Annotated in this window: 52 protein-coding genes (2 of these 52 only partly in view); 2 read left to right on the top strand and 50 right to left on the bottom strand. The window is 28.9% G+C overall.

Annotated elements, in window-relative coordinates; all coding sequences use genetic code 11:
- The 6 genes from cooS to K0040_RS01070 form a co-directional block, all read right to left on the bottom strand.
- Positions 1–967, bottom strand: the 5' portion of a protein-coding gene (cooS, locus tag K0040_RS01095; RefSeq protein WP_228107132.1) for an anaerobic carbon-monoxide dehydrogenase catalytic subunit. Its footprint begins 935 nt before the window's first position; 967 of the gene's 1,902 nt are visible here — the first part of the coding sequence; the start codon lies at positions 965–967; its stop codon lies beyond the left edge, outside the window.
- Between the two features lie 189 nt (positions 968–1,156).
- The gene (locus tag K0040_RS01090; RefSeq protein WP_228107131.1) at positions 1,157–1,807 is read right to left on the bottom strand and encodes a hypothetical protein; all 651 of its coding nucleotides are present in this window, start codon (positions 1,805–1,807) and stop codon (positions 1,157–1,159) included.
- Positions 1,808–1,980: 173 nt separating this feature from the next.
- The gene (locus K0040_RS01085) at positions 1,981–2,802 is read right to left on the bottom strand and encodes a MerR family transcriptional regulator (RefSeq protein ID WP_228107130.1); all 822 of its coding nucleotides are present in this window, start codon (positions 2,800–2,802) and stop codon (positions 1,981–1,983) included.
- A gap of 66 nt (positions 2,803–2,868) precedes the next feature.
- Positions 2,869–4,215: an MATE family efflux transporter gene (locus tag K0040_RS01080; RefSeq protein WP_228107129.1), complete on the bottom strand. Its 1,347-nt coding sequence runs from the start codon at positions 4,213–4,215 to the stop codon at positions 2,869–2,871.
- A gap of 87 nt (positions 4,216–4,302) precedes the next feature.
- Complete coding sequence (locus tag K0040_RS01075) at positions 4,303–5,568, bottom strand: SulP family inorganic anion transporter (protein ID WP_331476258.1); 1,266 nt, start codon at positions 5,566–5,568, stop codon at positions 4,303–4,305.
- Positions 5,569–5,647: 79 nt separating this feature from the next.
- Positions 5,648–6,571 (bottom strand): exonuclease domain-containing protein, encoded by a 924-nt coding sequence (locus tag K0040_RS01070; protein ID WP_228107128.1) that lies wholly within the window; start codon positions 6,569–6,571, stop codon positions 5,648–5,650.
- Positions 6,572–6,745: 174 nt separating this feature from the next.
- Between K0040_RS01070 and K0040_RS01065 the strand changes: the two genes are divergently transcribed.
- Positions 6,746–6,973, top strand: a complete 228-nt coding sequence (locus tag K0040_RS01065) for a hypothetical protein (RefSeq protein WP_228107127.1) — start codon at positions 6,746–6,748, stop codon at positions 6,971–6,973.
- Between the two features lie 64 nt (positions 6,974–7,037).
- Here the strand turns inward: K0040_RS01065 and K0040_RS01060 are convergent, their stop codons facing one another.
- The 23 genes from K0040_RS01060 to K0040_RS00950 all read right to left on the bottom strand — a co-directional run bounded on the left by K0040_RS01060 (position 7,038) and on the right by K0040_RS00950 (position 34,417).
- Positions 7,038–8,660 carry a peptide ABC transporter substrate-binding protein gene (locus tag K0040_RS01060; protein WP_228107126.1) on the bottom strand — a complete coding sequence of 541 codons (1,623 nt, stop codon included), beginning with the start codon at positions 8,658–8,660 and terminating at the stop codon, positions 7,038–7,040.
- Positions 8,661–8,712: 52 nt separating this feature from the next.
- Positions 8,713–9,690 carry an ABC transporter ATP-binding protein gene (locus K0040_RS01055; RefSeq protein WP_228107125.1) on the bottom strand — a complete coding sequence of 326 codons (978 nt, stop codon included), beginning with the start codon at positions 9,688–9,690 and terminating at the stop codon, positions 8,713–8,715.
- A 3-nt stretch (positions 9,691–9,693) separates the two neighbouring features.
- The gene (locus tag K0040_RS01050) at positions 9,694–10,704 is read right to left on the bottom strand and encodes an ABC transporter ATP-binding protein (protein WP_228107124.1); all 1,011 of its coding nucleotides are present in this window, start codon (positions 10,702–10,704) and stop codon (positions 9,694–9,696) included.
- Positions 10,705–10,716: 12 nt separating this feature from the next.
- Positions 10,717–11,727 carry an ABC transporter permease gene (locus K0040_RS01045; RefSeq protein WP_228107123.1) on the bottom strand — a complete coding sequence of 337 codons (1,011 nt, stop codon included), beginning with the start codon at positions 11,725–11,727 and terminating at the stop codon, positions 10,717–10,719.
- A gap of 19 nt (positions 11,728–11,746) precedes the next feature.
- A complete protein-coding gene (locus K0040_RS01040) occupies positions 11,747–12,673 on the bottom strand; it encodes an ABC transporter permease (RefSeq protein ID WP_228107122.1) in 927 nt (308 codons plus the stop codon).
- A 376-nt stretch (positions 12,674–13,049) separates the two neighbouring features.
- Entirely contained in the window at positions 13,050–14,411 is a 1,362-nt protein-coding gene (locus tag K0040_RS01035) for an MATE family efflux transporter (protein ID WP_228107121.1), read from the bottom strand.
- Positions 14,412–14,419: 8 nt separating this feature from the next.
- Positions 14,420–15,205, bottom strand: coding sequence for an ABC transporter ATP-binding protein (locus K0040_RS01030; protein WP_228107120.1), 786 nt, complete (start codon positions 15,203–15,205; stop codon positions 14,420–14,422).
- A 15-nt stretch (positions 15,206–15,220) separates the two neighbouring features.
- Complete coding sequence (locus K0040_RS01025; RefSeq protein WP_228107119.1) at positions 15,221–16,228, bottom strand: FecCD family ABC transporter permease; 1,008 nt, start codon at positions 16,226–16,228, stop codon at positions 15,221–15,223.
- A 6-nt stretch (positions 16,229–16,234) separates the two neighbouring features.
- Positions 16,235–17,245, bottom strand: a complete 1,011-nt coding sequence (locus K0040_RS01020) for a FecCD family ABC transporter permease (RefSeq protein WP_228107118.1) — start codon at positions 17,243–17,245, stop codon at positions 16,235–16,237.
- A gap of 126 nt (positions 17,246–17,371) precedes the next feature.
- The gene (locus tag K0040_RS01015) at positions 17,372–18,307 is read right to left on the bottom strand and encodes an iron-hydroxamate ABC transporter substrate-binding protein (RefSeq protein WP_228107117.1); all 936 of its coding nucleotides are present in this window, start codon (positions 18,305–18,307) and stop codon (positions 17,372–17,374) included.
- A gap of 566 nt (positions 18,308–18,873) precedes the next feature.
- Entirely contained in the window at positions 18,874–20,856 is a 1,983-nt protein-coding gene (locus K0040_RS01010) for a sensor histidine kinase (protein ID WP_228107116.1), read from the bottom strand.
- Positions 20,857–21,138: 282 nt separating this feature from the next.
- Positions 21,139–21,717 (bottom strand): histidine phosphatase family protein, encoded by a 579-nt coding sequence (locus tag K0040_RS01005; RefSeq protein ID WP_228107115.1) that lies wholly within the window; start codon positions 21,715–21,717, stop codon positions 21,139–21,141.
- Positions 21,718–21,729: 12 nt separating this feature from the next.
- A complete protein-coding gene (locus K0040_RS01000) occupies positions 21,730–23,049 on the bottom strand; it encodes a DVU_1553 family AMP-dependent CoA ligase (protein WP_228107114.1) in 1,320 nt (439 codons plus the stop codon).
- 3 nt (positions 23,050–23,052) lie between these two features.
- Positions 23,053–24,378 carry a radical SAM (seleno)protein TrsS gene (gene trsS / locus K0040_RS00995; protein ID WP_228107113.1) on the bottom strand — a complete coding sequence of 442 codons (1,326 nt, stop codon included), beginning with the start codon at positions 24,376–24,378 and terminating at the stop codon, positions 23,053–23,055.
- A gap of 27 nt (positions 24,379–24,405) precedes the next feature.
- A complete protein-coding gene (locus K0040_RS00990) occupies positions 24,406–24,690 on the bottom strand; it encodes a hypothetical protein (RefSeq protein ID WP_228107112.1) in 285 nt (94 codons plus the stop codon).
- Positions 24,683–25,801 carry an aminotransferase class V-fold PLP-dependent enzyme gene (locus K0040_RS00985; protein ID WP_228107111.1) on the bottom strand — a complete coding sequence of 373 codons (1,119 nt, stop codon included), beginning with the start codon at positions 25,799–25,801 and terminating at the stop codon, positions 24,683–24,685. Before K0040_RS00985 ends, K0040_RS00990 begins: the two co-directional genes overlap by 8 nt.
- A complete protein-coding gene (locus K0040_RS00980) occupies positions 25,785–26,930 on the bottom strand; it encodes a DVU_1551 family NTP transferase (protein ID WP_228107110.1) in 1,146 nt (381 codons plus the stop codon). Before K0040_RS00980 ends, K0040_RS00985 begins: the two co-directional genes overlap by 17 nt.
- Positions 26,927–27,964 carry an XdhC family aldehyde oxidoreductase maturation factor gene (locus tag K0040_RS00975; protein WP_228107109.1) on the bottom strand — a complete coding sequence of 346 codons (1,038 nt, stop codon included), beginning with the start codon at positions 27,962–27,964 and terminating at the stop codon, positions 26,927–26,929. The genes K0040_RS00980 and K0040_RS00975 overlap by 4 nt, the downstream gene beginning before the upstream one ends.
- Before the next feature lie 21 nt (positions 27,965–27,985).
- Positions 27,986–28,414, bottom strand: coding sequence for a DVU_1555 family C-GCAxxG-C-C protein (locus tag K0040_RS00970; protein ID WP_228107108.1), 429 nt, complete (start codon positions 28,412–28,414; stop codon positions 27,986–27,988).
- 4 nt (positions 28,415–28,418) lie between these two features.
- The gene (gene trsM / locus K0040_RS00965; RefSeq protein ID WP_228107107.1) at positions 28,419–29,051 is read right to left on the bottom strand and encodes a DVU_1556 family methyltransferase; all 633 of its coding nucleotides are present in this window, start codon (positions 29,049–29,051) and stop codon (positions 28,419–28,421) included.
- Positions 29,048–29,269 carry a DVU_1557 family redox protein gene (locus K0040_RS00960; RefSeq protein ID WP_228107106.1) on the bottom strand — a complete coding sequence of 74 codons (222 nt, stop codon included), beginning with the start codon at positions 29,267–29,269 and terminating at the stop codon, positions 29,048–29,050. Before K0040_RS00960 ends, trsM begins: the two co-directional genes overlap by 4 nt.
- Entirely contained in the window at positions 29,270–31,495 is a 2,226-nt protein-coding gene (locus K0040_RS00955) for a pyridine nucleotide-disulfide oxidoreductase/dicluster-binding protein (RefSeq protein WP_228107105.1), read from the bottom strand.
- Positions 31,496–31,672: 177 nt separating this feature from the next.
- Positions 31,673–34,417: a molybdopterin-dependent aldehyde oxidoreductase gene (locus K0040_RS00950; RefSeq protein WP_228107104.1), complete on the bottom strand. Its 2,745-nt coding sequence runs from the start codon at positions 34,415–34,417 to the stop codon at positions 31,673–31,675.
- Between the two features lie 105 nt (positions 34,418–34,522).
- Here K0040_RS00950 and K0040_RS00945 point away from each other — a divergent pair, with 105 nt between their 5' ends.
- On the top strand, positions 34,523–34,924 hold the full coding sequence (locus tag K0040_RS00945) for a hypothetical protein (RefSeq protein WP_228107103.1): 402 nt from the start codon (positions 34,523–34,525) through the stop codon (positions 34,922–34,924).
- A 204-nt stretch (positions 34,925–35,128) separates the two neighbouring features.
- Here the strand turns inward: K0040_RS00945 and K0040_RS00940 are convergent, their stop codons facing one another.
- From K0040_RS00940 to fliQ, 21 genes are all read right to left on the bottom strand, one after another.
- Complete coding sequence (locus K0040_RS00940) at positions 35,129–36,643, bottom strand: UDP-N-acetylmuramoyl-L-alanyl-D-glutamate--2,6-diaminopimelate ligase (RefSeq protein ID WP_228107102.1); 1,515 nt, start codon at positions 36,641–36,643, stop codon at positions 35,129–35,131.
- A gap of 46 nt (positions 36,644–36,689) precedes the next feature.
- On the bottom strand, positions 36,690–37,391 hold the full coding sequence (cuyB, locus tag K0040_RS00935; protein ID WP_228107101.1) for a cysteate racemase: 702 nt from the start codon (positions 37,389–37,391) through the stop codon (positions 36,690–36,692).
- Positions 37,392–37,403: 12 nt separating this feature from the next.
- Positions 37,404–38,618: a carboxylate--amine ligase gene (locus K0040_RS00930; RefSeq protein ID WP_228107100.1), complete on the bottom strand. Its 1,215-nt coding sequence runs from the start codon at positions 38,616–38,618 to the stop codon at positions 37,404–37,406.
- Between the two features lie 286 nt (positions 38,619–38,904).
- Positions 38,905–39,258, bottom strand: a complete 354-nt coding sequence (locus tag K0040_RS00925) for a response regulator (RefSeq protein ID WP_018589248.1) — start codon at positions 39,256–39,258, stop codon at positions 38,905–38,907.
- Positions 39,259–39,334: 76 nt separating this feature from the next.
- Positions 39,335–40,147 carry a CheR family methyltransferase gene (locus K0040_RS00920; protein WP_228107099.1) on the bottom strand — a complete coding sequence of 271 codons (813 nt, stop codon included), beginning with the start codon at positions 40,145–40,147 and terminating at the stop codon, positions 39,335–39,337.
- Complete coding sequence (locus K0040_RS00915) at positions 40,131–40,613, bottom strand: chemotaxis protein CheW (RefSeq protein WP_228107098.1); 483 nt, start codon at positions 40,611–40,613, stop codon at positions 40,131–40,133. The genes K0040_RS00920 and K0040_RS00915 overlap by 17 nt, the downstream gene beginning before the upstream one ends.
- Positions 40,614–40,634: 21 nt before the next feature.
- Positions 40,635–41,114 (bottom strand): chemotaxis protein CheD, encoded by a 480-nt coding sequence (locus K0040_RS00910; protein WP_228107097.1) that lies wholly within the window; start codon positions 41,112–41,114, stop codon positions 40,635–40,637.
- A gap of 9 nt (positions 41,115–41,123) precedes the next feature.
- The gene (locus K0040_RS00905) at positions 41,124–41,738 is read right to left on the bottom strand and encodes a chemotaxis protein CheC (RefSeq protein WP_228107096.1); all 615 of its coding nucleotides are present in this window, start codon (positions 41,736–41,738) and stop codon (positions 41,124–41,126) included.
- 29 nt (positions 41,739–41,767) lie between these two features.
- Positions 41,768–42,823, bottom strand: coding sequence for a protein-glutamate methylesterase/protein-glutamine glutaminase (locus tag K0040_RS00900; protein ID WP_228107095.1), 1,056 nt, complete (start codon positions 42,821–42,823; stop codon positions 41,768–41,770).
- 30 nt (positions 42,824–42,853) lie between these two features.
- On the bottom strand, positions 42,854–45,010 hold the full coding sequence (locus K0040_RS00895; RefSeq protein ID WP_228107094.1) for a chemotaxis protein CheA: 2,157 nt from the start codon (positions 45,008–45,010) through the stop codon (positions 42,854–42,856).
- A gap of 216 nt (positions 45,011–45,226) precedes the next feature.
- Positions 45,227–46,999, bottom strand: coding sequence for a methyl-accepting chemotaxis protein (locus K0040_RS00890; RefSeq protein WP_228107093.1), 1,773 nt, complete (start codon positions 46,997–46,999; stop codon positions 45,227–45,229).
- A 215-nt stretch (positions 47,000–47,214) separates the two neighbouring features.
- A complete protein-coding gene (locus K0040_RS00885) occupies positions 47,215–48,930 on the bottom strand; it encodes a methyl-accepting chemotaxis protein (RefSeq protein WP_228107092.1) in 1,716 nt (571 codons plus the stop codon).
- Positions 48,931–49,093: 163 nt separating this feature from the next.
- Positions 49,094–50,224, bottom strand: a complete 1,131-nt coding sequence (locus K0040_RS00880) for a YeeR family protein (RefSeq protein WP_228107091.1) — start codon at positions 50,222–50,224, stop codon at positions 49,094–49,096.
- 28 nt (positions 50,225–50,252) lie between these two features.
- A complete protein-coding gene (gene fliN / locus K0040_RS00875; protein WP_018589238.1) occupies positions 50,253–50,516 on the bottom strand; it encodes a flagellar motor switch protein FliN in 264 nt (87 codons plus the stop codon).
- A gap of 3 nt (positions 50,517–50,519) precedes the next feature.
- Positions 50,520–51,407 (bottom strand): flagellar motor switch protein FliM, encoded by an 888-nt coding sequence (locus K0040_RS00870; RefSeq protein WP_228107090.1) that lies wholly within the window; start codon positions 51,405–51,407, stop codon positions 50,520–50,522.
- A 21-nt stretch (positions 51,408–51,428) separates the two neighbouring features.
- A complete protein-coding gene (locus tag K0040_RS00865) occupies positions 51,429–52,190 on the bottom strand; it encodes a flagellar hook-basal body complex protein (RefSeq protein WP_228107089.1) in 762 nt (253 codons plus the stop codon).
- 17 nt (positions 52,191–52,207) lie between these two features.
- A complete protein-coding gene (locus K0040_RS00860) occupies positions 52,208–52,978 on the bottom strand; it encodes a flagellar hook-basal body complex protein (RefSeq protein WP_228107088.1) in 771 nt (256 codons plus the stop codon).
- Between the two features lie 12 nt (positions 52,979–52,990).
- Positions 52,991–53,704, bottom strand: a complete 714-nt coding sequence (locus tag K0040_RS00855) for a sigma-70 family RNA polymerase sigma factor (RefSeq protein ID WP_228107087.1) — start codon at positions 53,702–53,704, stop codon at positions 52,991–52,993.
- An 18-nt stretch (positions 53,705–53,722) separates the two neighbouring features.
- The gene (flhA, locus tag K0040_RS00850) at positions 53,723–55,777 is read right to left on the bottom strand and encodes a flagellar biosynthesis protein FlhA (protein ID WP_228107086.1); all 2,055 of its coding nucleotides are present in this window, start codon (positions 55,775–55,777) and stop codon (positions 53,723–53,725) included.
- Positions 55,778–55,799: 22 nt separating this feature from the next.
- Positions 55,800–57,632, bottom strand: a complete 1,833-nt coding sequence (locus K0040_RS00845; protein ID WP_228107085.1) for a fused FliR family export protein/FlhB family type III secretion system protein — start codon at positions 57,630–57,632, stop codon at positions 55,800–55,802.
- Between the two features lie 3 nt (positions 57,633–57,635).
- Positions 57,636–57,671 carry the 3' portion of a flagellar biosynthesis protein FliQ gene (gene fliQ / locus K0040_RS00840; RefSeq protein WP_018589231.1) on the bottom strand. The gene runs 234 nt beyond the window's last position, so the window shows 36 of its 270 coding nt (coding positions 235–270); its start codon lies beyond the right edge, outside the window; its stop codon occupies positions 57,636–57,638.

Genomic DNA, 57,671 nt, shown 5'->3' with positions numbered 1-57,671 from the left:
TTGATAATACAGCTTCACTTGTAAAGTTGTTTCCAGCATGACCTGCAAATATTTCTTGATAGTGTTCCCCTCTAAGTTGTAAATCTTGACCTACACATGTACATCCTACAAGTCTAAATCCTTTTGCTCCCACAGATTTTGCAAGTTTAACAACTTCCGCCTCTTTTAATTTTTCTTGGAATGATGTAAATGTTGAATGTTGGTGACCTGTAATCATTATATTTATATAATCTTCGTCTATTACCCTAAATCCAACTGGTGCCATTCTTATAACTGGGTCACCTAGCATTATGTCATTAATAAGGTTTGTAAGTGTTAATCCATAAAGACCTGTTGAAATTCCAAGACTCAAACAACTCATTAACATGTCTACTGGATCTGAATTTAAATTAGTTGATGATTTTACTACTCCGTCAAATACTTCTGACTTAGCTCCACCAGGCATAATACCTAACTCTTTCCATTTTTCAACTCTTGGTCCATATCCTATTTTTTCAACAAGTTCCATTTTTGTAAATCTAGGTTTGTATAAATCATTTAAAACTGCATCGGCAACTTTAATACATTTTTCATATTTATCATTTGCTTCTATTCCCAATTTTTCAGCTAAATGATTTAATGCTTTTTCACTTTTGATTATCCCCTTTGTTTCTCCCACATGTTTTAGATTTAAAGCTGTATTTTCTACTACATGAATATAACATGCTGATCCTGAAGCAACTGCTCTTAAAAAGTTTCTACCAACTATTGTATCTGCATCAGCTCCACAGATACCCTTTGGTGATTTAGGTGTTATTCTACACGGTCCATTTGAACAGAGTCTACAACAAACTCCTTGTAAACCAAATCCACATTTTTGTTTTTGAGTTTCTGTTCTATGAAATGCTGTATCAAACTCCCTACTTGCTACAAAACTTTCCAATCTTTCATCTGCACTTTTACACATTTTACAACTATTACAATCCATTTTAACTCCCCCTAAAAATAATTTTTGATTTTTACATTCTAAGAAATGATTTTTGATTAGCTTAGTTATTGTGATAGTTTATTAACTAACAATTTTTTCTTCCTATTACTATACATACCTTGGAAACTTTTTCCTAAACATATTTTTGTATTTTTCAAAAAAAAAAAGATAGAAATTAATCTATCAATTTTATTTTAGACTTGTGCTTAAATTTACTACTAAAAAATCTTTTTCAACAGATATTGATTTTATGTAGGTGTTTTTGAAAAAAGTTTTTTCTATTATTATATCACCCTTATCCACAGTAATATTATCTAAGTTTGAAAACCAGCTATCAGCTATAGCATCAACAATATCGTTGTTTAAACTTAAATTTAATACCCTAATATCTTTTAAATTAAGTTTCAAATCATTATCTTCAGTTAAGGTAGGTAATATGTCTATATCTATTGGAGTTTTTAAGTAAGCAAGAAGCTTATATTGACCTCCTATAGTTAATCCATTTTCATTAATCGTAATTTTTATATTTTCAATATCTTTATTGTTTGTATTTTTTAAATAGTGACTAACAAAACTTAATATTGTATCTTCTGGTATATAAAAACTTCCCTCTATTCTCAATGGATTGTCCAATATTTTCATATCTTTTGATTCCAACCCTACTAGTGACTGTATATATTCTATTTGGTTTTGTGGTAAATTAAAATTTGTATTTACATTCATATCTACCTTAGGGCTATTATTATTTATACTTTTCCATTCAACCCTACCTATAAAAAATAAACTTGTAATAACAAAAAATATTATTCCTATGAATAAATACTTTCTTCTATTTTTCAATAAAATACCTCCTTACATAAATCCCCACTTAATTTATAAGTTGTATTATATAAATATATGCTTATAAAGATTATATACATTACCAGCAAATTACATAATTAATTAATGCGAAATTTAAAAATAAGCTATAATAAGCTATCATGAATTTTTTTGATAGCTTATTTTTATTTTAACTAATCTTCTATTAAAATTTCTATTTGTCCAAGTGATTTTTCTTTCCCATCATTTCCTACTCTAGTCATTATATATATTTCATTAAAGTCTCCAATAGTTTTTATATTATTATTTTCTATGTATTTCATTATCACGTCATAATATTTACCTGAATCTCTGTAAGTATCATCAAAATACATAGTTAAATAATTTCCTTTCTCCATTGAAATTATTTTATCGTCTTTATAAGACACATTTTGCCCCAAATTAATCATTACATTTTTACACTCTGCTCGTCCTTCTCTTTTCACATCTTCATACGATACGGTGAAAGCTATTTCCGCATTAACATTCTCATAATCTCGTTCTACTTCCAAAAGAATTTTCCTTAAGTTAATTTCAAACTCATCAGAAAAGCGATCTGTAAAATTATACTGAATAAATTTTCTTTCCTCATTGTATTTTATAAAAATATCATTTATACCTATATTTAAAGATATTTTTATTTTAGCTTCTAATGACTCCACTTTATTTTTTATATTCTCTAATTCTTTCATTTTTTCTGTTACTATTTTTTTTTGGTTTCCTAGTATATCAACTATGGATTCCAATGATGTATAGTTATTTGCAACCTCTTTTATTTCTTCTAAAGATAGTCCCATGGCCTTGCACTGTTTTATTAAATCTATAGTATTAAAATCTTTCATAGAATAATACCTATAACCTGTATCTTCATTTATATAAGAAGGTTTTAACAATCCAACCTTTTCATAATGCCTTAAAGTTTGTACTGATAAGTTATTTAATTTTCCCATTTGACCAATAGACAAATACTTTCCCAATTTATCACCTCCAAAATTATGTATATAAAAAGGACATTAATTTAAATATTAATGTCCTTATTATATCTATATTATAGTAGCTTCTTCAAGTGATTCCACTGCTTTTTTTTCTTTATTTAAAACAATATCTGTATATTTTTTTACATTAGCAATTATATACATAACTATAAATGTTAGTGATTCTGATATTAAGACACTTGCCCAAATTCCATTTAACCCAAATATCTTAGGTAATACATATAAACATATTGGTAAAAATACCATTGCTCTAAATACGCAGAATAAATTCGAGAATAAAGGTATTTCAACTGCTTGGTAATAAACTAATGTATCTAGATTTACACTACCTACTATATAAGCAAGACATGCTATTTTTATACCATTATAAGCAAGTTCAGCTATTTTAGGATCTGTTGTAAATATACCAACTACACTAGTTCCAAATATATAACAAATTGCAGCTGCACTTATACTTACTACTAAAGATGATATTACATTAATTTTATAGAATTTCAACATTTTATGTTTATCTTTTCTACCAAAATTATAACTTATAAGCGGCTGTGCTCCGAATGTTAATCCTAATAATACCATATATATATTTGTTGTTATATAGTTTATTATACTATATGTTGATATTCCTATTTCTCCCATGTAATTTGAGAATGCTATATTGTGTAAGAATACTATTATTGAGAAACTTAATTGTCCAAAGAATGATGGAAATCCAACGTTTAATACTTCTTTTAAAGTATCTTTGTTTAATGATGCATTCCCAAAGCTTAATACGCCTCTTTTTCTTAAGAAATGTGGTAATAACATTGACACTGTCACTATTTGGCCAAGTCCAGTAGCTATTGCAGCTCCTTTTATACCCATGGCAAGTGGGAATATAAATACATAATCAAGAATTACATTTGTAATGGCACCTGCTATAGTTGAAACCATGGCAAGTTTTGGTCTATTATCATTTCTAACAAATGAATTTAATACTATACCTACTAAGTTTGGCGTGCAGAAAATTGCATAATATCTTAAGTATTCTGTTGCCATAGGCTCCAAATTATCTGTTGCTCCAAGCATCCTAACTATTTGTTCTGGAAATGCCACACAAGTTATAGTTGTAACTATACATATTATTAATAATAATTTCATTACTTGTCTAAATATATTTAATGCTTTATCTATATTATTAGCACCAACATTTTTTGATACTAATGCTCCTCCACCTACTGCTAGCATACTTGCTATTCCAAATAATACAACAGTAAAAGGAAGTACTATATTTACGGCAGCTAAAGCCGTATCTCCAACACCTTGACCTACAAATATTCCGTCTACGACTGTGTATAAAGATGAAATAAAGTTTGCCAAAGCAGATGGTATTGCATAACTTAAAAATTCTGTAACCATAATATACCTCCTATTAAAATACTAAGGTATATTATAAAGTCTATACTAAGTATAGAGTCAATACATGTTTCAAAAAATATTTGTGTATTAAGCAACTTCTTTAGTAACTTTATCATCACTTTTATCCATAAATAAAACAGAGATTAAATGTATACTCATACCAACTATTATGGCAATAACCAAATCAAATACTATCGTTAAAATAAATGTGGATAAAAGAACGAGTATATCTATTTTTGGTAGATTCATCATTTCTTTCATTTCTTTCCACTCACCCATATTATAAGAAACTATTATTAGTATTGCAGATAAAACTGTCATAGGAATCATTTTTGCTAATGGCATTAATAATATCATTATTAAAAGAAGTGTAATGGCATGGATTATTCCAGATATAGGACTTCTTCCTCCGTTTTTTACATTTGCAGCTGTTCTTGCTATTGCACCTGTTGCAGGTATTCCTCCAAATATAGCCGAAGCAATATTTCCAAAACCTTGTGCTACAAGTTCACTATTTGAGTCGTGATTATCATCGATCATTTTATCTGAAACAACACAAGATAAGAGTGATTCTATGGATGCCAAAACTGCTATGGTTATGGCTGGCTGAATTAATTGAATTATTTTATTCATATTAATTTTTGGAATGCTTGGCATTGGTATAGTTGAGGATATGTTGGAATATAAACTTCCAATTGTATCAACATTTAAACTAAATATTTTTACAACTAGCGTTGCAAATACTAAGGCTATTATTGATGCTGGCACACTTTTATTTACTTTGGGCCAATATACCATTATCAAAATACATGCTAAACCTATTAAAAAAGTAATTACATGAAAACTATTTAAATTTTCCATATAGGCTACAATTTTATGTAATGCTTCAGCTGGAACATCTTTTATATTTAACCCTAATAAATCTTTAATTTGTGTAATTAGCAAAGTAACTGCAATTCCACTAGTAAATCCAACCGTGACCGTTTGTGGAACATATTTTATAAGGTTTCCCATTTTCAGCATACCCATAATAACTAGTATTATTCCAGACATTATGGTTGCAATAATAAGACCATCAATTCCATGGATTTTTACAATCCCATAAACAATTACTACAAATGCACCTGTAGGTCCCCCTATTTGCACCTTACTACCACCTAAAAAAGATATCATAAATCCAGCAAATATAGCTGTAATAAGGCCTTTCTCTGGTGATACTCCTGATGATATAGCTAAAGCTATAGATAGCGGAAGTGCTATTATTGCTACTATAAAACCAGCTATTATATCATTTTTCATTAGTTCACCACTTATTTCATTATTTCTAAACATTGTGATTAACTTTGGCGACATTCTATTATATTACCTCCTTTAAAACTTCGTCCTTTTGTATCATACTCCCGGAAAGTAATAAAGTCAAAGAAATATATTTTTATATATTTAATATTTTTTCTAATTTTGCTTCATTTATTATTATTAAATCTTGTCCTTGATTTATATAATTAACTGCTGTTCTTAACTTATTACTCATTTGGTTTTGGCTTAAATCTTCAATATTTCTAACATTAGTAATTAAAATATTAGTTTTTTTAGTAACAGAGTTCCTTGTTATGCCACCTAAATCATTTATAACTTTTGTTACTTCAGCTCTACTCATAAAGTTTAGTTCTCCTGTGAATACTACTATTTTATTTTTAAAGTAATCAGTTTTTGATGAAAATATATTATTGTCATACTCATTATCTTCACATCTATTTGAAACAACACCTTTTCTTATTTTCTTGCATGGTGCATAAGTATTATCACCTATACTGCCTAACTTGAATCCTACAATATTAGCTACATCATCTATATTGTTTAAATTCAATTCTTTAGAAATATTTATCAAAATATTGGCAGCAGCAGTAGCATCCGCACTAGCATGATGATGATTAAACTTATAACCTAAATGTCTATTTACCGTATTCAGCTTATGATTATTTAAATAACTATAAAATAATTTTGAAGCTACTAAAGTACATGCATAATCTAAATTTGGATATTCTAAATTATAAATATCTAGTGTATTTCTAAGTACTGAAAAATCAAAGGATGCATTATGTGCTATTACCAAATTATCTTCTAAATATGTTTTTATCTCTGGCCATAATTCATCAAATTCTTTTTCATCAATTACATCTTCTTCTCTAATTCCGTGTATAATTATATTTCTTGGTTCAAATCTAAGTGGTTTTGGCTTAATTAACCAATATTTTTCCTCTATTATTTTATTATTTTTTACAACAGTAATACCTAAAGAACATGCAGATGCTCTTTTTTCATTTGATGTCTCAAAGTCTATAGCTACAAAGTTCATATAATCCTCCACAAATTTATATTTTAATGGTACTCATTATATCATAGAGTTTTAATTAATAAATAATATGTTTTCAATATAATATTATAATTTCTAATTATTAAAGGAAACTTATATATTTTATCGAATAGATTAAATTGTAAAAATTTGTATTTCAATAAAGGAGGCAAGCTTATGAAGGAATATGAAGTATCCAGAGAAATCTATAACCCTTGTGCTGGCGTATATATTTTTGATGATAAATTTTTCAAAGAAATTGAAACTGATAATATCGAAAATACTATTGCTGAATGGATTGGTGGAAGTATGCCAAATTATGAAAAAAACACTTTTTCAGATGGATCTGTAGAATACATATTAGATTTACCACGAAAAATTAGATATACATTTAGTATTCTATAATAAAAAACACTCACTAAGCCTTATTTGGCATAGTGAGTGATATTTTTTACTATTTATTAAATTACTATTCAGTTACTGTACAATACATAAAGTATTTGTATCCAAGTGGTGAAGTATACATACCTTCTAATTTATCTGATATTAAGTATAAATCAGTATAGAAGTATATTGGTACTATTGGCATATCTTTTGCCAATATATCTTCTGCTTCATGCATTTTTGCATATCTTTCTTTTGCATCAGTTGTAGATTTTATTTCAGATACTAATTTGTCATATTCTTTATTAGACCATTGAGCGTTATTATTTCCGCCATCAGTTACCCACATATCTATAAAAGATACAGGATCATTGTAGTCACCTAACCAACCATCACGAGCAACTTGGAAGTCTCCTTCTTTTCTTGTTTCCAAGAATACGTTCCAGTCTTGAGATGATATAGTAACATTTATTCCAAGATTTTCTTTCCACATATTTTGAACTGCTTCCATTATTGGCTCATGTCCTGGATTACACATAAGCTCTATACTTGGAAGACCTTTACCATTTTCATATCCAGCCTCTTTAAGAAGTTTTTTTGCTTTTTCAACATTACCTTTATAATCTTTTGCATCATACCATTTTTTAGCATTTTCATGGAACTCAGTTTTTCCATCTGCATCAGTTAATCCAGTAGCCACAAATGAATCTGCAGGTATTTGACCACCTTTAGCTACTTTTTCAACTATATAATCTCTATCTAATGCTAAAGATAAAGCTTCTCTTACTTTTACATTATCCAATCCTTCTTTTTTAACATTTATAGATAAGAAGTAAGTTCCTAATTGTTTTTCTATTACTAAACCCTTATCTTTCATTGCTTCTATTTCTTCACTTGGTAAGTCATCAGCAAATAATATTTCATTATTTTTGTATGCTGATAACATAGTATTTTTATCTTCCATGAGTACAAAATTAATTGTATCTGGTCCTAATTTTTTCAAATCATAGTAATTTTCATTTTTTACATATGTCATCTTAGATTGATGTTCCCATGATTTTAATACATAAGGTCCATTTCCTATATAAGTTTTTGGATCTGTTGACCAAGTATCTGTATTAGCTTCTACTATATCTTTTCTCACTGGGAATGTAGCTGGAAACGCACATACTTCTAAGAAATATGGTGTAGGATTTGTTAATGTTACTTCTACAGTCTTTTCGTCTAATGCTTTTATTCCTAATTCTTTTGGCTTTTTCTTTCCAGCCATTATTTCATTAGCATTTTTAACCATACTTATCATGTAGTTATAATCTGCACCAGTTTTTGGGTCTACTAATCTTTGCCATGCATATACAAAATCCTCTGCTTTTACTGGTTTTCCATCAGACCATTTTATACCTTCACGAAGTGTAAAAGTATAAACAGTTTCGTCTTTGTTAACTTCATATTTTGCTGCTTGAGCTTCTACTATTTTATTGTCCTCATCTAGTTTCATTAACCCTTCAAAAGCATGATTTATTAGCGTAGCGCCATCAACTGCACTGTTTTTTGCTGGGTCTATTGTTGTTGGTTCTGGACCTACGTTAACATTAAGTTCCACTCCTTTTGACGATCCTCCACTACCCGAGTTACTACATCCAGCCAAAGCTGTAGACATTGCTAAAGCTGATGCTAATAAGACTGCTATTTTTTTCTTAAATTTCATACTGCTCCCCCTTTTTTAATAATTTATATATATACCCTCTGTAATATATATCTTATATTTTTTCTATATTATGACATGCTACAAAATGTCCTTTTTCGTATTCTTTCAATAATGGTGCTGAATTTTTACACTCTTCAGTTACATATGGACATCTTGTTCTAAAAGTACATCCACTTGGTGGATTTAGAGGACTTGGTATATCACCTTGTAGTACTATACGTTTTCTTTCTCTACTAGATTTAGGGTCTGCTATTGGAATAGCTGATAATAATGTTTTTGTGTAAGGATGCATAGGTTTATTGTATAATTCACTGCTAGATGTAAGTTCTACCAAATGTCCTAAATACATAACTCCAATTCTATTGCTTATATGTTTTACTACAGATAAATCATGGGCTATAAATAAATAAGTAAATCCTCTTTCCCTTTGTAAATCTTCAAGCATATTTACTATTTGTGCTTGTATTGACACATCTAGTGCTGATATGGGTTCATCACAAACTATAAATTCTGGTTCCACAGCCAAGGCTCTAGCTATACCTATTCTTTGTCTTTGCCCACCAGAAAACTCATGTGGAAATCTATTTGCATGCTCTTTATTTAATCCAACTGTTTTTAGCAGTTCATAAATTTTATCTTGTCTTTCTTGTTTATTGTTATATAATTTATGAATGTCTAATGGTTCTCCAATTATATCTCCAACTGTCATTCTTGGGTCTAGAGAAGCATATGGATCTTGAAAAATTATTTGCATTCTTCGTCTGTAAGAATGCATATTCACATTAGTAATGTCTTTACCGTCATAAATAATTTTTCCCTCTGTTGGTTCGTGAAGCCTAAGTATAGCTCTACCTAAAGTAGTTTTGCCACATCCACTTTCTCCTACTAACCCTAAGGTTTCACCCTTTTTTATATGAAGAGTTACATCATCTACAGCTTTTATAAAATTTGATTTAAGAAATCCTTCTTTTACTGGAAAGTATTTTTTTAACCCTTTCACTTCAACTAAGTTTAAATTTGCATTTTCCATGATTTACTCCTCCTTTTCCATTTCTTCTTTAACCAATAACCAACAGCTAACTTCATGATTTTCGTCAACTTTGTAGACAGGAGGCACATTTTCCATGCATATTTTCATACAATGCTCACATCTTGGGGCAAAAGAACATCCTTTGGGTGGATGAATTAAATCTACAGGATTACCTTCTATAGGTATCAATCTTTCATGAGTGTCATTATTTATTTTAGGTATAGATTTTAATAAACCATGAGTGTATGGATGTTTTGGATTATAAAAAATATCATCTATACATCCTCTTTCAATAATATTACCTGCATACATTACAGCAACTTTGTCACATATTTCTGATATAACTCCCAAATCATGAGTGATAAATATAATGGACATATTGATTTTTTCTTTTAATTCTTTTAATAATTCTATTATTTGTGCTTGAATTGTAACATCTAGCGCAGTTGTAGGCTCATCTGCTATTAGAAGCTTTGGATTACAAGCAAGAGCCATAGCTATCATGGCACGTTGTCTCATTCCGCCAGAAAATTCATATGGATATTGTTTTAATCTTTTTTCTGGTTGATTTATACCGACAAGTTCAAACAATTCAATTATTCTCTTTCTTCTTCCTTCTTTGTCTAAATCCGTATGTTTTTTTAAACTTTCATCTATTTGACTGCCTACTGTAAATATTGGATTTAAAGATGTCATAGGGTCTTGAAATATCATTCCCACTTCTTTGCCTCTCAACCTCAACATTTCAGATTCTGGTAAAGTTGTTACTTCTTTGTTTTGAAAATCAATATTTCCACCAATAATCTTTCCTGGGTCTGGAATAATTCCCATAAGTGCATAGGATGCCACTGATTTTCCACTTCCAGACTCTCCTACTATTCCCATAGCTTCACCATATTTTAAATCGTAAGATATTTTACGAACTGCTTTTACTTCTCCCGCATGAGTAAAAAAAGATACTCCCAAATCATTAACTTTCAATAATACATCTTGTTTTGTAATTGTATTTTCCATATAATCGTCCCCCTATTTCTTTAATCTTGGGTCAAGGGCATCTCTTAGACCATCACCAAATAAGTTAAATGCAAGGATTATAATACTTATAGCTACAGCTGGAAACATTAATCTATATGGATAAGATGCTATTCCATCAAGTGCATCTGAAGCTAATGAACCTAGTGATGCAAGTGGCTTACTTACACCTATCCCTAAGAAACTTAAGAAAGCCTCTGTAAATATTGCAGAAGGTATTTGTAACATTGTAGTTACAACTAATTGACCTACACAGTTTGGAAGCAGATGTTTAAATATTAATCTTTTATTGTTGGCACCAAGGGCTCTTGCTGCACTAACATATTCCATTTCCTTAAGTTGCAAAACTTGACCACGAACTATTCTTGCCATACCAACCCAATAAAGCAAACCATAAACTATAAACATGGCTAAAATACCTGGTCCTAGCGTTTGCAACACACCAACAGAATGACCCGAGTCAAAGGCTTTTGTTAAAGGATCTTGTAACACTATTCTTAGCAAGATAATAACTAGCATATCTGGTAATGAGTAGATTATCTCAACAATTCTCATCATTACCATATCTACTTTTCCACCAACAAGACCAGAAATAGAGCCATATATAGAACCTATAACTAATACTATAAGGGCTGAACCTATTCCAATTAATAGTGATATTCTAGCTCCTACCATAGTTCTTACTAATAAATCTCTTCCAAGCTTATCTGTCCCAAACAAATGTTCAGCGCAAGGTCTTAAATTTTCATCTCCTCTTATTTGCTGATCGTATGTATAAGGGCTTAAATAAGGCCCTATAAACGCAAATGCAATAAATAATAATATTACTATTAAAGAAATCATTGCTATTTTATTACTTTTTAATCTTCTCCATGCATCTTTCCAGTAACTAGTATTTTCTCCCATAGTAATTAGGTTTTCTTGTTCTTGTTTAGAAACTGGCATAAAATCCTCTGGAGATAATTTTAGATTTGTGCTAAATTTATTACTTTTTTCTAGAATCATAATATTTATCCCCCCTTACCTAATCATCTAACTTAATTCTAGGGTCTACTAATTTGTATAAAACGTCACAAAGTAAGTTCATTAATATTACAAATGTAGCCAAAAATACAGTTGTACCCATTATAATGTTATAGTCCCTTGCATCTATTGCTTTAATGAAGTATCTACCAAGTCCTGGAATGTTGAATACTTTTTCTACAACAAATCCTCCTACAAGAGTAAATGCAACTAAAGGACCTAAATAAGTTATAACTGGTATTAATGAGTTTTTAAGAGCATGTTTAAATGTAACTACAAATTCAGACATTCCCTTTGCTCTCGCTGTCCTAATATAATCTTGACCCAAAGCATCTAACATACTTGAACGCATTAATCTTGTTATATAACACATAGGGTAAAATCCCAAGGTGAATACAGGTAATATATAACTAGACGGACCACTTAATCCATATGTAGGTAATATTTTTAATTGAATTGCAAACAGCAACATTGACGCTGTTGCAATTACGAAAGATGGTACCGCAATACCTAAAGTTGATATTACACGAATTACACTATCCTGCCATTTTTCTCTTTTCAACGCGGATAAGCATCCTAACGGAATTCCAAATAATATTGCGAAAATAATTGCCATCGCACCAATTTTTGCTGATATAGGAAATGATTGCTTGATTATTGTCATGACTGGTACATTTCTTTGAAGTTTATAACTTACCCCCAAATCTCCATGTAATAATTGTTGAAGATATATCTTGTATTGCTCATATACAGGTTTATCCAAACCATACTTCTCATTTAATGCTTGTTGGGCTATTTCATTTGCTTTTTCAGAAGCAAATGGACTTCCAGGTACTAATTTCATTAAAAAGAATGTAATAGTAGCTGCAACAAAAATAGTAAAAATAGCCATTAAAATACGCTTAAAAACAAACTTTGCTGTGTCCATCTTTTTTCCCCCTTCTTATCTAAATTTTAATTTATACATTAATAGTAATTTTTTTACATTTGTTTATTTTTTCATATTATCGATGTTTTTTATTTACTTAAATATTAATTTAGGCCTAAATCAAAGTCAATATTTGGTAATATACATTTTCGGATAAATTAATCAGAAAATTTACATAATTCTTTTTATTGATATAATTTTCGCTGTTTTTTTCTAATAAAAAATAATATATCTTATACTTTCTTGTATTTTTTTGTATAAATATTCTTTTAACAATTAATTTGTATGCATAATTTAATAACTTTAACAATTAAGTTTTAATTTATTATATGTAAATAGAAAAAGGCAAAGTTAAAATAATTAACTTTGCCTTTTTCTATTTACATATTTCAGATAAATTTATTTTCTCTCTTCTAAATTCTTTGTATAATGATAATACAATTATAAACATAGCTAATAAATCTGATATTGGCTGAGATGCCCATACTCCTTTTAATCCATACATCTTTGGAAGTATTATTATAACTGGTATTAATATAATCACCTGTCTAAGTAAACTTAAAAACATAGACTTTTTAGCTTTACCTATTGATTGAAAATAAACAGAACCAAGAACTGATATTCCAACTATAGGTAACGTAGTTAAATGTATATTTATACCTTCAATTGCCATATTCATTAAACTTTCATCTTTTGTAAATATTCCAATAAAAACTTCTGGGAATAATTTAATTAAAATAAATCCTATAGTTGAAATTATTGTACCATATAAAATTCCAAATAAAAGAGTTTTTTTAGCTCTACCTAATTGTTTTGCCCCATAATTATAAGCAATTATAGTTTGCATACCTTGGCTTAGTCCAAATATAGGCATTAAAAACATTAGTGAAATTGATGTAACTGCTGTCATAGCTCCTATAGATAAATCTCCTCCATATATTTTTAATACTTTATTTGTAACTAAGTGTATAGACCCAGCAGCTAACTCCATAAGAAATGGTGTTAGCGCTATAACTAATATTATTTTTACTAATTTTTTATCTAATTTTATATTCTTTAGTCTTAATTTTAAGTTTGATTTACCAAGAGTAAAGTAATAAATTGACCAAATAAATATAAATAGCTGGCAAACCACTGTACTTATTGCCGCTCCTTTTATTCCCATACCTAACCCAAATATAAATATAGGGTCTAGTATTAAGTTAAGAACACATGATGTTATCATCATTCGAGCAGATAATTTGGGATTTCCCTCACCTCTTATACAACTATTTAGCGCAAACCCAGGTAAGTTAAACCAAGCTCCTGCAAAAATTACGCTCATATAATCTCTCGCATATTTTATAGTATCATCACTTGCTCCAAAAGCATAAAGAATCTTATCTAAGAAAAGTATTCCTACCAACACCATAATAATTCCTACAACAAATTCTAAAGCCACTGTACTTCCCATTATTTTTTCTGCTTCTTCTTTATTTCCTTCTCCAAGTTTTATTGATATATTGGTGCTTCCTCCTACAGCTATAGCTACACAAAAAGCTCCAAGTATGGTAAATAGCGGCATAGTAATTCCTAGTCCCGATATGGCTAAAGCACCTACATTTTCCATAGAGCCTATATATACTCTATCAACTGTGTTATATAATGAAGTAACCATCATAGCAAGGATGGCAGGCACTGAATACTTAATTAGTAATTTACTTATATTTTCATGTCTTAATGCTCTTTGATTTTCCATTATTTCTCCTATCCTACCATATCATAAGTTATACAAACAGGTTTTTTAGATCTAGGATCTTCCACAATTTCTGCATCAATATTAAATAGCTCTTTAAGATTTTCCTTTGTCATTACTTCATGAGCACTTCCCTCACAAGCTATTTCTCCTTTTTTGATTCCTATCATATGATGAGCAAACCTTGCTGCATTATTTAATTCATGTATAACCATAACAATTGTTGTATTATGTTTTTCATTTAGTTCTTGTAATAAATTTAATACCTCTAGCTGATGAGCTAAATCTAAATAAGTAGTTGGCTCATCTAACACTAGTATATCTGTTTGTTGAGCTAGTGCCATTGCAATCCAAGCTCTTTGTCTTTGACCTCCAGATAAGGCTTCAATGGGTCTATCTCTAAATTCCTTTATTCCTGTAACTTCTAGAGCCCAAGTTACTATATCTTCATCATCTTCTTTTAATCTTCCAAACCCTTTTTGATGTGGAAATCTTCCATATGCTATTAACTCTTCCACTGTAAGCCCTTTTGGTGCTTGTGGACTTTGAGGCAGCACTGCCATTATTTTGGCTAAATCCTTTGAAGATTGTTCTTTTATATTTTTTTCATTTATAAATATATCACCACTTTTAGGTGTTAATATTCTTGCGATAGTTTTTAAAATTGTGGATTTACCACAACCATTGGCACCTATTATAGTTGTTATTTTTCCACTAGGGATTTCTAAATTCAAGTCTTTAACAATATCTAAGTTTCCGTAAGATATATTTAAATTATTAGTTCTTATAGCTGTCATAATTTTTCCCTCTTTCTACTCTGCTAACATTAAATAAATAAAGTATGGTACACCTATTATTGCTACAACTATTCCCACCGGAATTTCCATAGGTGCTATTATATTTCTTGATATGGTATCTCCAACTAATAAAATCAACGTACCTATAAGTGCGGAGATTGGAATTAACTTACTATGCTTTGGACCTACCAACTTCCTTGCTATATGTGGAGCAACAAGTCCTAAAAATCCTATACTTCCTGCTACAGATGTGGACACACCTGATAATACAACAGCATAAATTATTAATTTTCTTCTTTCTTTTTCCACTTCTATTCCTAACCCCTTAGCAACTTCATCTCCTAGATTTAGTGCATCTAAATATCTAGCTTTATAAAGTGTAAGTGTCATTATTATTAATATAAACGGTAAAATTGCCATTACATATTTCCAGTTAGAACCCCAAATACTTCCCGAAGTCCAAGCCATTACCCTATTAAATTCTTGTGTAGTAAATTTAAGTTGGAAAATTGTAAGTAATGATGTGAATGCTATGTTTACTCCTATACCTATTAATAATAATCTTGAAGAGCTTATTCCCTTATTCCATGCTAATATATAAATTAAAAAAGCAGCAAATAGTGCTCCACTTAAAGCTATTATTGGCATAGTGAATATTGTTAAGTTGCTTACACCCTCATATACGTTTCCATTCATAAAATAAATATACACTACAACAAATAAGGCTGACCCTGAATTTATACCAAGTATTCCTGAATCTGCTAAATCATTTTTAGTAATACCTTGTAAAATTGTACCTGCAGTAGCTAAAGCAATTCCTACTAATATGGCAATTACAATTCTAGGCAACCTCAATTTAAAAATAGCAATCTCATGGGCCTTAGATCCTTGCCCTAAAAAAGTTTTTACTACCTCAAATGGTTCTATTGATAAAGATCCCATATTTAAGCTAACTAAAAATGTAATTCCTATTAAAACTAACAGTATTCCTGTGATTAATAAATATTTCTTGTTCTTTTTCATAAACTATTAACTCTCCTTTCTAACAAGGTAAATAAATATTGGAACTCCAAGAAGTGCTGTTAAAGAACCAATTGGTGTTTCATATGGAGGGTTAATCATTCTTGCTAATATATCACTATATACTAATAAAATTGATCCAAACAACATTGAAAATGGAATTATATATTTGTAATCTGCTCCTATAATTCCTCTTATTATTTGAGGTACTATAAGTCCTACAAATACTATATTTCCAGCTACTGAAACTGATGCTCCTGTAAGTCCTATTACAATTATTAAAGATATAAATCTTACTAAGTTAGTCTTTTGCCCTAATCCTATGGCAACTTCTTCGCCTAAACTTAAAATTGTAACCTTAGGTGCCATTATCATAGCTGAAATAAATCCAATTCCCCCTACTATTAAAAGTAATTTTACGCCTTGCCACTTAGCTGATGTAAGTCCGCCAGCTATCCAAAAGCTTAATTCCTGTGATAAGTTAAAGTACATAGAAATTCCCATAGCCAGTGAAATTAACAAAGTTCCCATTGCAGTACCCGCTAACGCCAGTTTTACAGGGTCAACTTTTCTAATACTTCTAGAACTTATAAAATAAACTAATAATCCACTTATACTAGCTCCTAAAAATGCAAATATCATTTTAATAAAACTATTTAGAACTAAGTTAGGATAAATTCTTTGTAAAACTAAAGCTACAGCTATCATAAAAGTAGCTCCTTGAGTAATTCCCATAACAGATGGTTCAGCTATAGGATTTCTTGTAATACCTTGCATAATAGCTCCAGACACAGCTAAAAAACCACCAACTAACGCGGCTGCTATAGCCCTTGGCATTCTTACATCTCTAATTATTTTTGTATTTATATCATTTTTGTCAAAAAAAATACTGCTTATTATTGTTCCTATATCTATATTTTTTGCACCCAGTGATATTGACACTACCATCCCACCAATAAGTACTATAATTCCAAGTGTCATCATTATTAATGCTATTTTTTTCTTCTTATTCTTACCCACTTACTCTCCTCCTTATAAGGTTTTCTTAGCTTTTTCATCCAGTGATATACATTTAATTTGTCATAATTATTGAATAAAATTAAAGAAGGTGAGGAAATCAGATCTTCTCCCCACCAACTTGATTTATTATTTTATAACAGCGTCTTTAACAGACTCTAAGATTAATTCTCTTCCTATTGGATTGTAAGCTTGAGAGAAATATGGACTTGCATCTAATATAGTTACATTCCCTTCTTTTACAGCTCTTATTTCTGACCAAACTGAACTATCTTTTAGGTCTGATTTATCTGACTGAGTTGCTATTACTATTATGTGATCTGCATCTATTTCTGATAATCCTTCCATTGTAACAGTTGGTAGAGTTATACTATCTTGCTTAGGTATATTAGTTGGTTGAGGTAATTTCATATCTTCTTTTAACACTGTTCCTATTCCACCTTCACTAAATACCATAAATGAACCTGAACTTGCTAAAACTGTTAAATAAGTAGTATCTTCACCATTAGCTGATTTTATCTCTTTTCCTAATTTTTCAGCTTTTTTATAATAAGCATCTAGCCAAGACTTTACTTTGTCTTCTTGTCCAAATAAATTAGCCACATCTTTTAATTTTGCTTCCCAATCATTTGATTTATCTTCTAGCATAACTGTAGGTGCTATTTCTTTTAATTGATCATATATTTCTTCTTGTCTTGGTGCCATTATAATTAAATCTGGCTCTAAAGCAAGTATTGCTTCTATATCAGCTGTTTCCATCATTGAATGTCCCACTACTTTTGCATCACCTAATAAATCTTTCATATATGAAGGTACATTTTCTGTATCATAAGAATCTACGTTTGCTGTACCTACTACATTTTGTCCTAATAATGATAGTTCTTCACTACTTCCTGATATATCTACTATTTTTTTGGGTTTAGCTGGTATTTTTACTTCTCCCTTTACTGTCTCAACTACCCTTGTATCTTGCTCTTCCTTTTTTGCTTCATTTGAAGAACAACCTATTAATCCGAATGTTGTAAGTACTAATGCTAGCACTGCTAATACTTTTATTTTTTTCACGTCAATATCTCCTTGTTGTTATAGTATTAATTATCATTAATTATTATAAATAATAATCATTATCATTTTTGTATTTTAATTATATCATCCATTTTTTTTTCGGTCAAGAAAATTATAACTATATTTTTGTAAATCAAAAATATAGTTATAGTTTTCTCATATAGTTAAACGCTTTTTATCTTCTCTTTTATTAAATAAGAACTTTAATCTTTCCGGGTAATAATAATTGGTAGAAAATTTTATACATAATTCCCATTTTTAAATCAGTATGAACAATTTCCATATCATATTCATAATTACAACACATCTCTTAGCTAATGGCTCTGCCCAATATCTACACATCCAAATAGTATTCTTGCATTTAAATAAGTTTAGTCATTTGAATAAATTACTTGTGAATTAATTTCTTTTATTTGGCCTATTGTGTATTTTGGATTTTTTAAAATATTCCACTTATTATATTGATACACTCCTGAAATAATATTAATAGTATTCTTACTTAAATTCGTTAAATATTATCATAACTCTTAAGTTTATGGCAATAAAAATCCCCAAAAAGGGGATTTTTATACTAATATTTCATATATATCAGATAATTCTAATTCTGTATTGTAGTTACTTATATCGTAAATTTTATAATCAATACACTCATCGCATCTATTAGGAAGTATTATTTTGAAAGTACTACCTTCACCAACTTTACTTTCAACACTAATATAGCCATCATGAATATCAATTATAGATTTTACTATGCTTAATCCTATACCACTACCTTCATTCTCTCTAGTCAATGATTTGTCTGCCTGAACGAACCTTTCAAATATGGCAGTCTTATCACTCTTTGATATTCCAATACCTTCATCTTTTATATTAATTTCTGCAAAGTCATCATTGACATATATATTAACATAAATATTTTTATTTTCAGGAGTGAATTTTATAGCATTTGAAAGTAAATTTAACAAGGCCCTCTCTATCATAGATGGATCACATTTTGCTATAAATTCTTCTTCATTAGTGTCAAATTGTATATTAATAGATTTTAATTGAGCATAATTTACAACAGATAAAGTTACATCCTCAACTATGGCAATTATGTTATAATAATCAAATTTTCCTTTTAATATTCCTGTTTCTATTTTAGAAATATCAACCACATTATTAATTAACCTTAACATCCTCTTGCAATTTACATGTAATGTTTTTCTATATCTTCTATACATTTGCTTAAAATCTTTATCTGATTTTGCTAGTGAAATATCAAGAAGTTGAATTGTTGAATAAAAAATATTTATTGGAGTTCTAAGCTCATGAGATATATTAGACATAAATTCGGTCTTCTCTTTGTTGTATACCTTTAATTTTTCTAACTCTAATTCTTTACGTATTAATTTTGATACATCCATATAAGTTATGGCAAACTCTTTTTTTGCATCTAATGTTTCAATAACTTGTAATGAACAATCTACTGATCTACTTTCATCTGGATTTTTAATTATTCCTCTCCATACCCCTTTAGTGTTTAAGCTTTTTATAATTTCATCCTTATTCTCTAATTTATTAGCTAATATTGCAAATGACAACTTAACTCTTTTTACATCTTCAGGTGAATTAATTTTGTAATAGTCTTTAAACTTTTTATTCCCATATATTATTTCTCCATCTTCTCTGCAAATAAACATAAAACTATGTTTATGGTTATCAGTTAAATTGTAAAAAAGACTTAAATTTTCATTAAGTATTTTTGTTCTATTTATGTACAAATATAATTCAATAAAAGACCCAGCAATAATAATTAAAAATATTATGTACGTAATAGACACCGATGTTAACTTCGCATAAAATGATGTTGTATCTACTGCATATACTGCATAAATTGCCTTGATAGCTAGCATAAAAATACTAGAAGCTAATACTACAAATATATATTCTTTGTCCTTAATACCTATAGCAAGTAGTCTTATTGCACAAATAAGGTATACTAATGTTAGAAAATAATTATATATTATAAAAAAATCTGTACTATAAAGATAGTGAAGAAAGCTAAGATTTTTTTCTACTAAATTAAATAGTATCGTATACAACACTACAAATATAATTGATATTTTTTTATTATTAACAATTAATGTTTTAATTTTACTTTTAGGAATTATAGCTATTAATAGCAAAATAATCCTAAGAATAGAAGTAGATACAGTAATATAACTAAACAAGTTATACTCTTCATAATAAAAGCTAAGAAAATCTATTTGCCCAGATACTATTCCTATAGATAATCCTAGATACATTAAAGATATAACAAAAATACTATCTTTTTTTAATCTATTATAAGAAATTAAACAACTCCCAAAAGCCAATACGGATAGTATAGAACTAAAACTTCTTATAAAAAATAAAGTAGATTCTAAATAAGATTTTTCTTCCCCCATTTTAGAAAATATATTGAAAACATAAATACAACAAACTAATAATACGAAAAATATTATCTTTTCAAATAGTTTCTTTTCTTTTTCTATTAAGCTCCTATCACTTATGATATTGTTAATCATAAATTTAATCCCCCTATATATATCTCTCTTTTATATTGCCATTTTTGATAATATTACACAAATATATAGTAACAAATTTTTATTAATAAATATAGCGTTTATGAGAATTTAAAAATCCTAGCTATTGTTTGGCTAGGATTTTTTATTATTTTCAAATTCATTATGTAAATAATAAAAGTGTGCTTTATCTTTATTATAAAGTCTATGTAAAACTTTGCATTTTTCATTATTAAAAGTAAAAAACCATGAAATATAGATTTTTTATCTATATTTCATGGCTTTTTATACTATTTTATACTGTTTTTTATTGTAATTAATATGTATAATATGTCCATATTCTAATTTAATACTTAATATTTCATCTAAAGGTATCTTTTCAATAGAACAGATTATAGATTTTATAACACCACTGTGGCATAATATAGCAATACTATTATTATAATTTTCTTCACATAATTTCCTAAATACACTATTTGATCTTTCATAACATTCTTCAAATGTTTCCCCATCTTTAATTCTAAAAGTTGATAGGTTTTTCCCTCTATTTTCATACTGTTTTTGATATTTCACTTTAATGTAATCAAAGGATTTATTTTCCCATATACCCATATTTATTTCTACTAGTTGATTATCTACATGATAAGGTACATTTAGAATAGACGATATAATCTCTGCAGATTTTTTACATCTGTTTAAACTACTCGTATATATTTTGCTAATATTTTTATCCTTTAAATATAAACCTACTAATTCAGCTCTTTCAATACCTTTTTCATTTAAATTAATATCTGTAATTCCTATACATTTTTTTATATTATCTTCCCAGTATAGCTCTCCATGCCTTACTAAATAAATGTTCATAATTCATCCTTTTTAAATAGAGTTAATTTTTCTCTTTCCTCTATATAAATTAATATATTCATCTGTGTACATTAGATTTATATGCATTTTTAAGATTCCCATTTCATAGGACTTCTTAATCCTTGGATTTTTTAACAACAAATTTTTAATCTTTATTTTCAATTTTTCATTGTCATTAGATAAAATTATTTTTTCCTCTTGAAATAAAACAAGTTGTAATTTTAGTTCATAATAATTATGAATATTTTCCACACCTACTTTATAATTTATAAGGTTATTCAAATTAAATAACTTACTATCTATGGAATTAATATTTATATACAAATTTCTACCTATATGCGCCCTATCATCCATTCTATATCTTAATTGTTCTAGCCTTTTTAAAACACTAGAACAGTTACAGCTCCCTACTGCGAAAGAAGATATATCTCCAGTTGCATACCTTATAAGTGGCATTGCTTTTCTCGTTAAAGTAGTAATTAATATTTCCCCGCTTACTCCGTCTTTTACTTTTTCTTTTGTGACAGGATTTACAATTTCTACTATCAAATCATTTTCTCTAATATGCATTCCCTCATGATAATTACAGTCGACTGCACATCCAAGGCCAGTTTCTGTCATTCCAAAATGATTAAAGACTTCACAATTATATATATTCTTTATTTTTTCAATCAATGTTTTATTTACCATATCCGCACTTAATAAAATACTCTTAATTTTTATAGGTAAATTTTCTTTTTTTATATATCTTCCTAAAGCTAAAATTTCAGTTGGCATACCTACAATAGAGTTTACTTTATTACTTATTATAATATCTGTAGTTTTCTTAAAAGAAGATAAAGTCCCATTCATAACAGGTTTAACCTTCATAATTTCTAAAGATTGTTTTATTAGATCCCCCACACTATTTTCTCTTTCAAAAGGAAGCATAATCATCATTACATCATCATTTTTAACAAGAAAACTAAGTCCTTGCATAAAAAAATCAATTGTAAGTTTTTGATCTTCTTCAGTGAAATAAATTCTTTTACATTTACCCACTGTTCCAGATGTATCTAGTGAAACTATTCGACTTATCTCACTTTGATTAACACAAACCATTTTATTTCCATTTTCAATAATATCATCTTTATTAATAATTGGTATTTTGTATAACTCATCTAAAGAATTTATTTCATCTAAATTTTTATATAATTCTTTATAAAAAGGTGAGTTTTCTTTTACATATTTAATTAAATTATTTAATGCATTTAATTGGTATTTTTCTAGTTCTTCTCTACTTAATTTGTTCTTTATTTTAATTTTTTCACATATCCAATTATCTAATCTCATACATTATCTCCTATACAAACTTTTATTATCTATATTTGTTAAGTTGTATGCACAAAAAGGTATAAGTTTCATATCTTCACTTACTACATGTATATAACATTGTTTTAGCCTATCTAAATCCACATTCCATACATCTTGAAATAGCATGGCAGATATGGCCAAAGTATAATTATCAAATCTATCTAGAAAATCATCTAAAGACTTTGTAAAATTATTTTTAGCATCTTTTTTATTTGAGGAATTTTTTACAGCTGACCATTGTTTTGCCACAAACTCTCTAGATTGTTTTGAAGAAGTTGGTTTGCAACAACAATTACTTTTACTACCTAAAGGCTTTAAACTTTTATCCTCATTTACTATGAAATTTCCATGAAAGGAACAGTATGAATTTTCTGCTCCACCACCCATAAAGTTTTCTATTTTCATCTTACCTTTCATTTGTTTTTTTATTTCTCTTAACATTTTTGGAATTGTTATTCTATAGCTTTCATCTCTATTTTCATACCTTCCAAAGAAGCTTACTGGTTGAAAATGTACTCCCCTTATGGCAGGCATATTATCTATGGCAAAATTAATGATTTTCCCTATTTGATTAACATTTACATCTTGCATTATGGTAGGAACAAGAACTACTCCTACTCCTGCTTTTTTACAATTTTCTATGGCCTTTAGTTTTATTCTAAGTAATTTTTTACCTCTAAGTTTATAATATACTTCATCACTAAGACCATCAAATTGTAAAAATACTGTATTTAATCCTGCACGGACCAAAGCTTTTATATAATTTTCATCTTCTCCAATTCTAATACCATTCGTATTTAATTGAAAAAAGGTAAAACCTTTTTCTCTTCCAATTTTAATTATCTCATCTAAATCATCTCTAAGAGTTGGTTCTCCTCCTGATAGCTGAATATTATAAGGACCTCCACACGCCATTAAATAATCATAGTATTCACTAATTCTTTTTATACTTACATCTTCCTTTATATTTTCATTGGATGAAGCAAAGCAAATGGGACATTTTAAATTACATCTATCTGTTATTTCCAGTAATACACAACAAGTTTCTTGTCTATGTTCACTACAGATGCCACAATCATAGGGACACCCCTTATTTACTTCACTACTTACTACATTAGGCTTTTTAAATTTTTCCACATCGCTCCAAGTTTCGTAATCCTTTCCTTCCCAGATTAGTGTTTTAAAAAATCCATGTTCTTCACAAGATTTTTCCAAATATACTTGATCTTCATATTCTACTTTTTGTCCTACTATTTTTTTAAAACAATAAGGACATAAACTCTCCACTTGACCTAATATTCTTCCCATAGTTTACCCCCTAGCAATATGTTATGACTATAAAAGTTCATTTAAAAATTTTTCAAAAGCTTCTTTTCTTTCTTCATATACATAATCTGGAAAACTCACTCTTATGATCTTAGAATTAATAACTCCTTTAATTTTATTTTCATTTTCACAATCAATCATAAAAATTGGTCGTCTAAAATTTTTTATCTCTAGTTTACCTAAGCCTTGGAACTTTTCAAGAAATTCTGTGTTTATTTCCACATTTAATTTATACTCATACGTTTGACTATTTTTAAAGCAATTATCAACTTTTTTTACTTTAAACTTATCCATCTATTATATCCTTTATAGAACTAATAAAATAATCTACCTCTTCTTCTGTAGTAAATCTGGATAAACTAATTCTAACAGTTCCACTTGGTGATGTATTTAAACATTTGTGAATCAAAGGTGCACAATGAAGTCCACTTCTACATATAATGTCAAAGCTCATTTGAAGTATTTCTCCTACTTCGTTTACGCTGTAATCTTCCATAGTAAATGATATTACTGGAGTTATTTCTCCACTTACGTCTATTACATTAACATTAATTTTTTTCAATTCTGTTTTTATTTTATTAACTAAATAATCTATACTATCTTTATTTAAAGGATTTTTAAAACTCCATCTTAAAGCCTCTTCTAAGCCTTTAAATGAAATATCATTTGGTGTTCCCGCTTCTAATTTCAAAGGCATTTCTTCTGGCATTGTATTTTCATCGCTATATATTCCCGTTCCACCTTGTAAAACAGGATTTAATTTGATTTTAGGTGATACATAAAGGCCACCTGTTCCTTGAGGACCAAGCAAGTATTTATGGCCTGTAAACGCTACCATATCTATATCCCACTTTTGTGGCAATACATCTACTAAACCTAAACTTTGAGAAGCATCTAGAAGTACTACACAATTATATTTTTTCGCAATAACAGCTAATTTTTCTGCATCGTTAATTGCTCCAGTTACATTGGATGCATGTGTAAATATAACCATTCTAGGATGTATTTCTTTAATTGTTTTTTCCCACAAGTGGAAATCTATTCTTCCTTCTTCATTTACATCAATTATTTCATATTCAATAACTTTTTTCTTTTGAAGATAATACAGTGGTCTTAGTACTGAATTATGCTCTGCTGCTGTAGTTAAAACTTTATCTCCTTCATTAAACTCAAATCCTTGTATGGCTAAATTAAGTCCAAATGTAGCATTACTACCATAGACAATATCATTAGGATTGTCCACTTGAAGTAATCTTGCTAATAGCTGCCTACAGTTACAATTGTCTTCTTCATCAAATCCACTTCTGTGGGCGCTACACGGCAATTCATTTAATGCCTTTTGCATAGCATCAAAAACGCACTTGGGCTTAGGCCAAGATGTAGCTCCATTATTTAAATAAATCATTCTTGTTCCCCCTCCATTTATTCTCCAATTTTTCATACTCATTTTTACCAATTATTGAAATAATATTGGATTTTATCTTAAGGGTTATTTGATATTTTCTAATTATATTTTTTTTAATTTCTTTATCATTTTTATATTTATTTAATTTCATTTTGAATCTTTTTTCTGAATCTGAAAATTCATCTTCTACTACTAATTTATCACTATAATACAAAATAGTATTTTCATTTATTAAATTTTCCATTTCTTCTTCAAGTCTCATATGGCTCTTTACAATACTGGCAATTTCTTCATATCCTAAATTATGTAATAACTCAGCCCCTACCTTTTCATGATTTTTTTCTTCTCTTTTTATATCATGTAAAATAGCGGCTGAATTAATTAAATTGATATTGATAATTTCTTTTTCCTTGTTGATTAAGCGACTTAAATCTTCACATATTTGTTTCACCTTTATACTATGTTTAACTATAGGCTTTGGTACATTGAAATAAGATAATAGATAAATACAATCTTCATAAGATAAATATTGCCTATTTTCAAAATCCTTTTTCACCTTATAAAAATCTTCTTTATAATCCATATCACATAATATAAATTTATCTGGAGTATCTACTTCTTTAGATTCTCTTTCAAAATAGTCTAGTCCACCTTTTAATCCATTTTTTCCATTGTAGCTTAACAAATAATCAAAACATTTCCAACTTATTATAGGTGGATGTCCTATGATATTTCTATATACGGGATAAACAATTTTACTTTCTTTTTTACTTATTTCTTGAATCAATAAGTCTATTGTATATTTCGATACAAAACCTACATCTCCAGGTAAAAATATAATAGCATCGCAACTATTTTTCATTTTATTTAGTCCAAGTTTAAATGAATCATACATAAAGGTACTTTCATATTTATTGTTGTAAATTATATTTACATTTTGATTTTTCACACAATTTTCTATATCTTCTCCCTTATAACCTACAACAATATTTATATCTTCTATGCCGCTTTGTTTTAAGCTATTAATTGTATTTATAATAAGTGGCTTATTTTCTACTTTCATTAAAGGTTTAAAATCTTTCATTCTTGAAGATAAACCTGCAGCAACAATTAATCCACTTATATTCATTTTTCCAATCTTCTTTCTTTTGCTCCCCTTTCATTTATAAGCTCACCTGCTATGCTTACTGCTATTTCTCCTGGGGTTTTTGCATCTAGCTTTATTCCTATTGGAGCATGAACTCTTTTAAAATCTTCCTCTGTAAAACCATCCTTCTTAAGTTTTTCATAAGTCATATTAATCTTAGATTTACTTCCTATCATTCCTATATAATATGCATCGGTTCTTAATGCCCAATTGAGCACGTTATAGTCATATAAGTGTCCTCGTGTAATTATTAAAATATAACTATCATCATCTATTCCTAAATCACTTATTTCTTCTAAATTATCTAATACAATAGTCTCAGAGTTTGGAAATCTTTCTTTATTTGCAAATTCATCTCTATCGTCTAAAACTATAGTTTCAAACTCTATTATATCTAAAATTGCTGCTGTTTCTTTAGATACATGACCAGCTCCAAATATATAAGCTTTTCCTATGGTATGAACCTTTTGTACAACAATTTTTTCATCATCAATAGCATCAGAGTGAATACTTAATCTTTCTATGCCATTTTCTAATTTATTTTTCATTAATTCGCTTCCTGAGTATTGTCCAATAAGATTATTTTTATCATCAACAAATAGCATTTCTTTTTTATTTTTTCTTAAGACTGTAACTATCCATCCTTTTTTGTGATTTTTTATAGCTTCAGCTGCTTTTTCCATAATTAATAAGTTATTATTGTCGTTACAGTCCATATAATTTATAAGAATTTCTCCATTTCCTCCACAAACCATTTCTGATTTGTTAGCATCTTTATTATCTAAATTAAACTCGTAAATAAAAGATTCCTTATTTTTAATTGAATTCACACCTTTTTCAATACAAGATGCTTCCATTTTTCCCCCTCCTACTGTGGAGAATATGGAACCATCTTCTCTTATTATCATTTGAGTCCCTTTTGACCTAGGTGTGGAACCAGTACTACTCACTATACTAGCTAAAACAAAATTCTTCTTATCTCTTAAAAGGCTTAAGCCTTCTTCATATATGTTCATCAACTCTTCTCCCTTTATTAATTACAACTCATAACCATATTTATTAAGTATTTCAACTACTTTTTCAAATGTATTTAATACTAAGTTAGGGCAAATTTTTGACTTATTATCAAAATTCCCATCTAATATTTCCCCACAGTTTATTCCCTTGTTGTCACTACCCTCATTTTCAAACCACTCTATTAATTCATTTGTCATAATGCTTAGATTTTCATCTTCTATTTCTTCATCTTCACCCTTTGAAGCAAAGTAACCTAATATGCAAACTCCTCCTGTAAAAGCTCCACATATTTTTTGATTAAAACCTAGACCTCCTATTAATCCTCCCATGGCCCTAATTAAATCAGGATTTTCTTTTCCTTCTAAGTCTAAAATAATCTTCATTAGGATCTGACTGCAATAATACCCCTTAGATGATAATTCCAGCATTTCCATATATAATTCATCCATAATATCAATCCCTTTTTTTAAGTATTACTAAAAAATACCCCGTTTCTTTTTTTAATATATCATTATTTATTTTATTATTTTGATTCCCTCTAAGTAATCCTGACAACTCTCCATATTCCCAAAGAACCATTCCAAGATAATTTTTCCATTCTTTGGATTTGTCTTGGAATATGATAGTTTGAAAATTTAAATCTGCAAACAATTTATTCCAATAATTAAGAGTATATGTGTCATCATATAGGTTTGTTTGTTTAAAGAAAAAGTCACTTAGCAAAATTATTCCATTTTTTTTCAAAAGCTTTTTACAACTTTCTAATATTTGTTCAGGATTTTTCATAACTGATAAACTACATTCAAATAAAATTAAATCAAAATAACCTTCTGTGAAATCAAGATTATTTGCATCCATTACTTTTATATTAATGTCTTTATATCTTTCCTTACCTAAATTAATCATTTCTTCAGAGAAATCGATTCCTGTTGCATCAAATCCCTTCTCAGATAAATAGTTTACAGAATACCCACTTCCGCAACCTACATCTAATATTTTAACGTCCTCGTTTGTCTTGTACATTTCTATCATTTCATTTACAAGATTTAGGCCGCCTAGGCTAAATATATCTCTTTTATTTATCATTTATCTTCTAAAGCCTTTTCAACTCTTAGCATTTTTGAATATACTAGACTTTCGTCTATAAATACATTATTGCATTTAGGGCATTTAGGTAGCTCAACAGGAAAACTACTGCCTAAATATTCTAGAGTTACTTTTCCCCTTTCAAGGGGCACATTACATTTGGCACAAATCATGGACTCACTTGAGTAATCATAAAAATTATCATAACTTTCTTTCATTTAATTCACCTCTATCTTCATTCTATGACTATATGCGTTATAAACTAAATATTTTCCTCCTTCAATAGTGTACTCAACCCAAAATGTAACGTTTTTTATTCTATAATAAGCCAAATTATGATTGTTTGATTTGTTTATGAATTTTTCATTAGTTTCTTGAGCATTTTTTATTGTGTCTTCAATATCTTTATATAAAATCATTCTATCCTCTAGTTTTTCTTTCAAATCATCACTCATAATTAAATTGATTTTGTAATTATTGGTCTTATCTTTTTCCTGTGTTAAATCTAATTTTAATTGGACTCTGTTGTATCTTCTTTCAGAAATATTAGGTTTTTTGTTTTTACCATCAAAATTATATATAAATTGTAAAATATGTTTTGCTTCTTTATTTTGGCTTAAAAAACTATCTCTACAATTTATACAATAAGTTAAATAATTTAGTTTATTTTCTTTAATTCTTGATAAAACTATATTTTCCTTTAATTCCTTGTTAGAAAAACAAGTAAGTCCACCATATCCACAACAAGTAGTTATTTCTCTGCTATAATCCAACTCTATTAGATTAAATCCAAGTTTTTTTGCTATTTCTCTTACTTGACTTTGTAATTTGTCATCATATCGAACAGTGCATGGATCATCTATATATATATCATTATTATTTCCAATAAATTTTAGTTGTTTATCATCAATATAATCATAAATCATTTTAACTTTTACACTTTCTAGATGCGAACTGAAAATTTTATAACATGTAGGACAAGCTGTAATAAGAATAGTATTATTAACTTTCTCCAATGTATTTTTTATTAATTTTATTTCTTCATAAAACCTGTCTTCCTCTCCAGACCATTTTCCTATTACTCCACAGCAACCTAGAATTAATCCAACTTCATTTTTTAATTTATCGTTCAAATCATTATAAATTACTTTTACTAGATCAGGTTCAGATGCACATAATTGGCACCCAGGAAAAAACACATAATTTAGATTATCTTTCTCTATAACCGTAAAAAACTCTTCGCTATTGCTAAATTCCATATCTTCCATGGCAAATTCGAAAGCTGATGGAGGCATTTTATTTGTTTTTACCATTTGATTTCTTGCATATTCACAAACTTCTCCTAAATCTAATCCTCCTGGACAAATAGCTTTACATTGGCCACAAAGGCTACATGAATTTATCATTTTATTTGAAGTTCTGTTACCTAAAGCAATGGATAAGTTATTATAAACTTCTCTTGCCATTTTTTTAGGATAAGAATTATAGTGTTTTAAAAATTCACAGCCTTTTACACATTCAAGGCAGTTACAGTCAATACATCTTTGTCCTTCTTTTATAGCTTCCTCCTCTGTATAAAACTTTTTGTTACTAGGAATTGTTTCACATTCAATATCTACATCTTCTAAATTTGTATATAATTTTGTTTGAAAAACTCCTTCTTTTTCTCTTCCTTGAGTCATGCTACTATGTTGTAAATATCTATCTATAGATGTTGAAAGCCTTTTACCTAAACTTATACACTCCACAGCTGAAACATTCATTGGACTGTAAAAAACTTTATCATTTTCATGCTGTAAAGTTATCATATTGTAAGATAAGTATTCTTTATAAATGTTTCCATCAAATACTAATGCATCATATTCTTCTTTATATTCATTTAATTTTTCTTTTTCAAAATAGGAATTAATATAAATCTTCGTTCCTGAATCTTCAACTTTTTGTAAATCATTTTTTATAAGAATTTCTTCTAATACATCTTTATAATTTTCATATATATTTTTTCCTAAAATTTCTTCACTTTCATGTAAATCAACAAAATAACCCTTATTTTTTAATTCTACTGCACAGCTTAATCCACTTAAACTAGTACCAAATATTATTACTTTCTCTTTCTTTTTAGGTTTTAATAAAACCCTGGCCTTTACTTCTTTCCCATAATTCATGCAAGCTAATTCAAGCTGTCTGATATTTATGGAATTTCCTAATTCTTTTCTTTTACATTGACTTTTGCATTTTGCTTCACAAACTCTGCTTATTATGTTTGGAAAAACAACTTTTTTTTCATAAATTTTTCTACCTTCAGTAAAATTACCTTGGGCAACTAGTTTACATAGCTGTCTTACATCTATATGAATTGGGCACATGGCATTACACCAAGGATCTTCTTCTTGAATACATTTGCTTTCTAACTCTTTTAATTTATCTTGACTAAGATTATCCATAGTCTATTCTCCTTAAAAAAATATATCTATTATTTGTATTAAAAAATTTGCTTCCTTGAGATTCCTTATATGAAAAAAAGGCTTAAACTCTTGTAGAATATACTTAAGGTTAAGCCCTTTTATTTGACTAAACAAGAGCAACAATCATAAAATTACTCTTTTATATTTACTTCTTATTTAAGCATTTGCTCCACTTGCTAATTCATCTAGTGCAGCTTTAACTACTTCTGGAGTTGCAGGTACTTTAGTTACTCTAGCTCCAGTAGCATTAAATATAGCATTTAGTATAGCAGGGTGAGGTGCAGCTAATGGACCTTCACCTACTCCAGAAGCCCCATAAGGTCCATCTGGTCTTTCAGCTTCTTCATAATGTATTTCTAAATCATCTGGTATATCTTTTATTTGTGGTATACCACATTTAACTAACGTAGTATGCTTTTCTAAATCTTCAAAGTCTTCAGTTAATGCAAGACCTATACCTTGTGCTAATGCTCCATAAACTTGACCATCAACAACAAGTTTGTTAATTATCTTACCACAGTCAACTATACAAGTGAATTTTTCAACTTTTGTTTTGCCTGTTTCCATATCAACAGCAACTTCTGGCATATTAACAACGTACATATAGTTACTAAATGGTGCTCCTTGACCATTTTCTATTTGACAATCAGAACACATAGACGCAACCCATTTACCTACATATTTAGTTGGTAAACCTTCAGCTACCATCTCATCGTAAGAACGATAAGTTCCATCGCCTTTATCTAGTGCTTTTAACAAGTTTTCAGCTGCTATTCTAGTAGCATTGCCTGTAACAACATTAGATCTACTTCCACCAGCAGGACCACTGTTTGGAGTTTGACGCATATCACACATTACTAATTTAATATCTTCTGGTTTATATCCAGCTTCTTTTAAAGTTGCATGAGCCATAGTTAATGTTCCTATATCTGCACCTTGACCATGATCTTCCCAAGAGTTGTAAATAGTTACACCTTTTGGAGTTATTTCAGCATAAGCTTCAGATGAATCCGCACCATCAAGTCCACATCCATAAACACCTATAGATATACCTACACCACGTTTAACTTTATCAGTAGAATTTTCTTTAACTCTTACTTTAGCTTCTTCATATAATGGTCTTAATTTATCCATCATAGGTACTATAGAGTATACTTCTGGAGTTTGACCAGTTGGAGTAGTATCTCCTTCTCTATATGCATTTATATATCTTAATTCAAATGGATCCATTCCCATTTGGTCTGCTAATACATCTATAGCAGTATCAGTTCCCATAAAACTTTGTGGAGCACCATATCCTCTAAATGCACTACCCCAAGCATGGTTAGTACATACAGTATAAGAAGTGTTTCTTATATTTGGTATTCCATAACCAGCACCTACGAATTGAGTAAGACGCATAGTTAATAAGTCACCGAATTCTGAATATGGGCCATGATCTATATAGTTTTCACCTTCAAGAGCAAGTATTTTACCATTTTCATCTGCACCAAGTTTTATTTTCATGAATGCAGGAGACCTCTTTCCAGTGTAAGTTATATTTTGATATTGAGTATAGTTTAATGTTACTGGTCTTCCAGTAGCTAAACAAGCAACACCTAACATAGATTCCATAGTTGGAGAGAATTTATATCCGAAAGTTCCTCCAGTTGGATTTTGTACTAAGAAGCATTTTTCTGGATCAATACCTATACCTGTACAAATCATTGCATGATGTAAGTGGATTCCTATACTCTTAGAGTTTATAATTAAGTTACCATCTTCATCTTGGTACGCTTGACCACAGTCTGGTTCAAGAGGTAAATGCGGTTGACGGCTACAATAAGATTCAACTTCAACTACATTGGGAAGTTTTTCCATTAATGGAGCTGTTTCTTCACCCTTTTTACAATCAGTTTTAAAATAAACGTTAGGAATTCCAGGATGTATTTCTATAGCATCTTCAGCCATAGCTTCTGGTGCACTCATATATGCTGGAAGCACTTCTAAATCTATTTTTACTTTTTTAGCAGCAGCTTTAGCTTGCTCTTCAGTATCAGCAGCTACTAATGCAATAGCGTCACCATATTGGAATACTTTTTCATCACAAAGAATTGGTCTATCCCATCCATCTCCCTTATTAGCACTTGGGAAGAATACTAATCCGTTTATCTTATTGTTACCTTTAACATCTTTAGCAGTTATTACTTTATAAACACCTGGCATTTTTTCTGCTTCAGAAGTGTCTATTCCCTTAATATTTGCATGAGAAACCTCAGCTTGAACTAAAGCTAATCTTAAAGTTCCATCTGGCATTTGTAAGTTCATATCCGCACCGAAATCCCAAGTACCAGTTACTTTAGCTTTTGCAGAAGGTCTAATATACTTAGTTCCTAATATTTCATTTCCTACAGGTTCGAAAACTAAATCTTCTACTTTCTTTTCACCTCTTAGTACTGCAGCTGCATCAATGACAGCATCTACTAAAGGTTTATATCCTGTACAACGACATAAATTTTTATGTTTTTGGAACCATTCTCTTACTTCTTCTCTTGTTGGAGAAGGGTTTTCTTCTAATAAAACCTTCGCTGACATAATAAATCCAGGGCTACAGAAACCACATTGTGCACATCCGTGTCCCATCCATGCAACTTGTAGTGGATGTAACTCTTCACCTTCTGATAATCCTTCAATTGTTTGTATAACTGATTCATCCTCAATTTTTTTCATTTTAACTATACAAGAACGAACAGCCTTATTATTTAAAATAATAGTACATGTACCACAGTGACCTTGACCACAACCTATCTTACACCCTGTAAGTAATAGTTGTTCACGTAGTACATTAGCTAAACTGCTTTCTGGATTAACAAGTAGTGTTCTTTTTACCCCATTAATATAAAGGACCTTTTTTAGTAGCAAATTTATTTCCCCCTTTTAAATTTTTATTTCTAAATTAATAAACTTGGACTATAATTTATGTAAATTTATTAATTAGCAAAATTAATGCTTATTTTGGAGGTTACTATGATTAAAGATAATGTTTTAAATGAAGAAGTTTTTAAAGAAATATTTGATAGGTTTATCTCTACATCTAATGCTAAGACTAATGAGGAATTAATTATTTTGAGGGATTATACTATAAGTTATCTTATAGAACACTTCAACAAAAATTTAGCTCCAAATAATGCTCCTTTAGATTTTATTAGTTGTGATGAAATTACTGTAGAAGTTAAAGATAAGACTACTAATAGAATTTTCAGGAGAAATCTAGATATTTCTTACATAGAAAACTCTAATGGTTTAAAGTTGATGGGTGAAAATTTGAAAGGCGAACCATCAGAAATTGTATTTTTATCTGACACTGCAATAAATAAAATAATTGATGTAACTGGTCAAGGATTGAATAAATCAAGATGCCATGACTAACTTTGTTTTCTAATTAATTTAATGATATCATAAGAATTTTCAAAAATCAATTTCACTATAGTATATTTGTGCCTATTTTATTATATAAATAATAATTAATAAAAATCATTCACAAATTTGATAATTTTCAATATATTCCCATTTAAAGAAGGCATTACATAATAAATGTAATGCCTCTAATATTTTCATATTATAAATTATTCATTAAGCTAATAATTCTTTTTCTTCTATTACTTTTTTTGCTTCATCTTTTGCAATAGCTATTTCATCAAAAGGTAATTTTTCTCCATTTATCAATTGGTATTTTTCATGACCTTTCCCTGCAAATACTATCATATCTCCTTCTTTAGCATTTCTAATAGTATATTTTATAGCATCTTCTCTATCTGCTATTTTTACTACTTCACAAGAAGAACCTTCAAAAGACTGTGCTATATCATTTATAACATTCATCGGATCTTCAAAATCCGGATTATCTGCTGTAAGTATTGCTAAATCACACTCACGAGCAGCAACGTCACCTAATTCTTTTCTTCTTATTGCAGTTCTTCCACCTACTGAACCAAATAAGCATATTAATCTATCATGATCATAGTTTTTAAGTGTTTGTAATATATTTTCTAAACTAACACCATTGTGAGCATAGTCAACTATTACTGTAGCATAAGGAAGTATTGGTAAAACTTCCACTCTTCCACTTACCTTAGCATTTTTTAAGGCATCTACCATAATCTCTCTTTTCACATCTAGATATTTACAAACTACTATAACTGCCAATGCGTTGTAAATACTAAAAGTTCCTGGAGAACATATAAAACATGGGAATGTTTCTTCTTTTGTATTACAGTCAAAACTCACTCCTAGCGAGTCTATTTCTTTTGAATATCTTATATTGTTAGCAGTTAAATTCGCATCATTTTCTATTCCAAAAGTCTCCACTTCACAAGTTGCTGCATTTATTATATCATTTGCATAATCATCATCTATATTAATAATACCATGTTTAGCCATCTTAAATAATCTTGCTTTACATTGTAAATAATGATCAAATGTTGGATGTTCCTTTGGTCCTATGTGATCTGGAGATAAATTAGAGAATATGGCAACATCAAAATCTACATCTTCCACTCTGTTTTGCATTATTCCTCCAGATGAAACTTCCATAGATACACAAGTTACACCATTATCAAGCATTTTTCTAAATATTCTATGTAACTCATAGCTTTCTGGCGTTGTATTTGCTGTAGCTTCATAAGTTCCATTGAAAAAAGTTCCATTTGTTCCTATTACACCAGTATTAACTCCTGATTCATTTAAAACAGTTGCAATATAATTAGTTATAGTCGTTTTTCCCTTAGTTCCTGTAACACCAATTACTTTTAGTGAGTTAGATGGTTGTCCAAAAAAGTTATGTGATATTCTTGATAAACTTATTCTTGTATCTTCCACAAATAATTTTACTGTATCATTTGGAAGTTCCATAGCATATTTACTAGATTCCATTCCCTTTTGTAGTAAAAATACTCTAGCTCCATTGTCATAAGCATTTTTTACAAATCTATGACCATCTACAGTTTCTCCAACAAGAGCAACAAACATAAATTCTTCTTTACAACTCCTAGAGTTATATGATATATCTTTTATTTCAATCTCATCAATTTTTTCTAAAGGTAAGTTGGATGTAAAACTTACATCTTCCATTAATTTAAATAATTTCATAATATACTTCCTTTCTGATTTTAAAAAATAGAGTAGGTTCACTACTCTATTTTAGTTTTCTTCCGCTTCTTAATATAGTTTCTCTAGCAAGGACTTCCAGGGAATCTATATAAAAATCTCCGTTTAATTTATTATCATTTTTTAATATAGATAGCTCTGTGCATCCAAGAATAACTCCATCACAATTATTTTCCTTTAAATAGTCTACAATAGAATTGAACTTATGCATATCAGCTGGTTTTCCACTTTTTATATTATCGTAAATTATTTCCATTACCCTAGACTGCTTATTTTCATCTAATACTAAATATTCCATATCATACTTTTCACACATATTTTGATATAAACAAGTTTTAATGTTTCCAGTAGTGGCAAGAATGCCTAGTTTTTTATGATTAGTCTCTTTGGCATGTTTAATCGTTTCCTCTACAATATTTACTAAAGGTATATTAACTGCATTAACTATTTTTTCATAGAAATAATGTGCCGTATTACATGTTATCACAATAAAGTCTACACCATATTTTTCTAATTTTTTTGCATCATCTATTAATATCTTTGATGGATCTTCATCAGAGTTTCCTACGATAAAAGCTGTTCTATCTGGCGTAGTTGCTCTATTTGTTATTATCATATCAACATGTTCTTGGTCAGTCTTCGCTTCTGTCATATTCACTACCATTTCATAGAAATACACAGAGGCCATAGGTCCTAAGCCACCTAAAACACCTACAGTTATATTATTCATATTATCACCAATCTACTTGCAGTATTTTTTGAATTTTCTAAATTGATTTACATAGTATAAGAAGATGTACCATCTCCTTTTGAAGTTTCCTTTTAGGTCAGCTTCGTATCCAAATGATGTAGCTGATTTTCCTACAGCATCTAATTCTTTGCATTTATTTACTAATTCTTGACTCTTTACATATTTATATACTACTTCTTTTGGTATGCATCTCCAGAAGAAAGGTTCTTTTTGTATTTTTAAGTCTAGCTCTTTGTTATTAACTCTGTCTTCTACAACAAACTTAGCTATGTTATTTCCTGAAGATGTTACATAATAATTACTTCTGCCTTGTCTTAAATTTATTTCAAATACTTTGTATTTATTGTCCCTAGCATCGTATTTTATATCAAAGTTTGAATATCCTGTGTAATTTATACTTTCTAAGAAGTTTTTAAATTTAGTCATAACTTCTTCATCATACTCAGTTATTATAGCTGCATGATTTCCAATTCCTTTTGGAGTATGTTCTTCTAATAAAACATGTCCTAAACATTGCATTTTAACTTTTCCATTTTTATCTGAGTAACAAGTTAAAACTCTCATGTGGGAGTCATCTCCAGGTATGAAGTCTTGAACTATCATAGATTTTTCATAACCATGAGAATATATTTTTGCTATTTCTCTTTTAAATTCTTCTTCATCTTGTATAAGATAAGCTTTGTTCATTCCTTCAAAAGCATTTTGGAAGAATGATATACTATCAGAGGCTTTTAATATAACTGGATAATTAAATCCAAAGTCACCTATTTCATCACCCTTATTGTATATATATGTTTTTGGATAATCTAACCCATATTCTTCACACATATTATAAAATAATTCTTTTTCTATTAGCTTATCTTTAAGTTTCGCACCTATATAAGGTACTATGTACTTTTCTGATAATACATCTCTATAATCTATTATTAATTCTGCATACTCATCAGTACATCCATGAATTATAAGTTTTTTATTTGGCTCAGCAAGTTCATCTGCAGTTTTTAGTAAAACTTTTATAAACTCTTCTTTATTACCCATATTAGGATCTACTCTAAAATCTATTATATTACTGTCTTTTGTTGCTCCAAGTAACATTTTCCCAAAAGCTATGGACTTTACTCCATAAGCTTCGTGATAAGCTCTAGCTACAGAATAGCAGTTTATATCTCCACCAACCAATACAGGTTGAATTTTAAACTTCTCCACTTTATCCACCTCTTATTCTTTTTAAATACATTGGTTATTATACTTTATTTCTCACAATCTGTCAAAAAAACGACGGTTTTGCAAATCTAGCTAAATGTTGAAATCTCAATATGTAGAATAATACAATACTTTATATTATTCTTTCTTTATTTATCTATAATTAGTATTTATATACTTGTAAAAATTTCATCAAAATTTTTTTATTTGAATTTTAAAAATACTATAGATCAACTTATTTTCATAAATCAACCTATAGTATGTATTTTACATTATTTTATATAATTTTTTATAACTTTGATAGTGCACCTAAAAGTATTTCTTCTTTAAAAGGTTTTACTATAAATCCTTTAGCTCCATATATAATGGCCTCTTTCATTTTTGCTTCTTGTCCTAAAGCTGATACCATAACAACTGATGCTCCTGGGTTTAATTTCTTTATCATTCTCAAAGCTTGTATTCCATCAAGTTCAGGCATAGTTATATCCATTGTAACTATGTCTGGGCTTAATTCTTTGTATTTTTCAACAGCTTCTAAACCATTTTCTGCTTCTCCTACTATTTCATACTCATAATTTGAAAGCATATTTTTTATTGTCATACGCATAAAGGCTGCATCATCAACTATTAATACTCTTTTCATAACTTTCCTCCATTGTTTCAAATACATTTTATTAACTTACTCATACTTATATTTTAATTCTTTTAGGATTCAAAAACTATACTTTATTTTTTTTATATACTGATGGTTTTACTCTTTTTAAATCAGTCTTTAAATTAGATAAGCTTTCGGACATTCCAATTATCAAGTATCCGCCTGGTTTTAGAGAGTCATATAATCTATTAATTAATTTTTGATTTGTAATATTATCAAAATAAATCATTACATTCCTACAGAAAATAACGTCGTATTTTGACTTACTCCAACCTAAGTTATTATTCAAATTAAAATATTTAAATTCTACTAACTTTTTTATATTTGGATTTACCTCATAGTTTTTTTCATCTATTTTTTTAAAATAATTTTGTACCCATGCTGATGGCAATTTTTCTATTTTATCATTAGAGTAAATTCCATCTTTAGCTTGTTTTAGTACTTTATTTGATATATCAGATGCTGTTATAGCTATTCTTTGACTTGAGTTAATGCCTAAAACACTTGACGCTAGCATGGCAATACAATAAGCTTCTTCACCTGTTGATGAGGCTGCTGACCAAACTTTTAACCCTCCAAGTGGTGGTCTTTTTAAACTTGGAATTAATACATTTTCTTTTAAAAAATCAAAATGCATTTCTTCACGCATAAAATATGTATAATTCGTAGTTAATTTTTCTACCAATATGGATACCTGTTCACCTGTTTTATCTTGCATCAAATTATCTATATAACTGTTGTAATCAGAAAATCCTAATCGTTTAACCATCATTAGTAGTCTTGTTTCTATTAGTGTCCTTTTATTTTCAAGATTAATTCCATAATTATTATACATGAAATCTCTCAGCCTTGCAAAATCTCTATCTTTCAACTGCATAATTATTTTCCTCGACTATCTTCATTAATGAATCACAATCTAGTATTAATTGTACATCATTATTTATTTCACTAACAGATTTTATAAAGTTACTCTTTCCTTCATCTTGATTAGAGTCCATATTCATATTTTTTTCTGGCGAAATATGAATTACTTCATTTACCGTATCTACTATTAAACCTATTTTGTTATTATTATTTTCAATTATAATAATACAAGTTCTTTCATCATAACTTATAGGTTCTATATCAAATCTCATTCTAGCATCCATGACCGGAATAATCGTGCTTCTTAAATTTATAATACCTTTCATGTATTTTGGAAGGAATGGTACCTTTGTTATTGGTAACATTTCTATAATTTCTATAATGTATTTGGATGATAGTGCGTACTTTTGATTATTCACGACGAAAACCATATACAAATCATCTATTCTATTTTCTGATTCTACATCATTTGCATACATAGATACTGTCCCCCTTATTAATTAAATTAACTTTTCACCTTTACCCACACTTTTTACATGCAATTTATTTGTTCTTGTGTCAAATACAATTGTTCTTCCACAAGTACCCAATGTATCTTCTGATATAATTGGAATATTTAGTTTGGCTAAAGTCTCTTTGCATGATTTTACATTCTTTTCACCAATAGTAAATACACTACTTGATGAATTATTAAAGTTAAACATATGTGCACCACCAGCTAGCTTTGCCCTTATAAATCTAGAATTTGCTCCTAGTTTTTTCATATCTTCATATAATGCGACTATCCCTGTATCAGCATACTTCGATTTATTTACTAGCATTTTTTCGTTTTGAGAGTTAGAAAGTAAAATATGCACTAATCCTGCAATTTTATTTATCTCATCATAAAGGACTACACCACAACATGATCCTAGTCCTATAGTCATAATTTTTTGTGGTTCTTTTACAATCTTATACTCTGCTATACCTACCATTTCCATTATATAATCCTACACAGCAAAGCCTAAAGATGACAACAACTTCGTACATGATGATACATTAGGAATAAAATAATACTTTCCTTCTATATCATTGTCTTGAGTAAAGAAGTCTGTTTCAATACAAAGTATTGAACTAAAATCTAACCCATATAATGAAATTGGTAAATTCATTACTGCTCTTACCATATCTATACTAAAATGAGGTATAGATGGAGTTATAGTTAAATTTGTCATATCTGATATGGCTGTTAAGTATGTTCCACATAATATATTACATATTTCTCCCATGGCGCTTAATTCTTTACACATTTCTTCGTAATCATCTTTATTATATTTAATTTCTTTTCCTGATAATTTTGAAAGTAAATTAAAAGCAGAATCTATTTTCATGATAACCATGATGAAACCTTCCATATCTCCTGAAAGTTGTAAAACTGTTCCTACTACCAATTCTTCTGGAGAGTCGTAACTCTTTGTAATATCATCAAGTTCAATCATATCACTATTTGGTATTCCAATATCTACTAGTTCATTTAACATTGTTGCTAATGATGTTGATGCATTACCAGATCCTATATTACTAATTTCACGAAATATATTTAATTTATCACAAGTAATTGTCATATATACCCTCTTTCTATCTAATCTCTAGATTATTTTCTCATTTCATTTCTTTTGAGTTGATTTAGTATTGCGTTTGGAATCATATCTAAAGATGTTTCCTTTATAACCGCACCCATATTCTTTGCTACCATTGGCATACCGTAAACAGTGCATGATTGTTTATTTTGACCAATAGTATATCCACCAGCTTTTTTTATTTCTAATAATCCCCTTGCTCCATCAGATCCCATTCCTGTTAAAATTGCTGCTACGGCTTTTTCTTTAGCCTCATTTGCCACAGATTCAAATAAATAATCCACTGATGGACAATGACCGCTAACTTTATCGCCTTCCTTAACTTGAATTAAAAACTCATTATTTTTCTTTATAATACCCATTTGCAAACCACCAGGAGCAATATATGCATTCCCAGGCAATATAATTTCTCCATTTTCTGCCTCTTTTACATTAATTATGCACTCTCTGTTCAAACGTTCTGCATATCTTTTTGTAAAGACTGGAGGCATATGTTGTGTAATAACAATTCCAGGTAGACCTAGAGGCAGCTCTTTTAATACTTTTCCTATTGCCTCTACCCCTCCCATAGATGCTCCTATGGCAATTATTTGATTACTATTGTTTGTTACCCTAGTTGTTTTTTCAGAGTTTATTTTTTGCTCTACTGGTTTAATAACCTTTGTAATATTACTTTTTATATCTAATTTAGCTACTGATGCTTCCTTTATTTTAGTAGCTAAATCTATTGCAAATTCGTTCATAGTACTTGATGTTGGCTTATCTACAAAGCCTACTGCACCAGCCGATAAAGCCTCAAAACATTTATCATTAGCGCCACTTATAACAATTGTAGGTATTGGGCATTGACTCATTAAAATCTTTAAAAATTCAATTCCATTAATACCTGGCATCTCTATATCTAATGTTAATACATCTGGTCTATATTGTAATACTTTATCCCTTGCATCATAAGAATCCTTAGCTGTTTCTACTACTTCTAGCTCTGGATCTTCTTGAAGATACTTAGATATAACACGTCTAAATATAATCGAATCATCAATTACTAATACTTTTATTTTTTTATCCATTTCCTCTTTCTCCTTTTGTATTAGTATATCCTATCTATGTATCATAGCATTAACATCTAGTATAAGACTAATAGAGCCATCTTCTAAAATAGAACATCCTGCCAAATAGGATTGTACTCCTGTAAATTGAGTTAGTATTGTAGGTATTGGTTTGATTACAACTTGTTGCTGTCCTAAAATACTATCTACAATTAAGCAGATATTACCCATCTCAGATTCTACTAAAATCATAATTCCATCTTCTTTTTTTATATCACTTAACCCTAAAATTTTTGATAATCTACAAATTTTATAACAATTTCCCCTTATGATACTATGTTCTTCTCCATTTGGGTTTTCAACAATATCATAAGCTCCATACCTAAATACTTCTTTTATGTTAAGTGAAGGAATAATATATGTTTCATCATCATTTTTAATTTTCATACCATCTACTATGGCTAATGTCAGCGGAATACGTATTGTAAATGTAGTTCCTTTTCCATACTCACTATCTATACTAATAGAACCTCTTAACTTACGAATATTTGTATAGACAACATCCATACCTACCCCTCTACCTGAATACTCAGTTACAGCTTCTTTTGTAGAAAATCCTGGTGCTAATATGAAATTGTATGCTTCTTTATCACTAATTTCATTAATACTCTTGCTAGTTACTCCTTTTTCAATTGCTTTATTAACAATTGTTTCTTTATTTAATCCTCTTCCATCATCTTTTATTATTATTAGAATATCTCCACCAGTATTTTTTGCTTCTAATGTTACAGTTGCTTTTTCTGGTTTTGTTGTGTTTTTTCTTTCCTCTGGAGTTTCAATACCGTGATCCATACTATTTCTTACCATATGCATTAAAGGATCTGATATATTTTCTAATATATTTTTGTCTACTTCTGTTTGTTCTCCTATTAAAACCAAATCAACCTTTTTACCAGTTTTCTTACTCATATCTCTTACTACTCTTTGCATTTTAGTAAAAGTTGATGATATAGGTACCATACGAATAGACATGACAACATCTTGTAATTCATTAGTTAACTGATGTAGTCTTCTTGCTTGTTTTTCAAAATTATCTGGATCAAAATTTTCTAATTGAGATTGTTTTTCAACCATAGATTCAGTTGTTACTATTTCTCCTACTAAATTCATAAGACTATCTATCTTGTCTATATTAACTGTTAAATAGCTATTTTTATTTTCTTTTTTTGTATGACTTACTTTATCTTTTTTATTACTTTCAACTTCTTTAGTATTATCTTTATTGCTCTTTAAATCTTCATTAATTTTATTTATTTCAGTACTTTTTTCTACAATTTCTACTTCTTTCTCTTTAGTATCAGTAGCAATTTCTACTTCTTCATCAGGCTTTAAATTAACTTCATCAACTTCTTCAATTTCTTCTACTTTATTTGCAGATTTAGAAACTTCAGTAATTTGTAAAGTCTTTAAAAACATTGTTTCTTGAAGACATTTTTCTAAGGCAGATTTATCATTTTCAGTTTTTACATACATTGTAAATCCATCTTTAATTATTTCTTCATCACAATCTCCCATTAAATCTGCAGGTATAGTTTCATTTATAGTACATAAGTCTTCTATTGATGTTGTTACACCAAGTGCCCTTATACCTTCCATTCCACACCCATTTTCAAATAACACTTTTATGCAATATTTTTTTTCACTGCCTATTAGTTCACTTTCATCATTATCCTCTTTAGTTTGATGATTTATATCTTCTTCAACTAAATTAAAGTCCATATCTAATGTACTTTCATCACTGTCTTTTTCATTATCTTTCAATAAGTTTAAAACTTTATCGTGTAGCTCATCTATACTCGATTCTGGAAGCAACCCCTGCTGAATATTAGAAATTTCTTCTTTAAGAAAATCAATAATTAGTAATACAACATCTATTATTTGTTCCCATTTTTCAGCAGAAACCTCAAGTCCTTTACGTATTTCATCAAATACATCTTCTATACAATGTGTTAGAGTTGTTAAACTATCATATCCCATCATGGCAGAAGAACCTTTTATCGTATGCATAGCCCTAAAAATTTCTTCTATTTCTTCCTTCGCCAATCCTCCAGTATCTGAATGATCTACAAGTAAAATTTCTTCTAATTGCTCTAATAGCTGCATATTTTCTTGCACATAAAATTCATTCATAGAATCTATTCCACTCATATCTGTCTCCTTTTATAATAAAAATTTAATAGGTTTAATTTTTTCATTGTTATTTAATACAACTATTAAATCAAATTAAATATAATCTTTTCTCATAATTCATTTATATACTATACGGATAAACAATTTTATTCTTTAGTTTTATAAATAAATTACTTTATCAGTATTTAAATCAATTTTAGTTTTCTAATTTTTATATTAATATCTAAAATATTTTTAGAAATTTAGTGAGTTGTTATTTATATTTAAATCGTCTTGGAAATTTATAGTATCCTGAAAATTAGAATCTTCTTTTAAATTAAATCTATCAATATGTGATTTTAATAATTGAGCCTGTCCACTTAATTCTTCACTTGCGGCTGCACTTTCCTCACTTGTTGCTGAGTTTGTTTGAACTACTTGTGAAATTTGTTCTACTCCTAAAGTTACTTGAGTAATTGCATTTGCTTCTTCATCTGATGCTTTTGCGATATCATCTATTAAAACAATAACTTGATAAATTTTATCTATTATTCTTTGTAGTGACTCTGCTGTATTATCAACTATTAAACTTCCATTATCCACTGCCTTTATAGAATTTTCTATTAATGTTGCTGTATTTTTTGCTGCTTCTGCTGATTTTGCTGCCAGATTTCTAACCTCATCTGCTACCACTGCAAATCCTTTACCAGCTTCACCTGCTCTTGCTGCTTCAACCGCTGCATTTAATGCTAATATATTTGTTTGGAATGCTATATCATCTATTGTTTTTATTATTCTTCCTATTTCATTAGATGTAAAGGATATTTTTTCCATAGCATTTACCATTTCCTTCATTTTACCATTTCCTTCTTCCACTTCTTGTCCTGCACTTATAGAAAGCTCGTTAGCATCCCCTGCATTTTTTGCTGTATTTTTAATTTTATTAGATATTTCAACTATTGTAGCTGATAATTCTTCTATGGCACCAGCTTGCTCCGTTGTCCCTTGTGATAACATTTGTGCTCCACTTGCCACTTGTTCTGATGCTGTCTCAACCTCTTGTGATGCTGCAAATATTTGTGACATTGTATCACTTAGCTCATTTGTAATTTTATTTAAAGAATTTTCAATATGGCTAAATACTCCAACATATTTTACCTTAGGTTCTATATTAAAGTTACCTGTGGAAACTTCATTTAATATGTCAACAGCATCTTCAACAACTACGTTTATTTCCTTACTCATCTTACGCATACTTTCAGATAATACTCCCAATTCATCTTGTGATTCATAAGTTATATCTATATTAAAATCACCTTCAGCCATTTTGTTTGCAGCTATTTCTATTTCTTCAATTGGTTCTTTAATTCTCTTTGTAATTTTTATACATACTACTATACCAATACCAACTGCTATTAATAAAAGTACCAGTGCTATTATTGCTGCTTTTTTTATACTACTTGACACCATACTATCGTATTCTTTAGCTATCTTTTCAGCTTCATCATAAATATTAACAGAACTTTGAGTACAACTGTTAAATAAAGTTGAATATCTACTAGAATCAATATCAGCTAATAACCCACTAAAATTTTCTTTTTGTGTGGCTTTATAAATTTTTTCATATTCTTCTTTAACTAAGCTTATTTCTTTTTCTAATTTTTTTACATCTTCTTTTATCACACTATTTGTTGTAGGTGTATTATTAATTATTTCTATTCGTTCACTTATGCTTTCAAAATCATTTAAAATTATTTTTCTTGGCTCTTCATGTTCCTTATTCGCAAACGCCTCATTAATTTGTCTTGATATTGATACTAAATCTCTACGTATTCCCATAGATTGATTTGTGAGTTGATAGGGACCTGCATAAATATTATGTGACATTTCTCCAGCTTTCTTTAAATTGTTTAAAGTATAAAGACACGCTAAAGTCGACATTATAAGTACAATAGCAAATGCCATTCCCAATCTTTTCCCAATTTTCATCTCTTTAAAATCAAATTCTTTTAAACTAAATTGTTTCATAATTTATTCCTCCATAACTTTTTCCTCTACAATTGTAAACCTTTTATAATATACGGAAAAATCATAATTTACTTTATTAAAATAATAAACAACTATATATAAAAATTTTATTGTTGGCTGTTAAGTCAACGCAAAAAGCTGATTTCTCCATTAATTAAGAAACCAGCTTTTTTATTATAAATAAATGTATTTAAGATTCTAATTAGTTATAATATTTAAATATTAAAATCTAAAACTGTATCATCGTTTTTGTTTTTTAAATTAAAATCATCTATTAAAGATTTTAATATTTGAGCTTGTCCACTTAGTTCTTCACTTGCAGCCGCACTTTCCTCACTTGTTGCTGAGTTTGTTTGAACTACTGCTGAAATTTGTTCCAATCCTAAAGTAACTTGATTAATGGCATCTGATTCTTCTTCAGATCCTTTTGCTATTCTATCAAGTAAAGAAACTACTTTATTAGTTTTATCCAATATTCTTTGTAAAGATTGGGATGTATTATCAACTATACTAGTACCATTTTCAACTGCATTTATAGAATTCTCTATTAGTGTTGAAGTATTTTTAGCTGCTTGTGCTGATTTTTCTGCTAGATTTCTAACTTCATCTGCCACTACTGCAAATCCCTTACCTGCTTCTCCTGCCCTAGCTGCTTCTACCGCTGCATTTAATGCCAATATATTAGTTTGGAAAGCTATATCATCAATTGTTTTTATTATTCTTCCTATTTCATTTGATGTAGATGATATTTCATCCATGGCAACAATCATATTCTTCATCTTTTCATTACCATCTTTTACTTCTCTACCTGCATCTGTATACAATACATTTGCTTCTTGTGCATTTTTTGCTGTTTCTTTTACTTGATTTGATATCTCAGCTATAGTCGCAGATAGCTCTTCTATTGATCCTGCCTGCTCTGTAGTACCTTGTGATAACATTTGTGCTCCACTTGCAACTTGATCTGATGCTGATTGAACTTGGTCTGATGCTACATTTATTTGTGACATTGTATCACTTAATTCATTAGTAATGTGAGCTAAAGATTTTTCAATATTATTAAATACGCCAATATATTCTATTTTAGGTTCAACATCAAAATTACCTGATGCAATTTCTTTTAGTACATTAACCACATCATCAATTATAGCCTTTGTTTCATTACTCATTTTCAACATACTATTAGATAAACTTCCTAGTTCATCTTCTGATTCATAGTCTATCTCAATATCAAAATCACCTAGTGACATTTTATTTGCTGCAATTTCTAATTCTTCAATAGGCTGTCTTATTTTTCTTGTAATATATATACCTATTAATATAGCACCTATAATAGTACATACAGACATTACTACGCATATTGTCCAAACTTTTCTTACCTTTTTATTAACATTCTCTTTGAATAAAATTCCTTTTTCCATTTCACTATTGTAAAGATTTTCTGCATTTTCTGCCACATCCATATAAGCTAAAAAATAATCGCTCTTTTCATCAACAATTAATTTATTTATTGTTTTTGTATTCCCATCATTTATAACGCCCTTTATTTTTTCATATTCTTGTTGAAAATTTCCAACTGAAGTTTCTAATTTTTTAGCTAAGTCAACATCTGCTTTAGGATTACTTTTTATTTTCTCTATTCTTTCATATAAACCATTAAAAAATTCACTAATAGGTGCTTCAAAGTTTGAAATATCTTTTTCAACCAATGCATAAGCTATATTTTGATCAACAGAAGTAATACCTCTTCTAATTGCCATTGCTTCATTTGTCAATTGATATGGTCCTTCAAATAAATCAACTGTATGTCCCCCTATTACTCTTAGATTCCTCAAAGATAATGTGCCTATAATTGCGAAAGCTATTAATAACATTCCAAAACTCAAAACCATTTTTTTCCCAATTTTTAAGTTTGTAAATCTTCTATTCATTTTTTCTCCCCCATAATTCTTGTCAAAATTTATTTACCTTATTATTTTATTTATTAATACTACGGATACTTTTCAATTTATTTAACACCAATTTTCAATAAAAATATTTTTTTACTAAAAAAGTGTATAAGTTAAATTTTACTTTACTTATACACTTTATTATTTAAGTAGTTTTTACAGTTTCCTCTTTGCTAAATTTTTCTTTATACGAAAGCATAAACTTTTCCATACATTTTTTAACTTCAATCTCACTTGGCAATATAATACTTTTTCTTTCATCTAATACAAATCGTGTTTCATTTTTTACTAATGCATTACATGATACTTTTTTATTTACACTACCTTTCATTTCTGACAATAGTTTTGAAATTTCTCCTTTAGTTATATTATGTAAAATAACTTTGCATTCTTTTTCCGTTAATATATTATCATATGTTATTCTTTCCAGCTCTTCATTAAACATTTCCATTATTGTTTGGCCTTTATTTTTAGCATATTGCTCAGTTATATATTTACTTATCTTTAAATAAAATACTACTAATATACTCATTGCAAAAGATATTATAAAAATAGGTAAAAATAAATATAGATTATCCTTAAATGTGCCACCATTAGTTATTATCTGTATTATTATAATTGCTAATGTTAATCCTCCAATTAATGAGGCTGTTTTTATATTTTTCATTAGTTTTTTCTTTGTTTTTAAGTCATCATCTTCACCAATATCATCATCTATCATAACATCTAATGGTTTATATAAATCTAAATTATTTACTTTTTTTAAGTAGTTAATTTTGTCACAAAATCTACTACATTCATCCTCACCTATTATATCAGTTAACTCTAACTCCTTTATAAAATCTTCACCATACACTGTAGTGGCTCTTATTATTGATTTTTTTAATGCACTTTCTTTGCTATCTCCATTCCATATTGCTAAAGCGTACTCTATACTACCAGATATTCCTAGAATATGTTCACACTCTATACTTTCATCTATCGTAAATATCTCTATTCCCTTAATTTTTCCTTCATATGATATATCTTTTGCTTGATTATATGTTATAGTACCCCTCTTTAAAACTTTACTTGGATCTATATCCGGATCTACAGTCAAACCCTCTTTAATTCTTTCCAAGAAATCACTTATAGCTTCTTCATATTTGTCACAAGGTATTTCTATCTTTATAGGCGATCCATCTTTATTAACATATCTAAGTTCTCCATAATTTAAACAAGCATCTACACATCGTTCACCTGTACTATTATATTTACTCTTTAACATTTTCGCCATAAATTTTCCATCCTTTGCTATGTAGATATTATTCTAAAGTTTTAACAAGCTCTTCTTCTCCTAGAATACTTGTTATTCTTATCCCAAAATTTTGATCTACGATCACAGCCTCTCCATAACCAATTTTTCTTCCATTTACAAATATCTCAAGTTCCTGATTTTCTAGTGTATCTAACTCTATTAAAGATCCTTTTGTAAGCTCAAAAACATCCTTTAATGTCATCTTCGTTCTTCCTAATACTGTGCTTATCTCTAATTCTATATCTAAAACTCTATCAAAATTTTCTGCCATACTTTATTCCTCCTTACCAATGCTATCAACAATTACCACACCTCTTTTATTTTCTATTAAGCCTGGTTTACATTTAAAAGATTTTGATCCTGCAATATAAAGTTCTATTTCTTCCTCTATTTTGGAATCTAACTTTATTACATCTCCAACGTTTAAGTCTAGTAATTCCTGAACCTTAATCTCTGATTTACCTAATAGGGCTACAATATCTGTACTAGCAGCGTAAACATTATTATATATTGCATTTGTAAATTCAAAGTCATAATCAATATTTTTACTTTTAAAAAGTTTTTTTGTTTCTAATTGTGGTAATATTGGTTCCATACAGCTATATGGCTTACAAAATCTCATTTTTCCTACTTCTTTATCATCATGCATCATTTTCATGTGAGCAATTAAAACTGACTCACTTACTGGATATTTTTTACTAGAGCCAAGGTTTAAGTGAACCTCTAAAACTTCTCTGTATTCACATCCTTCAACTACATGAAGTTTCGTCAAAAAATTTTCACTAGCATGATGAATTAACTGCTTATCAATTTCTGTAAGTTCCCTAGTATAATCGTCAAATTTACCATCTCCACCTAACATACAATCTATAAAAGTAAGAGCTATACCTTTATCTATTTGATATATAAGACCACTTACTAAAGGCTGAATTGCATGTTCTACTATAACAGAATCAGAAGTTACCATGTTTGTAAATTCTTCATAGTTTGTTTGTTCTATCTTTTCTACCTTACAAACTATATCTTTTTGTTTTAATTCATAATTCATAAATATATTAATATTTTTACAAAATTCCTCTGCGATAACAGATACGAATCTCATATTGTCGGAAGAATATCTTTGAGGTTTTTTAAAATCATATTTTTTTATATCCTGTACCATAGTATTTTCCTTTTACCTTTCTTATCTTGATTGAAGATTATTAATCATACTCCACATATCATCTACAGCCTGTATGCCTTTACTATTAAATTGAAAGGCTCTTTGTACCGTAATTAAGTCAGTCATTTCACTTGATAAATTCACATTAGACATTTCAACATGTCCCTGTCTAATATCTGCTTCATTATATGCATACATATTTGCTCCCTCTTTTAAAGCAAATAAACTATCACCAACTGAAATCAAATCATTTGTACCTTCTGTAACATATAAATTAATTCTTCCCACCATTTTGTCGTCTAGGTATATTTGTCCTTCTTTATTTATATTTAATTTTCCATCTGATAAATCAACATTTCCTCTATTGTATCCATTAGCGTATGTAATATCTACTCTATTACCATTTGCATCCACTAAGGTTCCATTTGCATCTAAACTAAAATCTCCATTTCTTGTAAGACAATGGCTCCCATCAGGTCGAATCAGGCAAAAATAACCCTCACCATCTATTGCTAAATTAGTATTTATACCAGTATTTTTCAAAGGACCTTGAACCATATTCCTAGTTGCTTCTGCTATTTTTGTCCCTGTACCTGTCAAACTACCATTTGAACTATGAGGATTATAATTACTCTCTAAGGATTTTGTATATAAGTCTAAAAATCCTACATCTAATTTTTTATAACCTGTTGTTTGAGAGTTTACTATATTATTAGATGCAATATTTATTTTTTCTTGATTTGCAATCATACCAGATGTGCTAGTACGTAATATATTGTACATATTCTTTCCCCCATATCTTATACTCTTCCTATTTCATTAGCTATTTTATATAGTATAGAATCCATCGCTTGCACTACTTTTTGGTTAGCTTCAAATTCATTTACAGTTTCCATAAGTAAAGCTGCTGAATTTATAGAATCTACATTTGAACTTTCTAAGTAACCTTGCTTTACATTAAAATTTGTGCCATTTCTTGGATTTGTACCTGTATAAACTCCATTTCCAACATTCTCTAAGTTATCGTAGTTTTGAAAATCAACTACTCTAAATCTATATCTTTCTTGACCATTAATATTAATTCTGTTATCGGAAGTAACAGACATAATATTATTACCTACATTGATACGCTCTGTCGCTCCAGTTGTATTATTAACTCCTAAAACATAATGACCTGAGCTTGTTATTAAGTATCCTTGTGAATCAACGCTAAAATCACCATTTCTTGTATAATACCTATTATTTTGATTATCCATAACTTCAAAAAATCCATTACCTTCTATTGCAAAATCCATATTATTTTCCGTTGAGACATTAGTTCCTTGGCTATAGTTAGTAAATGTATCATCAATTCTCACACCAAAACTCATATTTCCTAATATCTGCTTATTTGCTTTTCCATTTTTGTAATTATCATTATTTGATAACATAACTTCATCAAAGCTCTTACCAAGTAAAGTTTCTTGCTTGTATCCTGTAGTATTTATATTAGCTAAATTATTAGTAATAATACCTTGTCTAGATTGAAGTGTTAACATTGATGATACTGATGTATATAATCCTCTTAACATATTTTCCCTTTCTTAGTCTATATATTTTATTCTTTTCATCTCTGCTCTTAAATTTGAAATTGCCCTTGTATTTAGTTGTGATACCCTTGATTCTGATACTCCTAAAACTAGTCCTATTTCTTTTAATGTCATCTCTTCATAATAATAAAGGGATAATACTAATTTATCCTTTTCTTTTAAATTATCTATTGCCCTTGCCATTACTTCTTGAAGCTCTTGTTTTTCAATAATAGCACTAGGTGATTGTTCCTCTTTTTCTTTTATTGTATCTATAAGTTTAACTTCACTTTCATCTTCGTATATTACTCCGTCTAAAGATACATTACTTCTGTTCATCATCTTCAATTTTATGTCATTTGCTTCTTTTATAGATATATCCATATATTTTGATATTTCTTCCAAACTAGGTTGCCTATAGTAGGTATTTTGTAAATCCTCCACACATTTATTATATTCTTTTATTTTACTTGTGTAAGTTCTAGAAATAGGGGAATGCCTTCTTATTTCATCAATTATATATGATGAAATTCTAATAGATGCAAATGTTGAAAATTTTACACCTCTATTTTTATCGAACTTTGTACTTGCATCAATTAACCCCATGACTCCATAACTTACTAAATCTTCATATTCCATTCCAATTCTATTTGTGTAGTATTTTGATGCTATGTGCCTCACAAGAGACATATTATTTACAATAAGTTCTTCTTGTTCATGTGTATCCACTATATATTCCCCCCTTAACTATATACAAACTACTCCTTGAGATTTTATCTGTATATCACTTGGTACTTCATTAAGTGATAAAATTACTACGTTTGGAAATACCATTTCTATTAATTTTCTAAATGGTGCTCTTATTTTTGGAGATACCAATAATATAGGTCTATTATTGAAACTTATATCTTCAGTTATATTTTGTATATTTTTAAATATATAATTTGTTGTATCTGGATCAATTGCTGGATAAGTTCCATTTACAGATCTTTGTAGATTATTGCTAATCATATTTTCTAATTCTAAAGATAGTGTTGCAACTGTCATAGAATTGTTTTCATCCACTAAATCTGAACATATACTTCTACTCATTGCCATTCTTACATATTCTGTTAAAAGTTCTATATCACGAGTATTTCTTGCATGATCTGCAAGTGTTTCTAATATCGTAACCCTATCCTTAATGGCTACTTTCTCTCTAAGTAAGTTTTGGAATACTTTTTGCACTTCACCTAAGGTCAATAAATCTGGTATTAGCTCATCTACAACTGCACTATATCTCTCTTTAGTTACATCTATTATCTCTTTAACTTCTTGTCTTCCAACCAACTCATGAGATTTACTTTTTATTATTTCAAGTAAGTGAGTAACTAATATAGTTGTTGGATCAACAATAGTGAATCCACATAATTCTGCTTCTTCTGCCTTTTCTTTTTTTATCCACAGTGCATCAATTCCAAATGTTGGTTCTTTTGTTTGTATTCCATCAATATCCATAGCTAGTCCCATAGGGTTCATACAAAGTAACATATTAGGCATTAAGTTGTATACTGCGACAACGTTTCCTTTAATCTTTATGCTATATTGATTTGGATTAAGTTGTAAATTATCTCTTATTCTAATTGGCTGAACTATTATTCCCATATCTATAGCACATTGCTTTCTTACTGATATAATTCTTTGAAGTAAGTCCCCTCCACTAGATTCATCAACAAGTGGTATTAAACCATATCCAATCTCTACCTCAATTGGCTCAACATTTATATAGCTAGATACATCCTCAGCATTTTCTATACTAGGTGGTGCATCATTTTTTTCTAATACTTCATTTTCTAACACTCTTTGATTTTCTTTTTCCTCTTTATTTAATAAAAATGCAATTAATATTGCTCCTAATCCTAGAGCAAAAAATGATAGTTTAGGAAGTCCTGGAATAAACCCCATTAAGATTAATACTGCCCCTGTCATCCCTATAGCTTTTGGAATAGACATTAACTGTTTTCCAAATAAATTACCAAAGTTTTCATCACTATCGGCTCTCGTAACTAACATACCTGCCGAAACAGATATCAATAATGCTGGTATTTGACTCACAAGTCCATCACCTATTGTAAGTCTTATATATGTCTGGACCGCATCTGAAAAACTCATATCTAACATCATAACTCCAATTACCATACCTGCTAGTACATTTATTAAAGTTATAATTATTCCTGCTATTGCATCACCTTTCACGAATTTTGAAGCACCATCCATAGCCCCATAAAATCCTGCTTCTTGTTGTAGTTTTCTTCTTCTTTCTCTTGCTGTCTTCTCATCTATCATTCCAGCATTTAAGTCTGCATCTATACTCATTTGTTTACCTGGCATTGCATCCAATGTAAATCTTGCAGAAACTTCTGATACTCTACTTGATCCACTAGTTATAACTACCATTTGGATAATTACTATAATCAAGAATATAATTACCCCTACTACATAATTTCCCCCAACAACGAAACTACCAAAGGCTTCTATTACATTTCCTGCATAACCTTGCCCTAATATTAACCTTGTTGACGATATATTTAGGGCTATTCTAAATAATGTGGTAACAAGCAATATTGTTGGAAATATTGATAATTGTAATATATCAGTTGATAAAAGAGTTAATAGTAATATTAATACTGCAAATGATATATTTATTGCTAGCATTATATCTAATAAAAATGTCGGTAAGGGTATTATTATCATTAAAACAATACCAATTATTCCAAATCCAACTATTACGTCAAATCGTTTATTATAATTTAATTTTTCCATCTATTTTTAACCTCTTTAATAACTATTTATATTTGTTTTTGATTTTATAAACTGCAACCAATACTTCTGCCACTGCTTGATACATTTCTTCTGGTATTTCCTTATCTATATCAACCTCTTTATATATAAGTCTTGCAAGTGGTTTATTTTCAATAATTGGTATATCATGCTCTTTAGCAACTTCTCTTATCTTAAATGCTACAACATCTGCCCCCTTGGCAACTACTCTTGGAGTAGAATCTATCCCTTTCTCATACTTAATTGCTATAGATATGTGTGTAGGATTTGTTACAATAACTGTTGCGCTAGGCACTGCTTGCATCATTCTACGATTAGATATTTCTCTTTGTTTTTGTTTTATTTTTCCTTTTACTTGAGGATCTCCCTCCATCTGTTTATATTCTTCTTTTACTTCTTGCTTAGTCATTTTTAACTCTTTATTATGAGTAAATCGTTGATATCCATAATCTACTACTGCTATTAAAACAACAGCTAAACATATTCTTCCAAGTAATGATTTTATAAGTTCAATTATTGTATTTAAAAGATATGGAAGATAAATATCTGCACTTTTCATAATTCCTTCAAAGTTTTTATTCATAAAAGAATAACCGATATATAATAATACACTTATAATAGCTACACTTTTAACTAAAGTCCCTAAAGCTTTAAGGGAAAACATATTTTTAAATCCATTTATTGGATTTAACTTTGAAAATTGTGGTTTAAGTCCTTCTCCTGTAAATAACATACCTGATTGAATAAGATTTCCGATTACGCCAAATATCATTATGATAAACCCTATTGGTAAAAATATTTTCATAAATGAAAGTAAAATCTTACTTCCAAGTGAATTTAATATTACTCCACCTTCAAAGTTCATGCTAAAATTACTACTAAATAAGTTAATCATAAAATTTTTAATTTCTAATATTACATAATCAGACATAGTAAAAATTATTATTAGCATAGCCACTAGAGTTATAGCCGTTGTTACCTCTTTACTTTTTGCAATATTTCCTTTTTTTCTAGCATCTCTTTTTTTCTTTGCTGTGGGCTCTTCTGTTTTGTCACTCCCCATTGATAATACTATACCTACTGGCCCCATAGAGGTCATCATATTACTATTAACCATACTTAGGGTTCCATCTAATATATCTGGTATTTTATTTAATAAGTTATGTATTTCTGTTATTATAAACGGAAGTGCTATCATAAAGAAAACCACACCAACAAGCATCTTCAAAGGCATTCCTATTATCATTACATTTAATTGGGGTACACTTCTAGATATAAGACCCATTATTAAATCTGTAAATATAAGTGATAATATGACCGGAACTGCAATTTTAAATCCTATAGTAAAGCACTGTACAAATACATGTACAATGTAGTAAAAATTATTTTGTATTAAATTTTCACCTATTTTTATTAAATGAAAACTTTCCTGTATGCCTATTATTAATTTGTGGTGACCGTTCATACTAAAGAATATAATTATACCCATCCAGTACATAAGATTTTCTATCAAAGTTGCTTGTTCTTTACTATTTGGGTCGTAAATACTACTCATTGACAAGCCTATTTGCTGATCAATTAAACTACCGGCTATTTTCAAGCTATTAAAACATAAATTTGTTATATAACCTAAAAGTAATCCATTTACAGTTTCCATTGCTACTAATCTAATTAAGTCAAATGTATTAAGTACATTGACATCAATATTAACGCCAGAGGATATTATAATAGACATTAATATTGAAAAGCATACTTTAAAAGTGTTTGGGGTTCCCGCTGGAAATAAAATATTAAGAGAAGAAAAAAATGTTATTACTCTAATAAATATGAATAACATTTTTTATCCCTTTATAACAGCTATCATGTTCATAATCTT

It is taken from the genome of Terrisporobacter petrolearius (assembly GCF_020748185.1).
GTDB classification, from domain to species: Bacteria; Bacillota; Clostridia; order Peptostreptococcales; family Peptostreptococcaceae; genus Terrisporobacter; species Terrisporobacter petrolearius.
Note: the sequence above shows the minus strand (reverse complement) of the source record. Positions and strands in the feature narration are given on the sequence as shown.

Bases quoted from the DNA above. Each gene is read 5' to 3' on its own strand.
- K0040_RS01080 (WP_228107129.1), bottom strand. From the start codon at position 4,215: ATGGTTACAGAATTTTTAAGTTATGCAATACCATCTGCTTTGGCAAAC.
- K0040_RS01075 (WP_331476258.1), bottom strand. From the start codon at position 5,568: ATGTCGCCAAAGTTAATCACAATGTTTAGAAATAATGAAATAAGTGGT.
- K0040_RS01070 (WP_228107128.1), bottom strand. From the start codon at position 6,571: ATGAACTTTGTAGCTATAGACTTTGAGACATCAAATGAAAAAAGAGCA.
- K0040_RS01065 (WP_228107127.1), top strand. From the start codon at position 6,746: ATGAAGGAATATGAAGTATCCAGAGAAATCTATAACCCTTGTGCTGGC.
- K0040_RS01060 (WP_228107126.1), bottom strand. From the start codon at position 8,660: ATGAAATTTAAGAAAAAAATAGCAGTCTTATTAGCATCAGCTTTAGCA.
- K0040_RS01055 (WP_228107125.1), bottom strand. From the start codon at position 9,690: ATGGAAAATGCAAATTTAAACTTAGTTGAAGTGAAAGGGTTAAAAAAA.
- K0040_RS01050 (WP_228107124.1), bottom strand. From the start codon at position 10,704: ATGGAAAATACAATTACAAAACAAGATGTATTATTGAAAGTTAATGAT.
- K0040_RS01045 (WP_228107123.1), bottom strand. From the start codon at position 11,727: ATGATTCTAGAAAAAAGTAATAAATTTAGCACAAATCTAAAATTATCT.
- K0040_RS01040 (WP_228107122.1), bottom strand. From the start codon at position 12,673: ATGGACACAGCAAAGTTTGTTTTTAAGCGTATTTTAATGGCTATTTTT.
- K0040_RS01035 (WP_228107121.1), bottom strand. From the start codon at position 14,411: ATGGAAAATCAAAGAGCATTAAGACATGAAAATATAAGTAAATTACTA.
- K0040_RS01030 (WP_228107120.1), bottom strand. From the start codon at position 15,205: ATGACAGCTATAAGAACTAATAATTTAAATATATCTTACGGAAACTTA.
- K0040_RS01025 (WP_228107119.1), bottom strand. From the start codon at position 16,228: ATGAAAAAGAACAAGAAATATTTATTAATCACAGGAATACTGTTAGTT.
- K0040_RS01010 (WP_228107116.1), bottom strand. From the start codon at position 20,856: ATGATTAACAATATCATAAGTGATAGGAGCTTAATAGAAAAAGAAAAG.
- K0040_RS01005 (WP_228107115.1), bottom strand. From the start codon at position 21,717: ATGAACATTTATTTAGTAAGGCATGGAGAGCTATACTGGGAAGATAAT.
- K0040_RS01000 (WP_228107114.1), bottom strand. From the start codon at position 23,049: ATGAGATTAGATAATTGGATATGTGAAAAAATTAAAATAAAGAACAAA.
- trsS (WP_228107113.1), bottom strand. From the start codon at position 24,378: ATGGGAAGAATATTAGGTCAAGTGGAGAGTTTATGTCCTTATTGTTTT.
- K0040_RS00990 (WP_228107112.1), bottom strand. From the start codon at position 24,690: ATGGATAAGTTTAAAGTAAAAAAAGTTGATAATTGCTTTAAAAATAGT.
- K0040_RS00985 (WP_228107111.1), bottom strand. From the start codon at position 25,801: ATGATTTATTTAAATAATGGAGCTACATCTTGGCCTAAGCCCAAGTGC.
- K0040_RS00980 (WP_228107110.1), bottom strand. From the start codon at position 26,930: ATGAATATAAGTGGATTAATTGTTGCTGCAGGTTTATCTTCAAGAATG.
- K0040_RS00975 (WP_228107109.1), bottom strand. From the start codon at position 27,964: ATGAACATATATGAAGAAGGCTTAAGCCTTTTAAGAGATAAGAAGAAT.
- K0040_RS00970 (WP_228107108.1), bottom strand. From the start codon at position 28,414: ATGGATGAATTATATATGGAAATGCTGGAATTATCATCTAAGGGGTAT.
- trsM (WP_228107107.1), bottom strand. From the start codon at position 29,051: ATGATAAATAAAAGAGATATATTTAGCCTAGGCGGCCTAAATCTTGTA.
- K0040_RS00960 (WP_228107106.1), bottom strand. From the start codon at position 29,269: ATGAAAGAAAGTTATGATAATTTTTATGATTACTCAAGTGAGTCCATG.
- K0040_RS00955 (WP_228107105.1), bottom strand. From the start codon at position 31,495: ATGGATAATCTTAGTCAAGATAAATTAAAAGAGTTAGAAAGCAAATGT.
- K0040_RS00945 (WP_228107103.1), top strand. From the start codon at position 34,523: ATGATTAAAGATAATGTTTTAAATGAAGAAGTTTTTAAAGAAATATTT.
- K0040_RS00940 (WP_228107102.1), bottom strand. From the start codon at position 36,643: ATGAAATTATTTAAATTAATGGAAGATGTAAGTTTTACATCCAACTTA.
- cuyB (WP_228107101.1), bottom strand. From the start codon at position 37,391: ATGAATAATATAACTGTAGGTGTTTTAGGTGGCTTAGGACCTATGGCC.
- K0040_RS00925 (WP_018589248.1), bottom strand. From the start codon at position 39,258: ATGAAAAGAGTATTAATAGTTGATGATGCAGCCTTTATGCGTATGACA.
- K0040_RS00920 (WP_228107099.1), bottom strand. From the start codon at position 40,147: ATGCAGTTGAAAGATAGAGATTTTGCAAGGCTGAGAGATTTCATGTAT.
- K0040_RS00915 (WP_228107098.1), bottom strand. From the start codon at position 40,613: ATGTATGCAAATGATGTAGAATCAGAAAATAGAATAGATGATTTGTAT.
- K0040_RS00910 (WP_228107097.1), bottom strand. From the start codon at position 41,114: ATGGAAATGGTAGGTATAGCAGAGTATAAGATTGTAAAAGAACCACAA.
- K0040_RS00905 (WP_228107096.1), bottom strand. From the start codon at position 41,738: ATGACAATTACTTGTGATAAATTAAATATATTTCGTGAAATTAGTAAT.
- K0040_RS00900 (WP_228107095.1), bottom strand. From the start codon at position 42,823: ATGGATAAAAAAATAAAAGTATTAGTAATTGATGATTCGATTATATTT.
- K0040_RS00895 (WP_228107094.1), bottom strand. From the start codon at position 45,010: ATGAGTGGAATAGATTCTATGAATGAATTTTATGTGCAAGAAAATATG.
- K0040_RS00890 (WP_228107093.1), bottom strand. From the start codon at position 46,999: ATGAAACAATTTAGTTTAAAAGAATTTGATTTTAAAGAGATGAAAATT.
- K0040_RS00885 (WP_228107092.1), bottom strand. From the start codon at position 48,930: ATGAATAGAAGATTTACAAACTTAAAAATTGGGAAAAAAATGGTTTTG.
- K0040_RS00880 (WP_228107091.1), bottom strand. From the start codon at position 50,224: ATGGCGAAAATGTTAAAGAGTAAATATAATAGTACAGGTGAACGATGT.
- fliN (WP_018589238.1), bottom strand. From the start codon at position 50,516: ATGGCAGAAAATTTTGATAGAGTTTTAGATATAGAATTAGAGATAAGC.
- K0040_RS00870 (WP_228107090.1), bottom strand. From the start codon at position 51,407: ATGGTACAGGATATAAAAAAATATGATTTTAAAAAACCTCAAAGATAT.
- K0040_RS00865 (WP_228107089.1), bottom strand. From the start codon at position 52,190: ATGTACAATATATTACGTACTAGCACATCTGGTATGATTGCAAATCAA.
- K0040_RS00860 (WP_228107088.1), bottom strand. From the start codon at position 52,978: ATGTTAAGAGGATTATATACATCAGTATCATCAATGTTAACACTTCAA.
- flhA (WP_228107086.1), bottom strand. From the start codon at position 55,777: ATGGAAAAATTAAATTATAATAAACGATTTGACGTAATAGTTGGATTT.
- K0040_RS00845 (WP_228107085.1), bottom strand. From the start codon at position 57,632: ATGTTATTCATATTTATTAGAGTAATAACATTTTTTTCTTCTCTTAAT.